The organism is Rothia endophytica (assembly GCF_928381505.1).
In the GTDB taxonomy this organism is placed as follows: Bacteria; Actinomycetota; Actinomycetes; order Actinomycetales; family Micrococcaceae; genus Rothia; species Rothia endophytica_A.
This window is the reverse complement of record NZ_CAKMSJ010000004.1, coordinates 173,015-230,685: the sequence shown is the minus strand read 5'-3', so window position 1 is coordinate 230,685 and position 57,671 is coordinate 173,015. Positions and strand designations below refer to the sequence as shown.

General features: G+C 57.5%; 48 protein-coding genes, 1 pseudogene and 2 riboswitches (2 of these 51 running past the window's edge). Of the genes and pseudogenes, 26 read left to right on the top strand and 23 right to left on the bottom strand.

The genetic code is table 11. The annotated features are described in order from the left end of the window. Window positions 1-626: the end of an amino acid permease gene (locus L6990_RS06655; protein ID WP_237203297.1), read on the top strand. 901 nt of this gene lie to the left of the window's left edge; the window shows 626 of its 1,527 coding nt (coding positions 902-1,527); the start codon falls outside the window, past its left edge; the stop codon is at window positions 624-626. 88 nt (window positions 627-714) lie between these two features. On the opposite strand, the gene L6990_RS06650 is transcribed toward L6990_RS06655, so the two are convergent. Both L6990_RS06650 and L6990_RS06645 read right to left on the bottom strand, forming a co-directional pair. Then, window positions 715-1,242, bottom strand: coding sequence for an MFS transporter (locus tag L6990_RS06650; RefSeq protein ID WP_237203296.1), 528 nt, complete (start codon window positions 1,240-1,242; stop codon window positions 715-717). A gap of 115 nt (window positions 1,243-1,357) precedes the next feature. Continuing rightward, complete coding sequence (locus tag L6990_RS06645; protein WP_237203295.1) at window positions 1,358-1,855, bottom strand: DUF2087 domain-containing protein; 498 nt, start codon at window positions 1,853-1,855, stop codon at window positions 1,358-1,360. Between the two features lie 401 nt (window positions 1,856-2,256). Between L6990_RS06645 and L6990_RS06640 the strand changes: the two genes are divergently transcribed. The 4 genes from L6990_RS06640 (at window position 2,257) to L6990_RS06625 (ending at window position 7,006) form a co-directional block, all read left to right on the top strand. After that, window positions 2,257-3,171: a type IV toxin-antitoxin system AbiEi family antitoxin domain-containing protein gene (locus L6990_RS06640; protein ID WP_237203294.1), complete on the top strand. Its 915-nt coding sequence runs from the start codon at window positions 2,257-2,259 to the stop codon at window positions 3,169-3,171. Window positions 3,172-3,375: 204 nt separating this feature from the next. Then, a complete protein-coding gene (locus L6990_RS06635; RefSeq protein ID WP_237203293.1) occupies window positions 3,376-4,674 on the top strand; it encodes an aspartate kinase in 1,299 nt (432 codons plus the stop codon). A gap of 1,123 nt (window positions 4,675-5,797) precedes the next feature. Next, window positions 5,798-6,748 (top strand): 3-methyladenine DNA glycosylase, encoded by a 951-nt coding sequence (locus L6990_RS06630; protein ID WP_237203292.1) that lies wholly within the window; start codon window positions 5,798-5,800, stop codon window positions 6,746-6,748. Window positions 6,749-6,793: 45 nt separating this feature from the next. Beyond that, window positions 6,794-7,006, top strand: coding sequence for a MerR family transcriptional regulator (locus L6990_RS06625; RefSeq protein WP_237203291.1), 213 nt, complete (start codon window positions 6,794-6,796; stop codon window positions 7,004-7,006). Here L6990_RS06625 and L6990_RS06620 read toward each other — a convergent pair. Continuing rightward, a complete protein-coding gene (locus L6990_RS06620; RefSeq protein ID WP_237203290.1) occupies window positions 7,003-7,839 on the bottom strand; it encodes a hypothetical protein in 837 nt (278 codons plus the stop codon). The two genes, L6990_RS06625 and L6990_RS06620, sit on opposite strands and share 4 nt — an antisense overlap. A 312-nt stretch (window positions 7,840-8,151) precedes the next feature. Between L6990_RS06620 and L6990_RS06615 the strand changes: the two genes are divergently transcribed. Then, window positions 8,152-8,418 (top strand): hypothetical protein, encoded by a 267-nt coding sequence (locus tag L6990_RS06615; protein ID WP_237203289.1) that lies wholly within the window; start codon window positions 8,152-8,154, stop codon window positions 8,416-8,418. Window positions 8,419-8,597: 179 nt separating this feature from the next. Here L6990_RS06615 and L6990_RS06610 read toward each other — a convergent pair. Together L6990_RS06610 and L6990_RS06605 are read right to left on the bottom strand one after the other, a co-directional pair. Continuing rightward, window positions 8,598-9,926: pseudogene (locus L6990_RS06610) on the bottom strand (PepSY-associated TM helix domain-containing protein). Between the two features lie 103 nt (window positions 9,927-10,029). Then, the gene (locus L6990_RS06605) at window positions 10,030-10,413 is read right to left on the bottom strand and encodes a DUF1304 domain-containing protein (protein WP_237203288.1); all 384 of its coding nucleotides are present in this window, start codon (window positions 10,411-10,413) and stop codon (window positions 10,030-10,032) included. Between the two features lie 95 nt (window positions 10,414-10,508). On the opposite strand from L6990_RS06605, the gene L6990_RS06600 reads away from it, so the two are divergent. Beyond that, window positions 10,509-11,084 carry a TetR/AcrR family transcriptional regulator gene (locus L6990_RS06600; RefSeq protein WP_237203287.1) on the top strand — a complete coding sequence of 192 codons (576 nt, stop codon included), beginning with the start codon at window positions 10,509-10,511 and terminating at the stop codon, window positions 11,082-11,084. A gap of 194 nt (window positions 11,085-11,278) precedes the next feature. Here L6990_RS06600 and L6990_RS06595 read toward each other — a convergent pair whose 3' ends face one another. Then, the gene (locus L6990_RS06595) at window positions 11,279-14,215 is read right to left on the bottom strand and encodes an S-layer homology domain-containing protein (protein WP_237203286.1); all 2,937 of its coding nucleotides are present in this window, start codon (window positions 14,213-14,215) and stop codon (window positions 11,279-11,281) included. A gap of 287 nt (window positions 14,216-14,502) precedes the next feature. Here L6990_RS06595 and purS point away from each other — a divergent pair, with 287 nt between their 5' ends. From purS to L6990_RS06570, 5 genes are all read left to right on the top strand, one after another. Next, entirely contained in the window at window positions 14,503-14,754 is a 252-nt protein-coding gene (gene purS, locus L6990_RS06590; RefSeq protein WP_237203285.1) for a phosphoribosylformylglycinamidine synthase subunit PurS, read from the top strand. A gap of 5 nt (window positions 14,755-14,759) precedes the next feature. Then, entirely contained in the window at window positions 14,760-15,557 is a 798-nt protein-coding gene (gene purQ, locus L6990_RS06585) for a phosphoribosylformylglycinamidine synthase subunit PurQ (protein ID WP_237203284.1), read from the top strand. Between the two features lie 29 nt (window positions 15,558-15,586). After that, window positions 15,587-17,905, top strand: a complete 2,319-nt coding sequence (gene purL, locus L6990_RS06580) for a phosphoribosylformylglycinamidine synthase subunit PurL (RefSeq protein ID WP_237203283.1) — start codon at window positions 15,587-15,589, stop codon at window positions 17,903-17,905. A gap of 269 nt (window positions 17,906-18,174) precedes the next feature. Beyond that, the gene (locus L6990_RS06575) at window positions 18,175-20,694 is read left to right on the top strand and encodes an HAD-IC family P-type ATPase (RefSeq protein ID WP_237203282.1); all 2,520 of its coding nucleotides are present in this window, start codon (window positions 18,175-18,177) and stop codon (window positions 20,692-20,694) included. Window positions 20,695-21,069: 375 nt separating this feature from the next. Next, a complete protein-coding gene (locus L6990_RS06570) occupies window positions 21,070-23,175 on the top strand; it encodes a glucose PTS transporter subunit IIA (RefSeq protein WP_237203281.1) in 2,106 nt (701 codons plus the stop codon). Window positions 23,176-23,268: 93 nt separating this feature from the next. Here the strand turns inward: L6990_RS06570 and L6990_RS06565 are convergent, their stop codons facing one another. After that, window positions 23,269-23,742, bottom strand: coding sequence for a GNAT family N-acetyltransferase (locus L6990_RS06565; RefSeq protein WP_237203280.1), 474 nt, complete (start codon window positions 23,740-23,742; stop codon window positions 23,269-23,271). 379 nt (window positions 23,743-24,121) lie between these two features. On the opposite strand from L6990_RS06565, the gene L6990_RS06560 reads away from it, so the two are divergent. The 3 genes from L6990_RS06560 to L6990_RS06550 all read left to right on the top strand — a co-directional run bounded on the left by L6990_RS06560 (window position 24,122) and on the right by L6990_RS06550 (window position 28,770). Continuing rightward, window positions 24,122-25,885 (top strand): ABC transporter family substrate-binding protein, encoded by a 1,764-nt coding sequence (locus L6990_RS06560; protein WP_237203279.1) that lies wholly within the window; start codon window positions 24,122-24,124, stop codon window positions 25,883-25,885. 144 nt (window positions 25,886-26,029) lie between these two features. Further along, window positions 26,030-27,562: an ABC transporter permease gene (locus tag L6990_RS06555; protein WP_237203278.1), complete on the top strand. Its 1,533-nt coding sequence runs from the start codon at window positions 26,030-26,032 to the stop codon at window positions 27,560-27,562. Further along, on the top strand, window positions 27,562-28,770 hold the full coding sequence (locus tag L6990_RS06550; protein WP_237203277.1) for an ABC transporter permease: 1,209 nt from the start codon (window positions 27,562-27,564) through the stop codon (window positions 28,768-28,770). Before L6990_RS06555 ends, L6990_RS06550 begins: the two co-directional genes overlap by 1 nt. Before the next feature lie 108 nt (window positions 28,771-28,878). Here the strand turns inward: L6990_RS06550 and L6990_RS06545 are convergent, their stop codons facing one another. Next, entirely contained in the window at window positions 28,879-29,499 is a 621-nt protein-coding gene (locus L6990_RS06545; protein WP_237203276.1) for a PH domain-containing protein, read from the bottom strand. 82 nt (window positions 29,500-29,581) lie between these two features. On the opposite strand from L6990_RS06545, the gene L6990_RS06540 reads away from it, so the two are divergent. Further along, window positions 29,582-31,333, top strand: a complete 1,752-nt coding sequence (locus tag L6990_RS06540) for an ABC transporter ATP-binding protein (protein WP_237203275.1) — start codon at window positions 29,582-29,584, stop codon at window positions 31,331-31,333. Window positions 31,334-31,541: 208 nt separating this feature from the next. Here L6990_RS06540 and L6990_RS06535 read toward each other — a convergent pair whose 3' ends face one another. Both L6990_RS06535 and L6990_RS06530 read right to left on the bottom strand, forming a co-directional pair. Next, window positions 31,542-32,504 (bottom strand): NAD(P)-dependent oxidoreductase, encoded by a 963-nt coding sequence (locus tag L6990_RS06535; RefSeq protein ID WP_237203274.1) that lies wholly within the window; start codon window positions 32,502-32,504, stop codon window positions 31,542-31,544. A 128-nt stretch (window positions 32,505-32,632) separates the two neighbouring features. Next, window positions 32,633-33,286, bottom strand: a complete 654-nt coding sequence (locus L6990_RS06530) for a TetR/AcrR family transcriptional regulator (protein ID WP_237203273.1) — start codon at window positions 33,284-33,286, stop codon at window positions 32,633-32,635. Between the two features lie 107 nt (window positions 33,287-33,393). Between L6990_RS06530 and cls the strand changes: the two genes are divergently transcribed. After that, window positions 33,394-34,890 (top strand): cardiolipin synthase, encoded by a 1,497-nt coding sequence (cls, locus tag L6990_RS06525; RefSeq protein ID WP_237203272.1) that lies wholly within the window; start codon window positions 33,394-33,396, stop codon window positions 34,888-34,890. A gap of 30 nt (window positions 34,891-34,920) precedes the next feature. On the opposite strand, the gene L6990_RS06520 is transcribed toward cls, so the two are convergent. The 3 genes from L6990_RS06520 to L6990_RS06510 all read right to left on the bottom strand — a co-directional run bounded on the left by L6990_RS06520 (window position 34,921) and on the right by L6990_RS06510 (window position 39,039). Further along, window positions 34,921-36,129, bottom strand: coding sequence for a glucose-1-phosphate adenylyltransferase family protein (locus tag L6990_RS06520; protein WP_237203271.1), 1,209 nt, complete (start codon window positions 36,127-36,129; stop codon window positions 34,921-34,923). 228 nt (window positions 36,130-36,357) lie between these two features. Next, entirely contained in the window at window positions 36,358-37,770 is a 1,413-nt protein-coding gene (locus L6990_RS06515) for an LLM class flavin-dependent oxidoreductase (protein ID WP_237203270.1), read from the bottom strand. A gap of 93 nt (window positions 37,771-37,863) precedes the next feature. After that, a riboswitch (SAM riboswitch) is annotated at window positions 37,864-37,966 on the bottom strand. A gap of 158 nt (window positions 37,967-38,124) precedes the next feature. Then, window positions 38,125-39,039: a DUF559 domain-containing protein gene (locus tag L6990_RS06510; protein ID WP_237203269.1), complete on the bottom strand. Its 915-nt coding sequence runs from the start codon at window positions 39,037-39,039 to the stop codon at window positions 38,125-38,127. 259 nt (window positions 39,040-39,298) lie between these two features. Then, a riboswitch (SAM riboswitch) is annotated at window positions 39,299-39,391 on the top strand. Between the two features lie 5 nt (window positions 39,392-39,396). Here L6990_RS06510 and L6990_RS06505 point away from each other — a divergent pair. The 5 genes from L6990_RS06505 to L6990_RS06485 all read left to right on the top strand — a co-directional run bounded on the left by L6990_RS06505 (window position 39,397) and on the right by L6990_RS06485 (window position 45,200). After that, window positions 39,397-40,194 carry an ABC transporter ATP-binding protein gene (locus L6990_RS06505; protein ID WP_237203268.1) on the top strand — a complete coding sequence of 266 codons (798 nt, stop codon included), beginning with the start codon at window positions 39,397-39,399 and terminating at the stop codon, window positions 40,192-40,194. Window positions 40,195-40,280: 86 nt separating this feature from the next. Next, on the top strand, window positions 40,281-41,324 hold the full coding sequence (locus L6990_RS06500; RefSeq protein WP_237203267.1) for an aliphatic sulfonate ABC transporter substrate-binding protein: 1,044 nt from the start codon (window positions 40,281-40,283) through the stop codon (window positions 41,322-41,324). Between the two features lie 2 nt (window positions 41,325-41,326). Beyond that, a complete protein-coding gene (locus L6990_RS06495) occupies window positions 41,327-42,184 on the top strand; it encodes an ABC transporter permease (protein WP_237203266.1) in 858 nt (285 codons plus the stop codon). A gap of 340 nt (window positions 42,185-42,524) precedes the next feature. Further along, window positions 42,525-44,636, top strand: coding sequence for an AMP-binding protein (locus L6990_RS06490; RefSeq protein ID WP_237203265.1), 2,112 nt, complete (start codon window positions 42,525-42,527; stop codon window positions 44,634-44,636). A 111-nt stretch (window positions 44,637-44,747) separates the two neighbouring features. Further along, window positions 44,748-45,200 (top strand): gamma-glutamylcyclotransferase family protein, encoded by a 453-nt coding sequence (locus L6990_RS06485; protein ID WP_237203264.1) that lies wholly within the window; start codon window positions 44,748-44,750, stop codon window positions 45,198-45,200. A gap of 33 nt (window positions 45,201-45,233) precedes the next feature. On the opposite strand, the gene L6990_RS06480 is transcribed toward L6990_RS06485, so the two are convergent. The 4 genes from L6990_RS06480 to L6990_RS11955 form a co-directional block, all read right to left on the bottom strand. Then, window positions 45,234-45,815 carry a GNAT family N-acetyltransferase gene (locus tag L6990_RS06480; RefSeq protein WP_237203263.1) on the bottom strand — a complete coding sequence of 194 codons (582 nt, stop codon included), beginning with the start codon at window positions 45,813-45,815 and terminating at the stop codon, window positions 45,234-45,236. Between the two features lie 11 nt (window positions 45,816-45,826). After that, window positions 45,827-46,351: a TspO/MBR family protein gene (locus L6990_RS06475; RefSeq protein ID WP_237203262.1), complete on the bottom strand. Its 525-nt coding sequence runs from the start codon at window positions 46,349-46,351 to the stop codon at window positions 45,827-45,829. 40 nt (window positions 46,352-46,391) lie between these two features. Beyond that, a complete protein-coding gene (locus tag L6990_RS06470; protein WP_237203261.1) occupies window positions 46,392-47,879 on the bottom strand; it encodes an NAD(P)H-binding protein in 1,488 nt (495 codons plus the stop codon). A gap of 181 nt (window positions 47,880-48,060) precedes the next feature. Continuing rightward, window positions 48,061-48,243: a type II toxin-antitoxin system YoeB family toxin gene (locus L6990_RS11955; protein WP_336604473.1), complete on the bottom strand. Its 183-nt coding sequence runs from the start codon at window positions 48,241-48,243 to the stop codon at window positions 48,061-48,063. A 383-nt stretch (window positions 48,244-48,626) separates the two neighbouring features. On the opposite strand from L6990_RS11955, the gene L6990_RS06460 reads away from it, so the two are divergent. The 3 genes from L6990_RS06460 (at window position 48,627) to L6990_RS11915 (ending at window position 51,192) form a co-directional block, all read left to right on the top strand. Next, window positions 48,627-49,640 (top strand): Abi family protein, encoded by a 1,014-nt coding sequence (locus L6990_RS06460; protein ID WP_237203260.1) that lies wholly within the window; start codon window positions 48,627-48,629, stop codon window positions 49,638-49,640. A gap of 719 nt (window positions 49,641-50,359) precedes the next feature. Beyond that, window positions 50,360-50,791 (top strand): nucleotidyl transferase AbiEii/AbiGii toxin family protein, encoded by a 432-nt coding sequence (locus L6990_RS11920; RefSeq protein WP_272879271.1) that lies wholly within the window; start codon window positions 50,360-50,362, stop codon window positions 50,789-50,791. A gap of 44 nt (window positions 50,792-50,835) precedes the next feature. Then, the gene (locus L6990_RS11915) at window positions 50,836-51,192 is read left to right on the top strand and encodes a nucleotidyl transferase AbiEii/AbiGii toxin family protein (RefSeq protein WP_336604472.1); all 357 of its coding nucleotides are present in this window, start codon (window positions 50,836-50,838) and stop codon (window positions 51,190-51,192) included. 206 nt (window positions 51,193-51,398) lie between these two features. Here L6990_RS11915 and L6990_RS06450 read toward each other — a convergent pair whose 3' ends face one another. Together L6990_RS06450 and L6990_RS06445 are read right to left on the bottom strand one after the other, a co-directional pair. Continuing rightward, window positions 51,399-52,055, bottom strand: a complete 657-nt coding sequence (locus L6990_RS06450; RefSeq protein ID WP_237203259.1) for a hypothetical protein — start codon at window positions 52,053-52,055, stop codon at window positions 51,399-51,401. A gap of 222 nt (window positions 52,056-52,277) precedes the next feature. Beyond that, window positions 52,278-52,487, bottom strand: a complete 210-nt coding sequence (locus tag L6990_RS06445) for a hypothetical protein (RefSeq protein ID WP_237203258.1) — start codon at window positions 52,485-52,487, stop codon at window positions 52,278-52,280. A 319-nt stretch (window positions 52,488-52,806) separates the two neighbouring features. Here L6990_RS06445 and L6990_RS06440 point away from each other — a divergent pair, with 319 nt between their 5' ends. Next, a complete protein-coding gene (locus L6990_RS06440; protein WP_237203257.1) occupies window positions 52,807-54,717 on the top strand; it encodes a penicillin-binding transpeptidase domain-containing protein in 1,911 nt (636 codons plus the stop codon). Window positions 54,718-54,917: 200 nt separating this feature from the next. On the opposite strand, the gene L6990_RS06435 is transcribed toward L6990_RS06440, so the two are convergent. The 4 genes in view from L6990_RS06435 to L6990_RS06420 are tightly spaced (at most 45 nt apart) and all read right to left on the bottom strand, a layout consistent with a single transcriptional unit that may run on beyond the window. After that, the gene (locus L6990_RS06435) at window positions 54,918-55,667 is read right to left on the bottom strand and encodes an amino acid ABC transporter ATP-binding protein (RefSeq protein WP_237203256.1); all 750 of its coding nucleotides are present in this window, start codon (window positions 55,665-55,667) and stop codon (window positions 54,918-54,920) included. Further along, on the bottom strand, window positions 55,660-56,337 hold the full coding sequence (locus L6990_RS06430; RefSeq protein WP_237203255.1) for an amino acid ABC transporter permease: 678 nt from the start codon (window positions 56,335-56,337) through the stop codon (window positions 55,660-55,662). Before L6990_RS06430 ends, L6990_RS06435 begins: the two co-directional genes overlap by 8 nt. 24 nt (window positions 56,338-56,361) lie before the next feature. After that, entirely contained in the window at window positions 56,362-57,177 is an 816-nt protein-coding gene (locus L6990_RS06425; RefSeq protein ID WP_237203254.1) for a transporter substrate-binding domain-containing protein, read from the bottom strand. Between the two features lie 45 nt (window positions 57,178-57,222). Further along, a protein-coding gene (locus tag L6990_RS06420) for a trans-sulfuration enzyme family protein (RefSeq protein WP_237203253.1) crosses the window boundary here: on the bottom strand, window positions 57,223-57,671 show its end. 688 nt of this gene lie beyond the right edge of the window; the window shows 449 of its 1,137 coding nt (coding positions 689-1,137); its start codon lies beyond the right edge, outside the window; it ends in the stop codon at window positions 57,223-57,225.

Here is a 57,671-nt window from a genome sequence, read left to right as displayed (position 1 = left end):
ACGTAGCGGCAGCCCCCTTCACCCAGGTCTTCTCCCTCTACGGTCTGCCCGGTGCTGAAATCATCATGCAGCTGGTCATCTTCACCGCCGTGATTTCTGTGCTGAACTCCGGCCTTTACTCGGCCTCCCGTATGTTCGCGGCTCTGGCTAAGCAGGGCTACGCGCCAGGCTTCATCGCTAAGCAGTCCAAGAACGGTGTGCCCATCTACGCCCTGGTTGCTTCAACCCTGGGCGGCTTCCTGGCAACCTTCGCAGAATTCCTCGCACCATCCTCTGGCATCTTTGACTTCATCATGAATTCTGCCGGTCTGGTAGCGCTCTTCGTTTACGTCTTTATCGCACTGACCCACATCAGCATGCGCCGCAAGATGACCAAGCAAGAAGTAGACGGGCTTAAACTGAAGATGTGGCTCTTCCCCTGGCTCAACTACCTGCTGATTGCCGGCATCTTCTTTGTCTTTGTAGTCATGCTCTTCACTGAGGGTGGCCGCGCCCAGGTCTTCACCTCGCTGATTGCCACCGGTGTTCTGGTGCTTTTCTGGCCGGCTGTAAAGAAGAAGCTGCGCATCATGCGTGAAGCTGACCCGTCAACCGCCCAAATTACCATCAAGGACGTCTCCCACTAGCGAGACCCCCAGCCTCAAGGACGCCGATCCCCCGGTAAACCGGTGGCTCGGCGTCCTTTGTTATGCCAGTGTGGGTGGCTCCTACATGTCACGGTGTTCTTCTACGGGCTAGAACAGCGCGTCCCACAATATTTGCCAGCGCACAAAGCACTAGGGCGCTACCGCCGTAGGCCATGAGGTGCAGTGCATACTGTGAACCCAGCGCAGCTCCCAGGGCGTAGCCACTGAGCAGACAGACGTAGACAATCCAGCGGAAGCCAGCCCAGGCACGGCCTTGCTGGTGCTCAGGCACTGACGAGAGAATCACCCGGTTAGTCAGCGCGTTAAAGGCCCCATTACCTACCCCACCAGCAGCGAAGAGCACCATAATAGTGGTAAACCCCGGCTGAAGGAGCCCTACCGCGCCGATAGCCAGTCCAATAGGAAGGGCTACCAGAGGGTAGTAGACCAGGGGTTTTTCAGTAATACGACTGCCCAGCCAGCTACCTGCCACAATCCCCAGAGCCCAGGAGGCGGATGCGAAACCATACTGCGTGGGTGAAAGACCCAGGTCGCGTGTCAGGGCAAAGATGCCAGAGACGTCATCCAGGGAGGTACTGGTGACGGTAGTGATCACCACCCGGCTGCTGAAACAAAAATCCCTAACAGCAGAACCCGTAGAGCCGTAGTGTCTCCTTCCGCTGAGCCCTGTGCACGGTTAGTCAATATTCGTTGTCTAAGACTCACGGGGCTTACCCCCGTTGGTTGAGCGTAAAACGCGGGACGTCCCCGTTCAGGTAGGCGGGTAGCCAGATGCTTTCCCATTCCGGAGCTTCGGCGTGCAGCACGGTTTCCCAGCGGTCCGGGGCTACCTCGGTCAGCCAGTACACCCCGGTCAGGTCGTTACGCTTCAGGTAGCCGTAGTCCACCAGTTCGCGGCGCAGGTAAGCAAAATCGGGCCAGAGGCCCTTCAGAGTTTCATTAATCTGCTTCTCGCTGTACTCCACCCCGGGGTCAAAGTAGTTAACCAGGTAGAGCAGCACGTGCGCCCTCGCCTTGCGTTTAGCGGGAAAGCTGGTGAGCGCGCCGTCCTTGAAAAACCGGCCCACTACAGTGCGGTGTTCGGTTTCTGCGGCCTGCGCCTGTTCAGCTTTCTCGGTGAGGACGAGCGCCCGGGCGGCCGTGTAGTTCAGCCCGGTTTCTGCCATGCGGGCGCGCACCAGGGTTTTGAAGTTCTTATTCTGAGTCATTGGTACATCGACTTTTCTACACCCCTAGCCTGCTTCTCCAGTCGGAAAACCAGTATCAGCCCCAGAGATGACTAATCCCTTGGCGCCGTTCGGCGGGAGGCTAGGGCTCCAAACCGGGCGCGAGGCGGTGGGGCCCGCCTGTTCTACAAGGTAGCCCATGTTCCGCGCTCGGGCAAGCACCCGCCGTCCTGACCGAGAAGCCTGTGTTCATATCAGCATGGGTAACCCCTCACCAGCAGGGGGATTACCCCATGCTCGTGAGGCGTTGCCCATGCTAACCTGAGGACGCTCTTATCCACAGGTTCGTTCACCGGCAAGCGCTCAACCGTAATACTGGAGGGTTATCCCCAGATTTATGGGGCTCACCTGCAGAAACCCCTAAGATATGCCATGGTTAGCGCATGAACCTTGAAGAACTAACCACTCTTGTCAAAGACAAAGAAGCCTTCGCCCTCGAAGGCGTTAGTGAAGCTACTCTCTACCGCCGGGTACAAGCAGGGCAATACACAAGGCTGCGTAAGGGCATCTACGTCGATACCTCTCACCTCAAGGCTTTGAGATTTGAAGAACGGGCAGTAGTGGGGCATATCGCGGCCCACCGCACCATTCCTAGCGCTGTTTTCAGCCATGACTCGGCCGCACTGCTATGGGGTGCTGCACTCCTGAAGGTTCCCCGGCGGGTTTCAATTTCCACCCCGGGAAGAAGCAGAAACACCCCGAGCGGCACCATCCGCCATGCTTCCAGGCGTCAGGTCTGCGAACGGGCACGGGTGGTCGCTGGCTTACCGGTAACCGACCCGATACAAACCATTATTGACTGCGCGGTAACGCTACCCGCACTTGATGCACTGGTGGTGGCAGATAGTTTGGTTCGGTTGGGGCTGTGCACCGTAGAGGACGCCGCGCCGCAGCTTGGGGCGCTGTCAGGCGTCCGAGGTGCACGCACCGCCCGCACTCTGTTGGAGTGTATGAGCGGAAAGTCTGAGAGCCCGGCGGAGTCACTTGCGGTGTATAGGATACGGGCCATGGGCCTTGAACAGCCCGAGCAGCAGATAACTTTGCGCACCTCAAACGGTTACATCTACCGCCCGGACTTTCACTGGCAACATCTGCGGCTGATTCTGGAGGTAGATGGCATGGTGAAGTATTACGGCGGATACCGCCCCACCGATGAGGAACTACGCTATGAAAACTTTAGGCAGAAGGAGCTCACTCGAGATGGGTGGCGAGTAGTGCGAACCACCTGGGATGAGCTGCTGCGTCAGCCCAACCTTCTACGAGCTGAGCTGGTGCGTGCCGGCGTCCGCCCGCTCTAGCATGGGTAACCCCTCACCGGCAGGGGGATTACCCCATACTCATGAGGCGTTACCCATGCTGACGCGTTTGAGGCGTCATCTGCCGTCACGTGCGTAGCATTACCGTCATGTGAGCAAAAATAGTTCATAAAAGGCTCCCGCACGTACCATTGACTAAACCGGGAAATCAGCCGGTAAGTATCACAACGGTATTGGAGAAGTTCAATGAGCCTGATTGTCCAAAAGTTTGGTGGGTCTTCTGTCGCGGATGCAGACGGCATTAAACGCGTAGCCCGCCGCATCGTGGACACCCAGAAGGCTGGCAATGACGTCGTTGTGGTCGTATCGGCGATGGGTGACACCACCGATGAGCTCCTAGATTTGGCGGAGGAAGTGACCGGCAGTGCGCCCGGCCCCTCCCGCGAACTCGACATGTTGCTGACCGCCGGTGAGCGCATCTCCATGTCAGTGCTGGCAATGGCAGTGAACTCCCTGGGCGCTAAAGCGCAGTCCTTCACCGGCTCACAGGCTGGCATGATTACTGACGGTGTGCACGGCTCTGCACGCCTGGTTGAGGTCAACCCCAACCGCATCCAAACCTCCATTGCTGAAGGCAACATCGCTATTGTTGCCGGTTTCCAAGGCATGAACCGCCAGACCGGGGACATCACCACCCTTGGCCGTGGTGGATCAGACACCACCGCTGTCGCCCTGGCTGCCGCCATGAACGCTGATGTCTGCGAAATCTACACCGACGTGGACGGCGTCTACTCGGCTGACCCTCGTGTAGTCCCTGCAGCCCGTAAACTAGACACTGTCACCAGTGAAGAGATGCTTGAGCTTGCAGCTAACGGCGCTAAGATTTTGCACCTGCGCTCCGTAGAATACGCCCGCCGTTTCAACCTGAAACTGCATGTGCGCTCGTCCTTCTCTCAGAATGAGGGCACCATCGTTATCCCCGATAACCCCGAAGAATTTGAGTTTGAAAACCTAAAGGAGATCCCCTTGGAACAGCCCCTGATTTCTGGTGTTACCCATGACCGTAGCCAGGCTAAGGTCACCGTTGTTGGTGTTCCCGATGTGCCCGGTTCGGCGGCTAAGGTCTTTGGGCTGCTCAACGAGGCTCACGTCAACCTGGACATGATTGTGCAGAACGTTTCCACCGACCGCGACGATGTCACCGACATTTCCTTCACCTGTGACCAGGCGCAGGGCGGTAAGGCCGTTGAGGTGCTGACCAAACACAAGGCTGAACTTGGTTTTGAAGAGATCAAGTACAACGATTCCATCGGCAAGCTCTCCCTGGTGGGCGCGGGGATGAAGGCTAACCCCGGTGTGTCCTTCACCTTCTTTGATGCCCTGCGTGAGGCAGGGGTGAACATTGAGATGATTTCAACCTCCGAGATCCGCATCTCGGTCATCACCGATATCGATAACCTCGATGAGGCTGTGCGCGCCGTACACACCGCTTTCGGGCTGGACGCCGAGCAGGAAGCCACCGTTTATGGCGGTACCGGCCGCTAGGTCTTGAACTAGGTTTGTCCGCGAGGACGCTCGGGCCCCGGGCTGGCAGCACCACGCTGCTGGCCCGGGGCCCGGCTTTTGCCCATTTCAAGGGCTTATAAAAAAATTTTCTATATTTTTCGCCCAAAGACTTGTCGGGAACATATAGACCAATATATTATTGCTGCACATCATATCTTCTTTAACCCCAAATTCAGCCAACCGGCTGGTCAAGCACTAAAGGAGTATACCAATGCACGGAGTAAGAAATATTACAGCAACTGCCCTGTTAGCAATAACATTTACCCTAACCATACTCGCACCTTCTAGTGCTGTTGCGTTCACCAAAGAACCTCAACTCTCCAGCCCATCCCATACTTCAAACTTTCCCGACCCATATTCATACTCCAAGTTTATTGAAGCAGCCTCCTATGCAGGGTATACCAGTCAAGAGGTAAAAAATTTTGAAGAGTTTTTCACACAGAATTATATATTAGAAGAAAATAGCCTTACCCCAGCATCAAACTACGTTCCCAATGGATGCTCAGATCCCCGATCCTGGTCATCATACAAACAAACATTTCTCCCAGCGTGCAACACTCATGACTAATGTTATTCCGCACAGTATAATTTTAGGCGATCACGCGCAGAGTGTGACAATAACTTCTATAGCTCAATGCGCTCTATATGCAATTTTCTATATTCACCACATTCTAGCAAAAATATAAGCTGCCTTAATGAATCGAGTGTTTATTACTGGGCGGTAAGAACATTTGGGCGACCACACTACAAAGGCTCCGGCGATTCCTCATGATAAAATTATTTAAACTGAGCAAAATACCGAAAACTCTAGCAATTCTATGCTTTACTACATATATTTTCACAGCTATGTGCGCATTTATCGCACACATTAACAGCGAAGCTTACATCGGCGCAGGAGTTCTTGCCCTTCAATTTGGTCTACTCAGCATCGCTTTAACCGCTTGCACTCTTGTCATATGGGCAGTACGACTTACTACTCATGATGAATAACCAACCCCACCACGGGGGTAACTAGGTTCGTCCGCGAGGACGCTCGGACCCCGGGCTGGCAGCACAGTGCTGCTGGCCCGGGGCCCGGCTTTTGCCCACTAGAATAGACCCCATGCCCCTCACCCTCCTTGCCCCGGACGATTGGCGCGCACTCGCGCGCGCCCATGAAGAACGCTCCGGCCGCTACGCCCTACCCTTCGCACGCCGCCGCGAGCGCGGCCAAGCCCACCCCGTTGAAGACTTCCTCTTCACCTACTACACCCTCAAGCCCGGCCAGTTCATGCGCTGGCACCCGGGCGTCGGCGTCATCCTGCTGGACGCCGCCAGTCGCGCAGACTGGAAGTTCTACCGCCCTGCCACCGAGGACGAGTTGCTCGCCGGTGGGTTAGATGCGGGCGAGGCAGCTCGCCTCGCCAGAGAGGGCACAGCAATGACCGTTGATATTGACGCCTTCGCCATTCAGCGCGCCTCGGCCGTTGACTTCACCCGCATCATCCTGGGCAAAACAGCCGCCCAGCCTGGCTTCTTCGGTTGCTTTGGTCTGCACGAATGGGCCATGGCCTACAAGTCGGTGGAGAACAATATTCGCCACGACTACCTTGACTTGCGTCTGGGAGCCGACGGCACCGATGAGGTGGTTGAGAGCCACAATATTCGCTGTACCCACTTTGACGCCTTCCGTTTCTTCATGCCGCAGGCACGCCCCCTCAACGAGCTGCAACCTACCCGCGAAACCCAGCGTGACATGGAGCAACCTGCCTGCCTACACGCCAACATGGATGTCTATAAGTGGGCCTACAAGCTCCTGCCGCTCATCAGCTCAGAGCTTCTGATGGACTGCTTTGACCTGGCCTGGGAGATACGGGAGCTAGATATGAAAGCAGCACCCTACGATCTTCAGAGCTGGGGCTACGAGCCGGTCAGGATTGAAACCGCCGAGGGCAAGCTGGCTTACACCCGCTCCCAGCGTGCCTTTGCTGCAAGATCGGTGAAGCTGCGCCAGCGGCTCCTTGCTCAGCTGGATGCCGCGCTGCCAGCCCCTGCAGACCACCAAGCGGTCTAGACCCGGGAGCCCTCACCGCCATCATTCTAGGAAAAGGAGAAACCCATGACCGAACTAAATATCATGCAGGTAGCCCAGCAGCTGGGTGTTAACGAGTACTCGGTGCTGAGCTGGGTAGAAGAAGGCGGGCTCACCCCCGTGGAGGGTAAGCCCGGTCTGTGGTTCACTCCTGAAGAGGTGGAGCGCTTTGCCGCCGTCCTGAAGAACCGCACCACTGAATCGCGCGATTCCCTCCAGGGTTTTAAGAAGCTTTATTAGCCCTCGGGCTGAGCGGCAGGTTCAGCTTCGGCAGGGGCGACCACCGGTTCAGCCGCCTCTTCAGGGGCATCGGCAGGCTGAGCAGGGGCATCGGCGTTTTCTTCCGGCTCTTCGGGGGCGGGAAGGGGTTGGCTATCGATGGGTGCCAGGAAGATGCGGTAGGGCAAAGCCATTTCTGTAGGTTCACCGGTGGCAGGTTGCAGCACGAAGGTGCCCGACTCTGCCCGCAGCTTCATAAAGCCGTGGTCTACGGTGGGGATGGCAATGTCTAGAGGGACCTGCGGGAAGAAAATCTGGGAGCCTTCTGCTGAGGTCTGGCCAGTAGTTGTAATATCAGCCATCGTGGTGAAAGTAGCGGTGCCGTGCCAGGTTTGGCCGTTTACGGTGCCTTCGCTCATGGTTGCTGAAACGTTGCCCGCGTTGAAGAGAGAACCGGCTACACCGGGGCTTCCAAAGGGTCCGTAAGTAAAGTTGGCCCCGCTTTGCCAGTTGCTTGGAGCTACCACCGGCTCACCCTCAAGGTAAGTAAGTTCAATTTCCATTGTGAAGACAGCGCCCGCCTTCAAAACGGTGCTGCCGCCTAAATCTGTTCCGGTCTTTTCATCAACCGGTGGGGTGAACCAGAAAGCAAAAGCAATTTCGTTGAGATCAGGGGCTTCTGCCTCATTCGCGCCCACCGGCTCAATAAGGGGTCTGGACTGGGTGGTTGGCACCGAGGCGGAGGCTGCATAAGCGGGAACCTGAGTTGCTACAAGAACGGCCGGGGCAGCCCATGCTGCGGTGCGGGCAAGAGTTCTGCGGCTGATGTTGGGGTTGGCTTCGGGGTGCGTCATTATAGGCTTCCAGTAGGGTGCGATGGCGTGAATTCCTATCCTAAGAGCCACTGCGGTGAGTATTGACCTACTCCCCGGCAGTACACCATATGAAGCCACAAAGTTTCTTAAAAATTTCGACCATATTGGGGACACTTCACTAGGGTTTGTGGGGTGTTTGCTGTGACACGAAGATTGAGATTACGAAACTTTACGTAGCTTCTCTTGCGCCACATCACCACCATGGAGCCACATCGTGAGTGTTATACTCGCAAAAGCACTTCCCAAGTGCATTTCCCCATATCAACCCACAAAAAGATGGACTCCCAACCCATGTTGTCCCCCAGAAAATTTGCAGCCCTGAGCACCCTGGCTGCTCTGGCCTTTACAGGCCTCGCCCTTCCAACTGCGTCAGCTGCCACCTACGACACCGACGGCGATAAAATCCCTGACGCTTGGGAAATCAACGGCTATGACGCTGATGGTGATGGTGTCATCGATATTAATTTCCCTGCTCTTGGCGCCGACCCCCACTACAAAGACCTCTTCGTAGAGATGGACTACATGCCAGGCACTAACTCCGACCCGCGCCCCGAATGACCTGATGACCCTCAAAAGTTCCAGGCCCAGTCCTCTGCCCCCGGCATTTCGCCCTATGAGCAGCAGGAACCTGAGATTGAGAAAACGAGATGACGGCAGACCTAGCCCGTGAACTAGGCTACCTGCCTGCCGAGTAATCACGTTCTTCTCTCCCCTTGTGAAGGAGTAGCACAGGGGCGCTATGCTTTGCGGCGTAGGCTGTAGATCAGGAGGTCGCAGATGGTAAAAACCAGCAGACTCGCCCCCAGCAGGGGCAGAAAGACTCCGACCGCCACGGCAGCGATAACCAGTAGGAACCAGGCGGGTAGGGGCACCTGTGCTAAGGACGTCAGCGGCGGCACACTACCCCAGGTTTGGGTACCGCGCGGACGCCGCTGCCACCACATCAGGTAGCCCCAGGCGCAGAGGGCTAGGGTCGCAAGAGCCAGGACAAAAAGTGCCAGCTGGTTGGCCAACCCAAAATGGGTGCCCATGTGCAGGTCGATTCCCCAGCGGGTTAGTTTGGCTGCTAGGGGGTAAGCGGCAAAGTCGGTGCGGTCGATGGCGGTGTAAGCATAGGGGTCTATGGCTACGGAATCGACCTGGGTAGGGTAGAAACGTTGGGTTTCTTGAACCACCCAGGCTGTGTTTGGGTCTTGGCTAGAGCGTATTTCCAGGTTCACGGAATCGATATTGATGGCCCGGGCGGCGCTGAGCACCTTGGCAAAGGAAATCACAGGCAGGGCATTGGGTAGGTCAGTGGAGCGTTCAGCAGCAGGGGAAGCATGGTCGGCATGGTCGGCTGAACCCGAAGAATCTGTTGTCGCCCCGGTCAGAGAGGTGCTGACAGCCGGGGTGGTCCAACTCAGTGCCGCACGCAGTTCACTCACGTTGGCTCCGGCATACTGAGACCAGGTCAGGCCTGTGGCTGAGAGAAAGAGCAGGCCAGCTGCTAACCAGAAGCCTACCGCACTGTGGCGGGAGAGGGTGCGCAGATAGCCGCGGAGCCCGCGGCGCGGTAGGAAGGCGTCCTTTTTTCTGCTCAACCTATGAGCACGCACAGCCCACAGCACCAGGCCGCTGACCGCAATCACTCAGAGCCAAGAGGCAGCCAATTCGCTGTAGAGGCGCCCACCCTCACCCAGGTGGAGGTTACGGTGCAGACCGCTGACCTAGGTACGGAAGGGTAAAGAGCCGCTGGAACCGTACACCGGGTAGTCACCCAGTATCTGCCCGGTACCGGGGTCAAGAAAGACGGCGCGGGTGGTTGATTCGCCCAGGGTTTCGTCGGCGTACATGACGCGGGTGGTGGTGCCGGGGGCGACAGCCGGGCGGACGGCTACCGGCAGCTCCTGCCCCACATAGTTATTGGCCAAAGCCACCTGTTCATCAAGGGCAAGGCGAGTCTCTGTAGCCTCTACTGTGAGTACATGGCTGTAGGCTATTTTCTCAATCTGAGGAGCTAGGGCATAGAGGGCGCCCGAGGCTGCTGCTACCGCGATGAAGGGGGGCCACCAGAATACCCGCATAGAAATGCAGGCGGCGGGCTAGGGGGTAGAGCCAGGCAACTGAGGCAGAGGTTCGCATAGGTAGCCATTCTAGGCTATCTCTAGCGGGGTAAGGGCTAGTGCTTTAGAGGAATGCACCGAGAAAGAGCAGGATGACGGCCAGCAGGGGGAAGGTGCCCTGCTTGATGGCGGCGCTCCGCTTGTCGGGTGAGGTGATGAAAAGGACGGCCGCTGCGGCCAGCATGGAACCGGTACCTGCTAGGGCCAGGGCTAGGCCGACCTGTGTAGAACCTGCCCAGTAGAAGACTGCACCGAGGGCGGCAATAATACCGAGGAAGAGATTATAGAAACCCTGGTTGTAAGCCATTTCCTTGGTCTGTTCGGCTGATTCACGGCTCATGCCGAAAACGGGCAGGGCTCGGGTGGTCCAGGCGAAGGATTCGAGGTAGAAGATAAAAACGTGTAGGGCGACGGCGAGCAGTAGGGCGATGATACCGGCGATAGTCATGGGAAAATCCTTTCATAGGTTTTTTGTAACGCTTATTCTAATATATACTAGAATGGTCAGTACACAATTTTTTTAGCCATGAAACGAGGCACACCATGGGGCGCACAGCGACTTTCGACCGAGCGGACGCCGTCAGGGCAGCCCGCAGCGTCTTCTGGGATCGGGGCTACGAGGCAACCTCAATCCCCGACCTTGAACAGGCAACCGGTCTCAAGCGCTCCAGCCTCTACCACGCCTTCGAGTCCAAAAAGGGACTTTTTGACGCAGCGGTAGAGAACTACCTGGCAGAAAGCGTCCGCCCGCTCCTTGCCCCCATCACCAGCAAAGACGCGAAGCCCGATGCCCTCAACGACTACTTTGCAACCCTGGCCAACTCTATTAACTCTGCCGGTAGCCACCCCGGCTGCCTGCTCATAGCGGCAGCCAACGCCCCAGTGGGCACCGACCCGGTGGTCAGAGCAGCCATCAGCGGCTACTACGACGAGCTACTTGCTGCTTTCCGCGCAGGGGTGGGCAGGGCGCGTCCACACCTCACCGAGGACGAAGCGGACGACCAAGCCCGCACCCTGGTTGCCCTCACCATCTCAGCCCTGGCCCTTGCCCGCACCAACAAGACTCTGGCTCTTGCTAACCTGCAAACCGCGCAGGAACTCGCCACCCCCAAAGACTAGGTACAGTCGGCGCGCTCCAGCAATGGGCACAATCTAAGGGGCGAGCGTGCGCCATATCGCCGAGCGTGCGGTTGCTGGGTGCACGCTCAGCGATATAACGCACGCTCGCCACAACCAGACGCCGTAGAAAAGCCCCGCGCCCCACCATCTCAAGACAGCGGGGCACGGGACCCAGGAAACGACGACTCTATGTTTTAGCGGATGCTTGCGTACAGCAGGGCGGCGGCAGCATCCCGCTTCAGGGGCGCATTGGGGCGGAAAGTCTTGCCTGTATCGCCGCCTTGCTCAGCTAACCAAGCAATCGCCCGATAAGACGATCTACGAGTCAGTACGTCCTTGTAGGGAGACTGCGCAGGCGCAATATAGTCGCTAGGGCCTACAAGATTGAAGAGAGCAATCGCGAGGTCTTCCCGCTCAGCATTGCTGGACGGACGGAAGGTACCCGTCGCAGACCCCGGCATGAGCCCCCTTTCGCTGGCCCATGCAATTTCGCGGTAGTACTTATGGCTTACAGGTACATCCTTGAAGGGAGATACTCGAGGAGCGACGTAGTTTTCCGGGGCCTCATGCCTGAACAAGTAGGACGCCAGCTCGCCTCGTTTTACGTTAGCGCGAGGCTGGTATGCCCCCGACTCTGAGACCTGGATGATCCCGTTACGCGCAGCCCACTGAATTGCGGTGTAGTTGGCGTGGCTCGGCTTGACGTCAGTAAAGACAAAATCGGTGGCTTCAGGTTCTTCGCTGGGTTCGGGCTCCGGAGTAGGAACGACGGGCTCTTCGCTAGGCTCGAGTTCGGGAGCAGGCTCCTCACTCGGGGCAGGGGTGGGTTCCGCTGCCGGAGCTACGGGAAGATTAATTCTTTCTCCCACGAACTCGTATTCCTGTTCACTGCCATCGAGCGAGCTTGTAGCGGTGAAGGTTGCACGGGGTTCGAAGTAGCGTCGCTCAAGGTCCTCAGCAGTAACAGTGTGCTGGGCTGAGGTGCAAGTGTAGGACGCCCCCGCCGCCAGGTTGCGCCAACGGCAGTTAGGGATGCCGTCGCTAAAGAAGCCGCGTTCAAAGTTGCCAGCAGTGGGAGTCGAGGTCACAGTAAAGGGCGAAGTATTTGCGACGGTGAAGCTATAGTTGATGAGATCACCTTCCACATACTCTTCCTTAGGCTGGCTGGTAGCCTCACCTGTAACCGTCAGAGTTGGGGTCAAATCAACATCGCGGACCTTCACAGGCGCACCAGTGTGGCTCATGCTGACCGTCCGAGAGCTATCTGCAACGGAGGTGACGCTAAAGCTCATTGTGGGCACGAAGTAGCCACGGTCTATATCTTCCTGAGTCACAGTGTGTTCAGCGGTAGTGCATGTGTAAGAGGTGCCAGCGGCTAGGCGGCTATAACGGCAGTTCGGGGTTCCGGTGATAAAGAAGCCGGTATCAAGGTTTCCGGCGGTAGGCACTACAGCTACGGTTTCGTCCGATGTACTAGTGACAGAGAAAGTGTAACGGATTTTCTCTCCTACGGAGTAGGGCTGATTTGCGACATCACGGGTAGCTGCCGAAGCGGAATGAATCTGGGCCCCGAAAACTGCGCTCGTACCTTCAACTGTGGTGCGGAAGGTAAAGCGGGACTGCTTTCCGTCAGCAGCTGTAAAGACAGCGTCGACATTGCCGGTTCGGGCACTTGTCGCTGCGTCAAGGCGGACGTTGACAGTTTGGGTTTCTCCGGGCTGGAGGGTAATTTCTTCGGTCTGGCCGCCGCTGAAGTAGCCGGTATCCGCCAGGGTAATTCGCCCACTAATAGCGGTAGATTCCTGGTTGGTGATGGTGACAGGAACATCTACACCCTGCCCCGCAGTAACGGTGACCGGCTGAGCGCTCAGGGGAGCACAGACCATATTAAGCCATGCCTCGTCGAATGTGCCGAAACGGATATCGGTAGCGTAGCTGGCCTCATACAGCACACCGAACTTGCCATTAGATAGGGCAGTACCCGATGAATAGGCAGAGAAACCGGGATTGATTTGACGCAGACCTGGCCAGGTTTCACCGTTGTCGCAGGAGACTCGAGCTGAAAGATTTACACGGTTGTGGTTGGCGTTGTTATTGGAGTTAGTAAAGATTAGTTTTTTAGCCTCGTCGCTCCCTTGGGGGGCATTGGGGTACATACGGAAAATTGAGGCATTGTTAGTGGGATCAGGCAGCTCAGTATCGAGGGTTACCGGGCCCCAAGTTTGGCCGCCGTCCTCACTGATAGCGACCTTGCGGTAGCCAGAGTTGCCGCTGTCGCGGGAGTTGAGCAAAAGACGTCCGTCCGAGAGTTCAACGGTCTTGTTTTCGTCCATGGCACTGCCCACAAAGTCACCCCGCTGCCAGGTTTGGCCGTGGTCATCGGAGTAAACAGAGTAGGCTTTGATAACTTCCTGCCCGCTCTCCGTCCTGACTTTTCCTGCGAACTGCTGAACCAGGCGTCCGGCGTGCTCACCGTACTTCAGCTGAATGCCCTCACCCGATGTTGCAAATGTACTTTTAACGTCACCGGGCTGGGGGTTGGTTTTGCTGGTTCCAGGTTTGACGATAGGGGTAATGTCTCGCGGTTCGCTCCAGGTGATCCCTCCATCGGTTGACTCGGTGACGACCGCACCGATGATGTTCCGGTCATTTTCAATGTCGTTGCCGTATTCACCCCCCTGGAAGCCCTGGTCCTTCGAATAGACGAAGAAAGCGAACACTTTACCGGCTTCGCTATCGACTACGAAAGAAGGGTCAGAGTAGCCGTATTTCTGAATGCCAGGTTGGGCTAGCTGGCCTTGGGCTATGTAGTAGATATCGGACCAGGTCTGCCCGTAGTCCGTTGAGCGGCGCATGACGATAGAGTTGGGGTTGGGCGAGTCAGCGGCATTAAAAGGACGCCCATCCCAGGCAGCAAGGACGATCCCATCCCCTAAATCGGCGAGGGCGGGAATGCGATAATTTGAGGAATCCCCAAACAGCTGACCGGCAATGTTCTGTTCAGAATACTGGCCGGGCTTACCTGCAGGGCCAAGCACTGGAGCGGTCAAAGCCTGCGCCGGGAGCATACCCGCCAGTGCTGTAGCGGCAAGTGTAGGGACGGTCAGGAAGGGGGCTAGTTTTTTACGCATGAAATCTCCTATATATGAAGCTAGTGACCAGCGATAAACCATCATTTAAGTGATGTGAACCATAGGTGTTGTCAATCAGCGTACAACATGGGATGTCCTACCTCTAGGGTTTTTGAAAAATTTAATGGTTATAGCCGGACAAGTCGGATGTTTAGGCGTAGCACCCATCAAACCGAGCCCAGAAAAGCCCCGCGCCCCACCGTCTCACTTTGGCCCACGCGGTGCCCTAACCCGGTAAAATAGAATCCGGCTCTATATAGATTCCAGCACCCGAGGAGTGCCCATTCATGGCCCGTATTGTTGTTGATGTTATGCTCAAGCCCGAAATCCTAGACCCCCAGGGTAAGGCTATTGCGAACGAGCTCCCCCGCATCGGATTGTCGAACTTCACCGACGTCCGCCAGGGCAAGCGTTTTGAGCTCACCGTTGAGGGCGCAGTGACCGAGGAGCTTTTGGCTCAGGCACGTCAGGCCGCTGAAGAACTGCTCTCTAACCCCGTGATTGAAGACGTTGTTAACGTCGAAGCTCTGGAGGACTAAGACATATGGCAGAGTCACTCGCAGCTCACGAAGTGCCCCTGGTGGGGGACTTCTCACAAGACACCCCCGATAACGCTCTAGCAGGTGTGCGCGTCGGTGTTATCACCTTCCCCGGCACTCTGGATGACCGTGACGCAAGCCGCGCCGTCCGCCTAGCCGGTGGCACCCCCGTACCGCTGTGGCACGATGAAGCGAACCTACACGATGTAGATGCCGTCATTGTTCCCGGCGGTTTTTCGTATGGAGATTACCTGCGTGCCGGCGCTATTGCCGCCAAGGCAGCAGTCATGAGCAAGGTAGTAGAGGCCGCTCAGGCAAGCGAAAACCCCCTGCCCGTGCTGGGTATCTGCAACGGTTTCCAGATTCTGACCGAAACCCACCTGCTGCCCGGCTCCATGATTAAGAACGATCACCGCAAGTTCATCTGCCGTGATCAGACCCTGCGCATTGAGAACAACCAGACCTTCTGGACCAGTGATTTTGAGGCTGGGCAGGACATCGTGGTGCCCCTGAAGAACCAGGACGGCCAATACGTCGCCGATGCCAAAACCCTTGAAGTGCTTGAAGCTGAGAACCGTGTGGTCTTCCGCTATGTTGACGTAAACCCCAACGGGTCGCGCAACGATATTGCCGGAATCTCAAATGAGCGCGGCAACGTCGTTGGTCTCATGCCCCACCCCGAGCATGCTGTGGAGCCGTGCTTCGGCCCCTCGTCCTCAGGTTTTGGCACCGTTGGCCTGCGGGGTGGCGCAGACGGTCTGGGCGTCTTCACCTCTGTTCTCAACAAGCTCGTGGGCGCCTAAGCGCTGGTTTCTAAAGGATTTATGTACTAATGAGCGAAAAGAAGTTTAACCTCGACACCGTTGAGCACGCCGCGGCAACCCCCGATACCGAGCTGCCCTGGGCTGAGCTGGGACTCAAGGAAAACGAGTTCGAGGACGTCAAGAAGATCCTAGGGCGCCGCCCCACCGCCGCTGAACTAGCCATGTACTCGGTCATGTGGTCGGAGCACTGCTCCTACAAGTCCTCCAAGGTTCACCTCAAGCAGTTCGGTGCCAAGGTCACCGACGAGATGAAGAAGGACCTGATGGTGGGCATCGGCGAGAACGCCGGCGTCACTAATATCGGCAACGGCTGGGCCGTTACCTTCAAGATTGAGTCCCACAACCACCCTTCCTACGTTGAGCCCTACCAAGGTGCAGCAACCGGTGTGGGCGGCATTGTGCGTGACATTATCTCCATGGGTGCACGCCCCGTGGCCGTCATGGACCCCCTGCGCTTTGGCGCCATCGACCATCCGGACACCGCCCGCGTCCTGCCCGGCGTTGTTTCCGGTGTGGGCGGCTACGGCAACTCCCTGGGCCTGCCCAACATCGGCGGCGAAGTTGAGTTCGACGAGTGTTACCAGGCCAATCCCCTAGTGAACGCCCTGGCTGTTGGCATTATGCGCCACGAGGACATCCGCACCGCTAACGCTTCGGGCACCGGCAACAAGGTCATTCTCTTCGGCGCCCGCACCGGTGGCGACGGCATTGGCGGTGCTTCAGTTCTGGCATCAGAGTCCTTCGACGACACCAAGCCCTCTAAGCGCCCCGCCGTTCAGGTGGGCGACCCCTTCGCTGAGAAGGTGCTCATCGAGTGCTGCCTGGAACTCTTCAAGGGCTCAGTTGTTGAGGGTATTCAGGACCTCGGCGCAGCGGGCATTTCCTGTGCAACCAGCGAACTGGCGTCCAACGGTGACGGCGGTATGCACGTTGACCTCACCAAGGTTCTGTTGCGTGATCCCACCCTGACCCCGGGCGAAATCCTCATGTCAGAATCTCAGGAACGCATGATGGCTGTGGTGACCCCCGCCAACCTGAATCGTTTCGAAGAAATCATGGAAAAGTGGGACGTTGAGTACTCCGTGCTCGGCGAAGTGACCGGCAGTGGCCGCCTCACCATCGAGTGGGAGGGTGAAATCATCGTTGATGTTGACCCCAAGACTGTTGCCCACGATGGCCCCACCTACGAGCGCCCCTACGCCCGCCCTGCCTGGCAGGACGAGTTGCAGGCCGACAAGTTCATCGGTTCTAGTGCGGACGACGCCCGCCCCACCGGTGCTGAGCTGGGCGAGGCCATCAAGGCTTTCATGGCTGCCCCCAACATGTGCTCCAAGTCCTGGATCACTAACCAGTACGACCGCTACGTTCAGGGCAACACTGCCCTGTCTATGCCCGATGATTCTGGCGTGATTCGCGTGGATGAAGAGACCGGCCTGGGCGTTGCTCTGGCCACCGACTCTAACCCCCGTTTCACCAGGCTGGACCCCTACGAGGGTGCGAAGGCGTCCCTGGCGGAGGCCTACCGCAACGTGGCTACCGTGGGTGCCCGCCCCGTGGCTGTCTCTGACTGCCTGAACTTTGGTTCCCCCGAGGACCCGGATGTCATGTGGCAGTTCGCTGAGGCTGTACGCGGCATCGCCGATGGCTGTATGGAACTGGGCGTGCCTGTGACCGGCGGTAACGTCTCCCTCTACAACCAGACCGGTGGCAAGGCTATTAACCCCACTCCCGTGGTTGCCATGATGGGTGTGATGGACGACGTCACCCGCCGCACTCCCTCCGGTTGGGCTCCTGAGCACGATGGTCAGGCTCTCTACCTGCTGGGCACCACCGGTGACGAGTTGGACGGCTCCGAGTGGGCCCGCTACAAGGGCCACCTGGGCGGTCTGCCCCCCAAGGTTGATCTGGCTGCTGAGAAGCTGCTGGGCGACATGCTGGTGAACATGAGCCGTGACGGCATGATTGATGCTGCCCACGATGTTTCTGCCGGTGGCCTGGCGGCTGCCCTGGTTGAGGGTTGCCTGCGCTTTGGCGTCGGTGCCCGTGTGGGTCTGGGTGAGGTCGCTGAGCGCGACGGCGTGGACACCTTCACCCTGCTCTTCTCAGAGTCCCTGGGCCGCGTTGTTGTTTCTGTTCCCCGTAGCGAAGAGGTTCGTTTCAAGGACATGTGCACCGCCCGCAACTACCCCTTTGCCCGCATTGGCGTAGTGGACGCTGAGTCCAACGCTCTGGCAATCCAGGGCGAGGCTGACATTGACCTGGACGAGCTGCGCGAAGCCCACGAGGGCACCCTAGCCCGCCACTTCGGCGAGGTTGCCCCCAGCTAGCCGCTAGCTACCCGGCATAAGGACGCCCGCCCCCGCTTTGAAAGCTAGGGCAGGCGTCCTTCCCTCATCTCACCAGCCTCTGGTCCATCAAAATGCTGGCAGGGCTTCACACGATGGAGCGGCCGATAATTTTATGGGCCGGTCTCTATCCCAGGACGGGGTGAGCAGGGCAGAATTCATACTCTCGGCTGAGGTGCCCTACGTTTCTATCGCGCTAGGCTAGTAGGGTATGGCACTTGTTGCCTCGTCCCTCTGCCCCAGGAGCCTTTATGACGCCCGCCGCGCCTACCCACCGCGTGAATGTGAGTACCCTTCCAGACAGCGTCCTTGAGATCGGTGGGCTGACCGATCAGCAGGTTGCCGAACGAATGGACGCCGGGCTGGCAAATACCCAGAACACGGCAACCTCGCGCAGTACCGCCACCATTGTTAGGTCTCACCTCTTCACCATGTTCAACCTCGTACTGGGGCTGTGCGGGCTGGCAGTGATTATGGTGGGCAGTTGGCTCGACACCCTCTTCTTGTTGGCCGCTATTGCCAACGTCATTATTGGTTTTGTGCAGGAGTTTTCTGCCAAGCGCCAGCTGGATAAGATTGCTCTGCTCAACCGCGATCCACTCAAGGCGGTGCGCAACGGCCAGGTGCAGCAGGTGGCTCTTGATCAGCTGGTACTTGATGATCTAGTCCTGCTCACCAGGGGCGATCAGGTGCCCGCCGATGCCACGGTCCTCAGCAGTGACGGCCTTGATCTCGATGAATCTCTGCTGACCGGTGAGAGCGACCCGGTAGCTAAGCAGCCGGGGGACGCCGTGCTCTCAGCGTCCTCGGTGATTGGCGGCTCAGGCAGGGTGCGGCTCACGGCGGTGGGCTCGGCGTCCCGCGCCGCAAAAATTACCGCTGAAGCCCGCCAGTTTAGCCTGATTCACTCCGAGCTACGAGCCGGTATGGAGCGAGTGGTTAAGTGGATTACCTTTGCCCTAGTGCCCATCATCGCTATTGTGCTCAACGGCCAGATGGTTGCCGCCGGGGGTTGGGCTTTTGCTCTAGAAACCGGCGCCTGGCGTGGGGCTTTGATTACCGCTGTTTCATCGGTGGCTGCCATGATCCCACAGGGGTTGGCACTGATGACCACCATTTCTTTTGCGGTAGCGTCAGTCAAACTGGCTCAGACCAAGGTGCTCATTCAGGAGCAGCCTGCCGTTGAGATGCTGGCCCGCGTAGATACCGTCTGCTTTGACAAGACTGGAACACTAACCGAGGGCGGTGTTGCCTTCAACAGCGTTCTACCGCTTGACGTTGCAGCGGGTGAGGGCGGCGGCCCCCGGCTTGCGTCAAAGGGGCAAGGCTCCGATATCCCCGCCGCGGTGACGGGTTGGCAGGGTGCTCTAGCCTGGTTTGGCGCTGATGAGAACGCAAACCCCACCGCTGCTGCCCTACACCCAGCTTTTGAACAAGTATCTGCACGTGTAGCAACCGGCGTCCTGCCCTTTTCCTCTGCCCTTCGCTTTTCAGCTGTGGAGTTCGCAGATACCGGCGCTTGGGTACTGGGGGCGCCAGAAGCTCTGCTTCCGGTCAAGCACCCGTCTAGGCAAACAGCTGAGCACCTAGCCGCAAGTGGCCTGCGTACTATGGTGCTGGCCCATGCACCCGCCTTAACCCGCGAGAGCGGCAAGGTAAGCTCGGTACTCCCATCTGAGCTAGAGCCCCAGCTTTTCGTGACCTTCCGTGAGCAGGTGCGCGCAGAGGCCCCCGCTACCCTCGCCTACTTTAGGGAGCAGGGCATTGATCTCAAGATTTTCTCCGGCGACAACCCACAGACCGTGGCCGCGGCTGCTCGCCTAGCGGGCATGGACGTCGCCTCCGGCGCTGTTGATGCCTCAACGCTGCCCGAAACCGGCGAAGAGTTAGTGCAAGCAACGATAAGCCACAGCGTCTTTGGCAGGGTCTCGCCCGAGCAAAAAAAGAACATGGTGCTGGCGCTGCAAGCCCAGGGACGCACCGTTGCTATGACGGGTGACGGCATAAATGATGCTCTGGCTTTGAAACATGCTGATTTAGGCATAGCTATGGGCAACGCCGCACCTGCCACCAAGGCAGTTTCTCGCCTGATTCTATTGGATGGCAGGTTTGACCGCCTGCCGGGCGTGCTTGCCGAGGGGCGCAAAATTATCGCCAACATCGAGCGGGTCACCAATCTCTTCCTCACTAAGACCACCTTCGCCATCCTTCTGGGCATTACGCTGGGTCTGCTCTGCTGGAACTTCCCCTTCCTCCCCCGCCAGTATTCCACCGCCGATCTGCTCATTGTGGGCGGGCCTGCCTTCCTCTTGACCATGTTGCCCAACAAACGCCACTACGTCAGCGGCTTCTTGCAGCGCGCCCTACACTTCGCTCTGCCCGCAGCGCTGGTAATTACCTGCGTGCTGGTCTTCGTCAATGGCTATGGCAGAGCCCAGGGCGAGAGCACGGTGCACCTGCAAACAGCGACCTTCATTGCACTGGTGCTGATGGGTATCTACAACATCAGCACAGTCCTGCGGCCCTTCAAGCTGGTGGGGCTAGTTATTGTGGGTGGAATGTACGCGGGTCTGGCTCTAGTTCTCTTGCTACCCCCTTCGCTCTGGTACCACCAGTTCTCTATGCCTCAGGGGGCATATTTGCTGGCAACGCTAGCTTCTGCTGCACTGGGCTGCTTCCTACTTGAGGTCAACCTGCGTCTGCACGGGACATGGCTGCGTGCCAAGCACCCAGAAGCAGTGGACGCCGCAGATAGAGCTCAGACACACTAGTCACATCGAACCAGGTTGCCAGCAGGTCTATTCACCTACTCTGCCACTTGGGCGTTCTTTCCACCCGAAAATTAGGCTTGCACACCGCAGATAAGCGGAGTATCGTTTTATGCGAATGAGGCTCACACCTCAGAAAAACTTCATTTCAATCATCAGGATTGTTACTGGTTAAGCAGGCAAGACCTGGGTTGTTTACAGCTCTTTAGGCCACCGGTGTATCTGCACCGAAGTTCAAGATGAAGAGCATAGCTCTGCTCCCTTGTGGGGTGGTGTCAGTAAACAGCTCGGGTCTTTTTGGTGTTAAAAAGCCGCCTCACTTTTGCCGTTGAAGGCGGCAGCCGGTAGCAACCCGCACCTCACACGAAGGAAAGATCCGTGAATAACTCACAGATTGGCGAGAGCATCCTCGAGGGCCTGGGCGGCCCCGAGAACATCTCTCACTTCACACACTGCGCCACACGCCTGCGTGTTACCCCTCAGTCCAATGCGGCTATCGATAAGACCAAGATCGAAAAGACCCCCGGCGTCCTTTCTATCATTGAGCAGTCCGGCCAGACCCAGGTTGTTCTGGGCGATAAGGTTGAGGGTGTCTACAACGAGATGCTCAAGCTCCCCGGCATGAGCAATGTAGGTGGCGGCACCGTAGACGCTAACGCTGAGCATGAGGGCAACAAGCCCGGCATCCTCACCCGCGTCTTTGATGTCCTGTCTGACTCCTTCCGCCCCATCCTCTGGGCGCTGCTGGGTACCTCGATGATCCTTACCCTGATCGTCTTCTTGCAGCAGTTTGGTTTCTTCGGTCAGTACACCGACCTCACCGGCCAGATTGTCAACATTGACATCGTGAACGGCCCCCGCCTGTCAGACCCCGAAGCTGCAGCTGCCATGCTTAACGAGTGGCGCGCTGCTTTCCCCTTCTGGTTCATTCTGCTGGCAGCTTCCCTCTCAGTTCTGCAGTTCATGCCTATCATGATTGGTGCAACCGCTGCTAAGCGTCTGGGCGCTAACATGTGGGTTGGTGCGGCTATCCCCGCTGCTCTGATGACCGGCACCTTCCAGGGCTTCCAGGACATCGCCGTTGACGGTGTTGTTCAGGTTCCCTTCTTCGGTCTAGAGATCCCGCTCTACGTCTTCAACTACACCGGTCAGATCTTCCCGCCGCTCTTCGCTGCTGCCCTGCTGGCTCCCCTTGAGCGCTTCCTCAAGAAGGTCATTCCCACCATGCTGCACATGGTCTTTGTGCCCATGATTTCTGTGATGATCCTGGTTCCCCTGACTGCTTTCGTAGTTGGCCCTATCGGCATCCGCTTCGCACTGGGCATTTCGGACGTCATTGGTAACGTCAACGAGGTAGCCCCCTGGCTCGTCGGCGGTCTGATCGCCGGCCTGTACCTCTTCATGGTTCCCCTGGGTCTACACTGGCCGCTAAACGCCGTCATGATCAACAACCTGCAGACCATGGGCACCGACTTCATCCAGTCCCCCATGGGTGCCTACAACTTCGCAGTCTTCGGCCTAGTCACCGGTGTTGCTATCCGCGCTAAGCACAACAAGGAACTACGCCAGACCGCTACCGGTGCTGCCGCATCCGGTCTGCTGGGCGGTATCTCTGAGCCTTCCCTCTACGGTGTGGTTCTGCGTTACAAGCGCGTCTTCCCCCTGATTCTGGTCCCCGCTATCATCGGTGGTGCGACCATCTCAGCACTGGGTGTTAAGTCCTACGCTTTCGCTTTCACCTCACTGCTCTCCATCCCCGCTATGCAGCCCTCAGGCTACTACGCTATCGGTCTTGCTATCGCCTTCTTCGGTGCTATGGCTGGTGTGCTGGTCTTCGGTTACGAGTCAAAGACCCAGCGCGCTGAGTCTGATGCGGCCCGTGCTGCAGCAGTTTCAACCACTGACACCACCGAGTCTGCGGTAGCTCCCGCAGCTACTCCTGCCACTTCTGTTGCTGCGCCTGCCGCTGCTGCTACTGTCGGGGCCGCAACTTCAGCTGTCGCAGCTCCCTGGGCTAGCGATTCAGAAACTGAAATCGTTCTGGGTGCTCCTCTTGAAGGCCGCGCTATTCCGCTGTCTGAGGTTCCCGACCCCATCTTCGCCGCAGCCAAGCTGGGCAAGGGCGCCGCTATTGAGCCCACCGGTAACACCGTGGTAGCCCCTGCTGCAGGTAAGGTCACCGCAACCATGTCATCGGGTCACGCTGTTGGTCTCAAGCTAGATAGCGGTGTCGAGCTGCTCATCCACGTTGGCATTGACACCGTAAACCTGGCCGGCAAGGGCTTTGACGTGAAGGTTGAGAAGGGCCAGCAGGTTGCCGCAGGCGATGTGCTGCTGACCTTTGACCCCGCTGTTATCACCGAGGCAGGTTACCCGCTAGTCACCCCCATCCTGGTCACTAACACCGTGAAGTTTGAGGACGTCACCGGTGAAACTGGTCCGGTTACCCTGGGTGATACTCTGCTGAAGATCACCACCAAGTAAACCGACTGTTTAGGTTTACCGCACAAGAAGGGGGCCGCACCATTATGGTGCGGCCCCCCTTTCTGTATGGAGTTACAGCTTATCTATCTATATCTAAAGGTCTAGCACCATGTGCACGTGGTCAATCCCGGCCTCCAGGTAGCCCTCCCCCACCTGCTTGAAACCTGCGGCTCCGTAGTAACGGTCCTTGAGATAGGCCTGCGCACTGATGGAGATACGCTGGGCATCAGTGTTGGCGCGTACCCAGTCGATGGCGGCGTCCAACAGCTCTTTACCCAAGCCTGTGCCGCGAGCATCGGGGTGAACTGCCACTCGCCCCATCGACCAAGCACCAGGATCAAGAGGGTGGGAATCATCAGAAAAAACGCCCAGGTCAAAGAGGCGAAGATAGGCTAGCACCTCACCTGCCTCATTAGCGTGAAAGAAGTGCAGAGCTTGCCGGTCGGCCCGGTCAATCTCGTTTTCTTCGGTAATTTTTTGCCCCACCACAAAGACCAGGCCACGCAGCAGATATATCTCGTTGAGCTCCTCGAGGGTCAGCTCTTTAAAAGTCTTGAGAACAAACACGCAAACCAGCCTATACGCAGGTCAACAGCCTGTCAGCTGGCTCAAGTCATAAGCCCTGAAGCCATACCACATAATGATATCGACAGGCTACTGTTAAGTTTTTTTAAATGCTGGAGAGTACCAAAACTGCTCTGACCTGGGGGTTCACCGAAAGGCCCGCACCCCTTACAAACACACATCAAGTTTTTCAAGAGAATTTTCGATTTTTGTACTTTCCACAGGAAACTATGGTCTAAGATTTAGGAAACTAAAAGTGTTACCCACCACACCTTTACCACTACCCCGGTAGGTCAAAAGGTGGCCCGTCGTCCGTGGTGGATGCCGTTGGGCGGGTATCCCTAGCCACCATCCTTATTCCCTTTACCCAAGGAGACACCTCATGCGTAAGACCCGCATCACTTCAGCTCTGAGCCTCTCAGCAGTCGCAGCCCTGGCTCTCTCAGCCTGCGCTAGCACCGATTCAGGTTCATCAGCTTCCGGCGATTCTTCAGCCGACTCATCAAAGTCAGCTTCCATCGCTATTACCAACGTCTTCTCGTCATTGAACACTGACACCGCTGAAGGCAACTCGGACACCAACGGCATAATTAGCGCCATGACCACCCGTGGCTTCTACAGCATTACTGATGAATTCGATATTCGCCACAACGACTGGTTCGGTTCATACGATATGACCGAAGAGGGCGAAGGCATGAAGGTCGACTACAAGGTCAACGATGACCAGAAGTGGTCCGACGGTAACGACATCGATAAGGGCGACCTCCTGCTTGCCTGGGCAGCTTACTCAGGCTACTTCAACGGAGAGGGCGAAGAGGGCGTCACCTTCTTCGATTACGCGGGTGAAACCGCCGGTCTGGGTGAAGCAGGTATGCCTGAGCTGGGCGAAGACGGCCGCAGCATCACCTTCTCCTACCCCAAGGCTTTCGCTGACTGGGAGAGTGCCTTCAACATCACCACTCCCGCTCACGTCGTAGCTGAACTGGCTGGACTGGACGAGGACACCCTGGTGGAAACCCTCGAGAATGCTACCCCCGGTGAAGAGAACGAAAACCTGCAGAAGATTGCAGATGCATGGAACACCGGCTTCAACACCACCACCATGCCTGATAATGAGGCACTGACTGTAGGCAACGGCCCCTACCTGGTCACCGATGTTGTCGAGAACCAGTCCATCACTCTGACCGCTAACGAGAATTACCAGGGTGACACCAAGCCCGCCATTGGTGAGGTAGTGCTTCGTGTCAATGGCGACGCTTCCTCCCAGGTTCAGGCCCTAAAGAATGGCGAAGTTGACGCTGTAGCTCCTCAGGCATCGGTTGACACTATCTCCCAGCTGCAGGATCTGGAGAACACCACCACCACCGTTCAGCCTGACCAGTCCTACGATCACCTGGATCTTAACATGGTTTCCGGCGGTGTCTTTGAAGACAAGGACGTCCGTGAAGCCTTCCTGCTGACCGTTCCCCGCCAGCAGATCCTGGATAGCCTCATCAAGCCCATGGACCCCGAGGCTGAAGTACTCAACTCTCAGCTCTACGTAGCCTCAGATACCGAGAACTACGATGATGCCGTCTCCAAGAACAACTCGGATATGTACCCGAGCGATGATATGGATGCCAACATCGAGAAGGCTAAGGAACTGCTGGGCGGCAAGACCCCCACCGTGCGCATCCTCTACAATACTGCCAACCCCAACCGCGTCAACTCCTTCGCCATGATTCAGGAATCAGCTTCTAAGGCCGGCTTCGACGTGGTAGACGCAGGCACCGAGCAGTGGTCATCCTTGCTGCCCACCGGTAAGGATGGCGGCTACGACGCCTCCATCTTCGGCTGGGTTTCATCAGGTATTGGCAACTCATCCCTCGGCCAGATTTTCAAGGAAGGTTCATCCTCCAACTTCACCAGCTACTCCAACGATATCGTCAACGCTAACGCTGACGAGATCATGGTGACCCTGGATCAGGCACGCATTGAAGAACTGAAGAAGGAAGCTGACGGTGAGCTCTTCAAGGACGCCTATGGCCTGCCCCTCTTCCAGTCCATCGCGGTTACTTCTTACAACAGCGACCTGACCGGTGTAAAGCCCAAGCCCGGCCAGTACCCCCTGACCTGGAACATTGAAGAATGGGACTTCGCAGCATAATTCCTGCCGCCCTCGTCACGCCACATCTATCCATGTGGATTGCATGAGTCACTTGGCGCGGACGCTCAGTAGCGTCCGCGCCTTCTGGCTGTTCTACAGGGCCCCTTCTTTAGCGAATTTCCCCTAACCCTTTCAGGATTCATCATGTTCATGTATTCAGTGAGGCGTTTGATCACCGCGGTCTTTATTCTTTTCGGTGCATCCTTCCTCATTTATAACCTCGTAGCTATCGCGGGCGATCCCCTCGAAGAGCTGCGCACCAGCCAGTCACCCAATAGGGACGCCCTTATTGCTCAGCGCACCGCGCTCCTCGATCTGGACACTCCAGCCCCCCTGCGCTATTTCAAATGGGTGGGTGGCATCCTAGGGTGCTTCGCGGGTAAGTGCGACTTCGGTTCTAACCTAGCCGGTACACCGGTCACTCAGTTGCTCTCTAACGCAATTCTGCAGACCCTCACCCTGGTGGTTGCCTCCACCATCCTTGCAATCCTGATTGGTATCAGCCTGGGCATCGTCTCAGCACTGCGCCAGTACTCGGGCCTTGATTACACCATCACCTTCCTCAGCTTCCTCTTCTTCTCCCTGCCCTCCTTCTGGATTGCAGTGCTGCTCAAGGAGTTCCTGGCCATTGGCTTTAACAACTTCTTGAGAAACCCAACGGTTACGATACCGACCACGCTGATTATCGCTGCGCTAGCAGGTCTCTTCTGGTACTCAGCCTCCTTCGGGAAGCAGAAGACCCGCTACCTCATGGGTGTGTTGGGCTTCGTGCTCACCGCCGGGCTCATTATCTTCGTTTCAGCCACTGAATGGCTGAGCAACCCCTTCCTGGGTATTCCCTTCCTGCTGCCGCTTGGCGTCATTGCTGCCCTGCTCTTCACCGTTTTAGTCTCGGGTATGCGCAACCGCCGAGCCCTGGGTGCTGGTCTCACCATGGTCGTCGTTGGTCTTGCGATCTACTTCCCCATTCAGAGCCTCCTCAACCAAGCAACCTTCCTCATGGTCGTCATCATCGCAGTGGCCATGATGCTGGTGGGCTGGGTAGCTGGCCTTCTCTGGGGCGGCTACGATAAGGGCCAGGGCGCCCGCGTGGGTATGCTCTCCGGCCTCGCCATGGCTCTGCTGATTATTGCCGACCGCTTCATGCAGGCCTGGCCCGACTACGTGGGCAACAGCCGCATTAAGGGACGCCCCATCCCCACCGCTAACGCTTCAACCCCCAACCTGCAGGGCGACTTCTGGATTCTGAGCACCGACACGCTCACCCACATCCTGCTGCCCACCGTAGCCCTCACCCTGATCTCCTTGGCAGCCTACTCACGCTACTCGCGTGCGTCCATGCTGGAAATCATGAACCAGGACTACATCCGTACCGCTCGCGCTAAGGGTGTCTCCGAGCGCACCGTGGTGATGAAGCACGCCTTCCGCAACGCTCTGATTCCTCTGGCAACCATCATCGCTATGGATATCGGAAGCATCATCGGCGGTGCAGCCATCACCGAGCGCATCTTCGCCTTCAAGGGCATGGGTACCCTCTTCCTTGATTCGCTGGCGCACACCGACCCCAACCCCGTCATGGGCGTCTTCTTGGTCACCGGTATCATGGCGCTCGTCTTCAACCTGGTTGCTGACCTTCTCTACTCAGCACTCGATCCGCGCGTGAGGGTGAAAGCATAATGAGCACTAAAAACACCAACGGGTCCGTATCAGCTGATAAGGAACCCACCACCGAAACCACCGCCCTGCGCTCGATTGAAACTAACGTCGATATCCGCGCTCAAGAGTCCGTGGGTAAAACCCAGGGTCAGATTGTGCGCAAGCGCTTCTTCCAGAACACCGGTGCTGTAGCCTCAGTTTTCGTTATTATCGCGATTCTGCTGCTAGCGCTGACCTCCATCGGCGTTGGCCCCATCCCCGGCTGGTGGGGCTACAACCACACCGAAATGCAGCCCGTGCTCAACGGCGGTGCGCCCAATGCCACCCACTGGTTCGGGCAGGACGCCACCGGTCGTGACCTCTTCGCCATGACCATGCGCGGCACTCAAAACACCGTGCTGGTAGTTCTGCTGATTACCAGCATCGCTGCCATGCTGGGTGTGCTCTTCGGCGGCCTAGCTGGCTACTACCGCGGCTGGGTTGAAGCGGTCATCATGCGCTTTACCGACATGGTTATCATCATCCCGCTCATCCTGCTCACCGCCGTGCTGGGTAAGCTGGCCGGTAGCTACTTCAACGGTATCTGGAACACCATCATGTTCGGTATCGTGGTTGGTCTGCTCTTCTGGTCTTCACTCGCTCGTTTGGTCCGCGCTGAGTTCCTGACCCTGCGCGAGCGTGAGTTTGTGGACGCCGCCCGTCTGGCCGGTGCATCAGATATGCGCATCATCTTCAAGCACATCCTGCCCAACGCCATCGGCGTAGTAACCGTGAACGTATCGCTGATGATGAGCACCGCTATCCTCACCGAAACTGCCCTGTCTTACCTGGGCTTCGGCATCAAGGCACCGGACTGGTCACTGGGTTCCATCATTTCAGCCAACCAGGCAGCCTTTGCTACCCGCCCCTGGCTCTTCTGGTTCCCCGGCCTCTTCATTCTGGCTCTGTCACTGGCCATCAACTTCGTGGGCGATGGTCTGCGCGATGCCTTTGACCCACGTCAGAAGAAGTTCAACCCCAAGAAGGCTACCGAACGCACCGCTCACTCCGCCGAAAACGGTGTGGGTATCGACGGTTCCGCCGCACCGGCAACTGCTGGCGCGGTCACGGTAGACGCTTCGGTTGCCGCTGAAGTTGATCGCCCCGAAAGCTCACGCACTTCGGACTCCATCAACCAGGACCTTGACCCCCAGAACCCTAACGACGACAAGCGTCCGCCCCAGGGCTAACCCAGGGCTACAGCAAAGCGGTGGCGGGCCGTCCCCCGGACTACCCGCCACCGCTGACAACAACTTCACGTGATAACTACATAGAGAAGCAGAACCCGCACGCTGGTGCTACATCATCAAGCCGATGACAGCGAGCACCAGCAGCACAGCAAAGAGAACGCTGCCTAGAAGGTCAGCCTTAGAACGGCAGACAGCGGGAACACCGGCAAGAGCATCGGCCTCCACCTGCTCCTGCCAGTAGCCGCGAATCATCAGAGCCACCGACCCCGCCAGGGAGTTCGGTAAATCAGAGGTTCGCACCGCGCCACCCTCACCGTAGGTAATGGAAGGCAAGCGCTCAAGGTCAGCCGGGCGAGCCCGGCGGGAAGCTACCATGCCACCGGCAGGAATACCAAAAGCCTGGTAACGCTTCTGGGCAGTCACCAGTGTCAGGTTATACCGGGTTGATACATCAATCAGCGCCGCATAATTCACGGTGTGGGTCCAAAAAGGATTCACTACTCTGATGTCTTCCTCCCCCACCACCAGATGCGACCGCCCCAGGGTGTACCAGATAGCGTAGGCCAAAAAAATCAGCGACCAACCCCGCGTCACCACCGCGGATAAACCACTGCTGAAGGCCAACGCAACTAGCACGCTCACCGCCACTAGCACGGCAAAGCCGGTGTACCAGGGACCGCTCTTAGCCCGGAAAACAACCGGTGGGTTCTGCAAATACTGAGACTTCATAGTCTCGTATTCTTCCAGACATAGCTATCACAGCATAAAACGACAAACCTCCTCACACCACGAACAAGAGTTGGGAAAACCAGTGAACACTCCAAACGTACAAGCGACCGGCTCACAGCCCGTGCTGAAGGTTCGCGACCTCAGCGTCGACTTCGGCGTCGACCGCCAGTGGGTGCCCGCAGCCATCGGTCTTGACTACGAGGTCCACGCCGGCGAAGTTCTCGCCATCGTCGGTGAATCAGGCTCCGGCAAATCAGTCTCATCCATGGGCACCATCGGACTGCTGCCCAAGAACGCCCGCGTCACCGGCTCCGTTCAGCTCAACGGCCGCGAGCTGGTGGGTCTCTCTAACACCGACCTGCTCTCGGTACGCGGTGAAGAAGTCGCCGTGATCTTCCAGGAGCCCATGACCGCCATGAACCCGGTCATGACCATCGGCGACCAGATCGTTGAAACCCTACGCCTGCACAAAGACATTGCTCCCGCCCAGGCGAAAGAAGAAGCTATCAAGATGCTGGAAATGGTTGAAATGCCGGATCCCATCAAGGCCTTCAACTCCTACCCCCACCAGATGTCTGGCGGCCAGCGTCAGCGCGCCATAATCGCCCAGTCCCTCTCAACCAACCCCAAATTGCTGATTGCGGATGAACCCACCACCGCTCTTGACGTGACCGTTCAGGCTGAGATCCTGCAGCTCATGCGCAACCTGCAGAAGAAGCTGAACTCAGCCATCATTCTGATTACCCACGATATGGGCGTCGTTGCCGACCTCGCCGACCGTGTAGCTGTCATGCGCCGCGGCGAAATCGTTGAAACCGGCGAAATTCACGAGGTCTTTAACAACCCCCAGCACGAATACACCCAGGCGCTACTCAGCGCCGTGCTGCACCTGGGCGGCGAAGAAATCGACGTCAACGCCGCCATCAATGACGCTGCAGAACAAAACCGCCCCGCCACCGAAATACTCAAAAAGGTAGCGCCAGCCCGCAGCGGCGAGGTCATCCTCTCCCTCAAGGACGTTGCCCTGGAATACCCCAAGCAGGGCCGTGTAGGGCCCTTCCGCGCCGTCACCGGCGCCACCCTTGAAATCCGTGCCGGTGAAGTACTAGGCCTGGTGGGTGAATCAGGCTCCGGTAAATCCACCATCGGCCGCGCCACCGTAGGCTTCCTGGACGTCGCCGAAGGTGAACTGTCCGTCTGCGGCGTGAACATGACCAAGCCCTCCCGCAAGAACCTCGCCCAGGTACGCAAGGACGTCGGTATGGTCTTCCAGGACCCCTCATCCTCCCTCAACCCCCGCCTGCCCATCGGCGAATCCATCGGCGAACCCATGATGCTCGCCGGCGTCGCCAAGGGTGCCGAGCTGCAAAAGCGCATCGAAGAACTCCTGGACCGCGTGGAGCTCCCCCGCTCCTACCGCAACCGCTACCCCCACGAGCTCTCCGGCGGCCAGAAACAGCGCGTAGGCATCGCCCGCGCCCTGTCCCTCAAACCCAAGCTGCTCATCGCCGACGAACCCACCTCAGCACTGGACGTCTCCGTCCAGGCACGCGTCCTAGAACTCTTCCAAGAGCTCCAAGCCGAAATGGGCTTCGCCTGCCTCTTCGTCACCCACGACCTCGCCGTCATCGACGCCCTGGCCGACCGCATCGCCGTGATGCGCCGCGGTGAAATCGTAGAGCAAGGCCCCCGCGAACAGATCCTGCGCCACCCCCGCGAGGTCTACACCCAGCGCCTGCTGGCCGCTGTGCCCCTACCTGACCCCGACGCTCAGACCCAGCGCCGCGAGCTCCGCGCCAAGCTGCTCGAAGAAACCGGCGCCGTCGTCAGCTAAGGGTGCACAAAAAATAAATTCCTCGTAGCTGACCCTCTCGCCCGGTTCGCTTCGCTCACAAGCCGATTCACGCCAGCCCCGACCAGCTACGCGGAATTTATTTCTTGTACTGAGGGATGTAGGTGGACCCCACCTCAGCGTTTAAAAAGAAGTGACCGGATCTTTACACATCGTAAAAATCTGGTCACTTCTTATTAAGCAGGAGAAGCTAGTTCATCTTGTTGCGCCAGTCGGCCTCCTTGCCAGCGCGGGTGTCACGCAGAGCCTGCAGGTTCTGCGCAATAAGGCTCTCAGGGTCTACGGGGCGGCCGCCAGCAGAGTGCGGCGTAATCACAATGTTCTTAGCAGCCCAGAGCGGGTTATCAGCAGGCAGGGGTTCAGTCACCGCTACATCGATACCGGCGCCAGCAATGCTGCCTTCATTGAGAGCAGCGACCAGGTCAGCCTCATTGACGGTGGGGCCGCGACCCACGTTAATCACGTAAGCGCGGGTAGGCAGCTTAGCCAGACGCGCGGCGTCCAAAGCGTTCTGCGTTGAATCAGAGTTGGGCAGAATCATCACCAGGATGTCGGTCTCGGGCAGAATGCTATCGATATCCTCGGTAGCAATTACGGGGAACCCTTCACGCTCACCGGCGGTGGTCGCCACACCGGTCACCTGAGCGCCGAACGCCTGGAAAAGGCGGGCCGTAGTAGTGCCAATAGAGCCAAAGCCCCAGATGGTGACCTTGGCATCCAGCAGGGTGGTCACCTGGTCAGCCGGGTGAAGCTCCTGCGCTCCGCCTAGTTCACCAGCCCAGTTGCTGCGGTCTTGGTGCTCCGCCAGGGTCGGCAAGAAGCGCACAAAATTCAGAGTCAGTGCCAGAGCATGCTCCGCCACGGTCTTAGAGTGAAGACCAATCCCCGAGGTAATGACTGCCTCTTTGCGGAAGCCCGCGGCCCGTGCCTGATCCGGGCCGGCCAGCAGCGCCTGCACCAGCTCTACCTGCTCCAGATGGGTGGCGGCGTCCTTGAGCTGTTCATTAGTGTTAGCCCAAGAAATCAGCACATCAGCGTCATAGTGTTCAGCGTCAATGTTCACGGTAGGGTCATAGGACACCACGGTGTCTTCCGCCTCAAGACCCAGGCGGGACTCATCCAGGGTGACAGAGGTAGGAACAAGAATTTTCACGAAAATCTCCTCAAAATCGCAGCCGTTGGTACGGCGGGTACAGTACCACTCTACCCAAGGGTGCGAGCTGGAGCACAAGAGATGACGCTGATCGGTCTTCGAAAGTAGGTGGGCACAGCGCCCGCGGTTTAATCTTCGCGCAATAGGTAACGGAAGGTCTGCACAGCCTCACTAATCAGCTGCTGGCGCTCAGCCTCCTCCGGCACACCGCGCACAAAGTCTAGGTGCCGTAAAAGGGCAGTTGCAAGGTGAACGGCCGCGCTGGCTTTCTCCTCACCAGCGGCAGAGGCGGTGGTGGCCGCGTTAGAGGGGAAGGGACCGCGGCGGCCAGCTGCCCTAAAAGCGGCCCAGTCAACGGTGAGCAAAAATGCCTGTAAGGTCTTTTCGCACTCAAGATTATGCAGTCGCATGCGGTAGCGCAGCTCCGGGTAACGCGAGATAAGATCATGCACCTGCGTATAAGTAGGGCCATCTACTGATGCCACAATAATATCGAGCAGAAGATGGGTGAGACGTTCGAAGAAATCAAGGTGCTGACGCGCGGCGTCCTTCTCAAGAATCTGCTCGGTGAGTTCCGGGGCACGTAAACCCATCACGGCGTCCTCTTTCACCGCAAAGTAATTGAAGAGGGTGCGAGGGCTTACCTGAGCTTCAGCCGCTATTTCATCAGTGGTGGTTGCTTTCAAACCCTTCTCAGCCACCAGCGCCAAGGCTGCGGTGTGGATTGCAGTATGGGTGCGTTCACGGCGCGCTTGGCGCACAGACTTCTCAGGTTTACTCACCCTCCCAGTCTAGCCGCTCACCATCCCTGCCCATTTATTGACAAGGGACTCAAAGATTCAGACGAACTCTAGCGTCGCTCATCCTCCCTGGCGGTAGACTCAGAAGGGTGAACATTTTCTTGCCCACCATCAACATCCCCAATATTCCGGACTGGCTATCGGTGACCTTGGTCGTTATCGATGTTCTGATTCGTCTGACCGTAATATTTTGGTTGCCCTACAACCGTAAACCGGTGGTGGCTCTAGGTTGGCTGATGGCCATCTTCTTCATTCCCTTCGTAGGCCTCATTGCCTTTCTGGTGTTCGGCTCTAACCTGGTGCCCAAGCACCGGCGCAGCCGCCAGCGAGCCATGAACCAAATTATTAAAGACGTCATCGACGGTGATGACGCTGTTTTGGGCGAGGTAGATATTTCTAAGCCCGCACGCGTAGCAGCCAACCTTAATTACAAGCTGGGAGCCCTCCCCCTCATTGGTGGTAACAGCTTTGACCTCCGCGAAAGCAACAACGACGCCCTGGCAGAGCTTGCTGAACAGATCGACAAAGCAACTACCTACGTCCACTTCGAGTTCTACATCACCGCACTAGACTCCACCACAGAGCCTGTCTGGGACTCGCTGGTGCGTGCCCACGAGCGCGGGGTGAGCGTGCGCGTGCTTATTGATCACATCGGCGCCCGAAAGTACCCGCGGTGGAAGGAGCTACGGCGCAAACTCACTGCGGCAGGGGTGCCCTGGCGTCTCATGCTGCCCCTCAAACCCTGGAAGGGTCAGTGGCAACGCCCCGATCTACGCAACCACCGTAAGATCGTGGTCATCGATGGTGAGGTTGCTTTCGCGGGCTCCCAGAACGCTATTCACAGCTCCTACAACCTAAAGAGCAATCTCCGTAAAGGGTTGGATTGGGAAGATCTCTCCTACTTCTGCACCGGCCCCGTAGTTCACCAGCTCAACGCTGTGTTCGTCTCGGACTGGTACGCAGAAACCAAAGAGCTATTGCTCTCAGAAATTGACGTCAGCATCATCAACGAAACCAAGGTGACCATCAACCAGCGTCCCTTAGCGCAAATTGTGCCCTCAGGCCCCGGGTTTGAAACCGAAAATAACCTACGTCTGATCAACCACCTGATCTACAACGCTGAAGAGCGCGTCACTGTCTGCTCTCCCTACTTCGTACCAGAAGAAACCCTCTTGCAGGCACTGACCAACATGGCGATGTCCGGCATCGAGGTCACTCTCATCGTGTGTGAAAAGGGTGACCAATTCTTGCCCATCATGGGCCAGCGCTCCTACTATGAGCAGCTACTGCGCGCCGGGATCAAGATTCAGCAGTACCCCGGCCCCACCGTCCTACATTCCAAGTTCATGATCGTGGACGATGAAATAACTTTCATCGGTTCCTCCAACATGGATCCCCGCTCCTTCGCCCTCAACTTTGAGGTTTCCACCTTCATCGTGGACAGGGGCATGGTCTCTGAACTTGAGCGTATTGCCAGTGACTACATCTCTGAATGCAAAGAGCTTCGCTACGACGAGTGGGTCAACCGCCCCGTTTACCAGAAGGTTACCGAGAACGTATGCCGGCTGTGGAGCGCCCTGCTCTAGCACCCCTGCTGGCTCAGCAGGGGTAGCTACTTAGGCAGGGGCGACTGCCTCACCATCAAAACGGTGCCCTTCACCGCTCACCTGATGCGCCAATACAGTGATATTGCCCGGCCCGGGTTTGATCTGCCCAATCTGCTCGGCTGGCACCTTCGCGCCAACGTCCACAATGACAGCCCGCAGGTGTGAACAGGCCGGGATCAGAGCATCGCCCATGATGATGCTGCGCTCAACCACCGCTCCTGCCTCTACAGTGACACCGGGGCCGATGACGCTGTGCTCCACGCGGCCGTGGACTCTCGCCCCGTGTGCCACCAAAGACCCCTGAACTTGCGCAGTGGGGGCGATATAGGCCGGCGCGTAAGGGTCTGGATGGGGAATAATAGCCCAGCCCGGGGCGTCCAGCTGGAGCCCTTTACCCTCTAATAAATCCATGTGGGCACGGTAGTAGGCGTCAACGGTGCCCACATCCTTCCAGTACCCCTCCATGAGAAACTCGTGCACGGCACCGTGCTGAACCAGGTGTGGGATGAGAGTCTCGCCGTAGTCCCCTAGAGTCTCACCCACGGCGTCGGTATCAGCTCGGTCGACGCCCTCTAACAGGGCATCCAGAGAGCGTCGAAGGGCGGTCACCGAGAAGATGAAGATCTCAGTGGCAACCTTCTGCGACGCTGGAGCCTTTGGTTTGTAGTCGTAAGCAACTACCTTTTGACCATCAGTGCGCACCACCCCGTAACGGGAGGCGCCCTCATCAATCTCGGTCGTCACAATGGTGAGGTCAGAGCCAAGCTCATCGTGCTGCTCAAGGACCGGGCGCAGATCAAGCTGATAGAGGTGGTCTGAGCTCATCACTATCACGTTCCGTGCACCCACCGATTCCAGCAGAGGCACCTGCTGATACAAAGCGTGCCCGTTACCGCTGGCAAAACCATCCACAGCATGACCCTGAACCGGCGGCAGAATGCGCAAGCCATCACGGGTACCGTCAAGGTCCCAAGGGCGTCCGCCGGCAAGATGCTGGTTGAGGGTGAAAGGCTGGTACTGCTCCACCACCCACACATGGCGCAAACCAGAGTGCGCCAGATTAGACAGGGCAACATCAATCATGCGGTAAATGCCTGCGAAAGGGATAGCCGGCTTAGATCTGTGGTCGGTCAGCGGCGAGAGCCTACTACCCCGGCCACCGGCAAGTACCAGGGCAACCGTCGGCGGCTGCTGAGTATGCGGAAAGGGATCTGACACGGCAACCCACTCTCAGTAGTAAGTACACATCTTAGTACTAGCTATACTCGCACACTTTAGCCCTCTGAACACCAAAGATGACGCCGGCCTTCTCTCCTGCTGTGCGAGGGGCAGCTGGGGACTGGTGGACAAAGCAAAAGAAACCTTCAAAAGTGCGGTCTAAGGCCGTGCTTTTGAAGGTTCCTCTTTGGCTTCTAAGGACGCTCGGTACGTCCCGGTCAGCTTGCCCTAGCGCACATTACCGTCCGCCGCGCTGCGCTTACCCGCGTAAGCACCGCGATAGGCTGCCGCCGGGTGGGTGTCTGCCACCTTGGTGACGCCCTCGCCAAAGAGGTTCTCGCGCAAGGTGGAGCCCTCGTAGGCGGTGCGGTAGCGGCCGCGCTTTTGCAACTCGGGCACAACGAATTCCACAAAGTCTTCGAAAGAACCCGGGGAAACATGGTAGGCAAGGTTGATGCCGTCCAGGCCACCCTCGTCGATCCAGCGTTCTAGCTCATCGGCAACGGTCTGGGGTGAACCCACGATGACCTCGCCCATGCCGCCGGTGGCGCAGTGCTCGGCGATCTCGTAGCGAGTCCACTCGCGATCCTTAGACTGCAAGGTAAAGGGGGTCAGGAAGGACTGGATGGACTCGGTCTCAACGTACTTAAGCGCCTCGTCCTCATCGAACTGGGAGAGATCTACACCGCTCCAGCCACCGATAATCGCCTGGGAGGCTTCCAGGTTGGCGTACTTCTTATACTCCTCGAACTTTGCCTGCGCCTTCTCGTCGGTCTCATCAACCACCACCGAGAGCATGGCGAGAATCTTGGCGTCATCGCGGTTACGGCCCGCTGCTTCAACCGCGTCACGAATGCGGCCGGTCAGCACCTTGGTCAGGTGGGGGCGCAAGGCGGTGATGAAAATAGCCTCGGCGTGCTTCCCAGCAAACTGCTGGCCGCGCGATGAGGCACCCGCCTGGAAAATGACCGGGGTGCGCTGGGGCGACGGCTCAGAGAGAGCAATACCGGGCACGGTAAAGTGCTTGCCCTTGTGCTCAATGGGGTGCACCTTGGTGGGGTCAGCGAAGATGCCCTTCTCGCGGTCGCGCAGCACTGCGCCGTCCTCCCAGGAGCCCTCCCAGAGCTTGTAGCAGACATCCAAGAACTCATCTGCAATCTCATAGCGGGTATCGTGCGGAATCTGGGCGGGCAGGCCCTGGTTCTCAGCGGCGGATGTCAGGTAGCTGGTCACCACGTTGAAGCCCACCCGGCCGCGGGTCAGGTGGTCAAGGGTGGTGTAGCGGCGGGCCAGAGTGTAGGGCTGTTCAAAGGTCGCAGCTGCCGTGACGCCGAAGCCAATGTTCTTGGTGACTGCTGCCATGGCTGAAATCTGCAGGAAAGGGTCATTCACCGGAACCTGAGCGCCGTCGCGCAGGGCATCGGCAACCGAGTTGTTGTAAACGTCGTATACGCCCACCACGTCAGCGATGAAGATAGCGTCAAAGAGGCCCTTCTCACAGACTTTTGCCAGGTCAGTCCAGTATTCGATGGTGTTGTATTCATCGGCGCGGTTGCGGGGGTGGCGCCAGGTGCCGAAGCTCTGGTGGCTGGTGGTGGTCATTTCAAACGCGTTGACGACGATGCGCTTCTTCTCGGTCATGAGCCGGTGCCTTTCGGGTTGACCCCTCACACCCCGTGCCTGGCTAGCGGTAGCAAAATGGCGCCTAGCCTCTTGTGAAGGTGGCGCCTGGTTGCGCCGTACTTGCAGTTATCTGCCGGATCTTCATCTGGGGCACCCCGCTACGGGAGAGGGTTGCCGCCCAACGAGCCAGAGCTTAGCGTTGGGTCTCATGATCGTGTTTTTAGTCTAACCAGGTGAGGGGGCGCTGGGGCAAGGTTTGAGGACTCTGTTTCACACTGTGAACCGTGTTGAGTTCTGTTACGATGCCCGGGCGTCCGATGTAGCCCGAAACTTCACTGGCATGAAGTAAGAACATGCCAGTGAAGTTATGGCTTACATCGCAGGTTCTCTCTGAGGAACCCCCGCGTTCACCAGTAGAGCCCGCAGGTTCTCCGGGGTGTGGACGACGTCCTCCCACAGCACGCGCACCACCCTATACCCCAACTTCTCGAGGTCTCGCTGGCGCCGTTTCTCCTGGCGAATTACCTGAGCAGGGTCACCATAAGCTCCTGAATATTTGACCCCACCATCGACCTCAAGAATGACCCGCTCTTTCTCCCACACAAAATCAGGCCTGTAAGCAAACCCATTTACTCTGACGGTTACCTGTTCCTGCGGATCAACAAATCCCCACATCTTGATGCGATACCGCGTAACGGTTTCGGCAGGTGACTCTGCGTGCCCACTCATCAGCCGGGCTACCTCCCGGGCGTTACGAATCCCGTTACAGCTCATAACGGTTAGTTCCTGTTCAAATTCAGCCACCCCCATCACACCCCTGTGCAAGAAATAATCAGCAATACAAAGGGCGTCAACCACCGGTAACGTCAGAGCGCAATCTACAGCAGTTTGCAGAGGACCGGTCAGGAAGGCTCCCTGGTGGAAGAAGGCTTCTGAACAAACCTTGCCTCTGTCACGGCTGACGCGAACGTCGCCGCCTGACCTCACCGTCGAGCTAGGATGGCTCACCCAAATCTTTTGAGGAAGCCTGAGCACTGGTGCACCCCACCAGAGAGCCGCCGAGATATGGCTCAGTACATAGCGGCGGCGAGTTTTCATAAAAGCCACATGCCTGGCAAGACACTGGCTGCGGACGTCCCAGCTGTTCCAGGTTGAGACCTCCACGTAGGCGTCCCTATTGATGCGGAAGAGCGTCCCTTTTCTGCTGGTCCGGGTAATATTCGCGGATGACCAGCCAGCATGACGAAGCTCAGCTGCCGTTTTGATGCTGTTGAAAAAGTGCTGCATGGGGCGACTCTTCCCCTGGAAAAGTGACATGGCAAGCGGTTTTATGAATCTGTGGATAACTTTCAGCAGGTTTCCGGTTTTTAGCCCAGCGATGTAAGCCAAAACTTCACGGGCGTGTTCTTACTTCATGCCGGTGAAGCTTTGGGCTACATCGGGTGAGAGGGGCCGCGGACGGCTGGGCGTCACGAAGCGTCACAAACGTTAAGGGGCGTCACAGGCTAGATTTGCCAGCACCGTACCCTTAGGCTGAAACCACCGATAACCATCCAGAGCGACCGAGAGACTTGGCTCCACGACGTCGCAGCAACCTCCCGCAACAGGGGCCGGTGCTAACGCCAAGAAACGATGGAGAAAGCAATGAGCGCACTCACGCTACAGCACACCCTCACCGCCTGCGAAATCAATTTCTCGGGCGTCGCTAAGAGCTTCGCCGGCGAGCGCGGGGCAGTCCATACGGTCCTCGAAAATGTTTCGTTCACCGCCTATCCGGGTGAGATTATTTCGATTATTGGTTCCTCAGGCTGCGGTAAATCAACGCTGCTGCGTGTAGCGGCTGGTTTGGAAGCAGCCAGCGCGGGTGAGGTCACCATCGACGGCGCTGCCGTTCGTGGCCTAGATTCACGAGTAGCTATTGGGTTTCAGGAGCCCAGGCTTTTGCCCTGGCGGTCTATTGCTAAGAATGTGGCTCTGGGGCTACCCAAGGGCACTCCTAAGGACGACGCCCGGCAGCATGTTGATGCCCTCTTGCGGTTGGTGGGGTTGGGGGATTATGCGGCGCATCGCCCTCGCGAGATTTCAGGAGGCATGGCGCAGCGGGCATCCCTGGCGAGAGCGCTAGCACGTAACCCCGGCGTCCTTCTGCTCGATGAGCCTTTTGGTGCGCTGGATGCCCTGACGCGTATCAAAATGCAGGATCTGCTGCTGGATATTCATGCTCAGGACCCCGCAACCATCCTATTGGTTACCCACGATGTGGAAGAAGCTCTTTACCTATCAGATCGCGTGATTGTGCTAGGCACATCTGATCCGCACTCGCCTGCCACTATTACCCGAACGGTTGAGGTGCCCGGGCACCGGCCCCGTGATCGCGGGGATCTAGACCTCGCTTTGCTGCGCAAAGAATTGCTGGCTGAGCTCGGCGTCGAAGAGCACTAAGTACCAGCCCTCTCCTTTACCGGGTATCTACCCCACCTGGCCCTTGCTTCTTGCACCTACACACTACGAAATTTCAAGGAAACCCCGTGTCAATCTTTTCTCGTTTCGCCCAATCCTCCTCCCTCCTGGCCGCTGGCACCCTGCTACTGACCGGCTGCCTGGCAGGTGAAAACGCAACCCCTGAGGCCTCAGTCTCAGCCTCAGCCGCGGACACCACAATCACTGTCGACTACGCCACCTATAACCCGCTCTCCCTCATCATTAAGGAAAAAGGGTGGCTAGAGACAGCTCTCCACGATGAGGGTAAGACCGTGGAATGGGTGCAGTCAGCGGGATCGAATAAAGCTAATGAGGCTCTGCGGTCTGGGGTTCTTGACGTCGGCTCAACCGCCGGGTCAGCGGCGCTCCTTGCGCGGTCGAACGGCTCCCCCATTCAGGTGATTGACCTCTACTCCCAGCCTGAATGGGCTGCTCTGGTCACCACCCCCGACTCCGGTATCACCTCGGTTGCAGACTTGGCCGGTAAGTCAGTTGCAGTCACCAAGGGTACCGACCCCTACTTCTTCCTGCTCCAGGCACTTGAAGAAAACAATGTCTCACCGCAGGATGTCACGATCGAGCAGCTCCAGCACGCTGACGGCCGCACCGCTCTCACCAAGGGCTCGGTGGATGCCTGGAGCGGGCTAGACCCCATCATGGCGGGCACTGAAATTGAAGACGGAAACATCCTCTTCTACCGCAACGTTGACTTCAATACCTACGGCTTTTTGAACGCTACTGAGGACTTCATCGCTTCTGATCCCGAGTCTGCTCAGACCATTGTTGATACCTACGAGTACGCCCGCGAGTGGGCTCTAGCTAACGAAGATGAGGCCATTCAGATTCTGGCGGATGAATCAGGTGTCACGCTAGAAACCGCACGCACCGTCTGGGAACGAACCAATCTAGACATTGATAACATACCCGGGGAGGCCCAGCGCACCGTGCTGACAAGGGTTGGCCCCTACCTGGTTGAGTCCGGGGACGTCGCCACCCAGGCTGATGTGGACTCCGCTTTGGGCAGTCTCATCCACGATTCGTTTGCCACCAAGGCTGACCCTGCACGTATCTCGACGCTGGTGAGTGAATAGCCATGTCCTTGCTTCCAGCCACTGATACCCGCCCCTCCGAAACTAAGCGAGTAGCACGTAGCCGGGCGGGGGCGTCCTCACGGCCCGTGCAACTGAGCACCCGGGGCAACCGCTGGCTGCCCTGGTTAGGCGCTCTGCTTCCTCTCACTCTGCTGGCGCTCTGGCAGTACCTGAGCTTGACCGGGGTGTTCAGCGCCGTCCAGTTGCCCGCACCATCTAGGGTGGTTGCAGCAGCCCTTGACCTTCTTGGACGCGGCCAGCTGGGAATACACATTGCGATCTCAACCCAGCGTGTCCTCCTTGGTTTCACCATCGGTGCCCTCTTGGGCCTGGCATTGGGTGCCTGGGTGGGCCTCTCCCGCTGGGCTAACCTGCTCGCGGCCCCCACCATTGGGGCGCTACGCGCTGTTCCCTCTCTGGCCTGGGTTCCCCTGTTGCTGCTATGGATTGGCATCGGTGAGAACTCAAAGGTCACTCTCATCGCCATCGGTGCGTTTTTCCCGGTCTATACCACCGTCTCAGCCGCGCTTTCCCATGTGGACCCCAAACTGGTTGAAGCTGCCCGCACCTTCGGCATCCGCGGGCTGGGTCTCTTCACTACGGTTCAGCTACCGGCGGTTTTGCCCGCGGTGGTCTCAGGGCTGCGTCTGGCCCTCGCTCAGGCCTGGCTCTTCCTGGTGGCAGCTGAGCTGCTAGGTGCGTCCATGGGGCTGGGGTTCTTACTCACTGACTCCCAGAACAACGGCCGCACCGACCGCCTGCTGCTGGCTATCGTCCTGCTCGCAATTTTGGGTAAGCTGACCGACCTGGCTCTGGGCGCCTTTGAACGCTGGGTCAAGACGCGCTTCCCCTCTAACTAGACCCCCGGCCACCCGATGTAAGCCGAGACTTCACGGGCATGTTCTTACTTCATGCCCGTGAAGCTTTGGGTTACATCGGGTGAGAGGCGCCGGCGGACGGCGGGCTGTCACGGAGCGTCACAAACGTTAAGGGGCGTCACGGTTAGAGCAGCCACCCAGGCGGGCTTTAAGCTGGAAGGGCACGCAAACCATCCAGAGCGATTTCAGAGACCTGGCTCGCCAACGATCGCAGCAACCACGCCATACCAGCCCCCACCGTCAAAGCACTTGAGCTTGGAACAAGGGGGGCAGGTTTAAATGAGGCGCCGGTGCTACTGCCAGCTACCGATGGGAGAACCCCTTGGGCGCACCTGCCACCTTCACCTACACCAATCCCGCGAACCCCACACCTAACCCAGCGCACGAATCCGACGCCGCCCGCGTCGCTTTCTGGGAGGCACAGGCGCAGCGCCTGCATTGGGAAACCACCTGGCAGAAGGCTCACACCTTCATAAAACCCCAGAGCCTGGGCACCAATCCTGAGGGTGTAGAGCAGTTCACGGTGCCGCAGATTCGCTGGTTTGAGGGTGGGACGCTCAATACTTCCTACAACTGCGTAGACCGCCATGTTGAGGCCGGCCGCGGTGATAAAGTGGCGCTCTTCTTTGAGGGGGAACCCGGCAACCGCCAGGCCATTACCTACGCCGAGTTACAGCGTCGCGTCGCCCGCGCCGCCCACGGCCTAGAAAAACTGGGCGTCACCAAGGGTGACCGGGTCGTCATCTACCTGCCAGTTATCCCTGAAACGGTGATTTTCACCCTGGCCTGCGCCCGCATCGGCGCTATTCACTCCCTGGTCTTCGGTGGCTTCTCAGCCGAGGCGCTGCGCTTCCGCGTTGAGGACACCGGCGCCAAGGTACTCATCACCACCGACGGGCAGAATCGCCGCGGCTCGGTCGTACCGGTCAAAGTGAACGCCGATGAGGCGTGCTCCGGTGAGAACCAGATTGAGCACATCATCGTGGTGGATCGCACGGCTGGCACCGACCAAGCACGGGCCGCTGTGCCCTGGACGCCGGGCCGCGACGTCTGGTACCACGAGCTCATCGAGGGTCTGCCTGAGACCCACTCCCCCGAGTTCTTTGACGCTGAGACCCCGCTCTTCATCATCTACACCTCCGGCACCACGGGCAAGCCCAAAGGCCTGGTGCACACTACCGGCGGCTACCTAACCCAGACCGCCTACACCCACGCCCTGCTCTTTGACCTGCTGCCTGAAACCACGGGAGCGGACGGCACCCTGCGCGTCGATGAACTGGCGGCCACCAACGACCCCGCCCGCGTCCGCGACACCGTGCACTGGTGTACTGCCGACCTTGCCTGGGTCACCGCCCACACCTACGAAATTTACGGGCCGCTGCTGGGCGGCGTCAGCCAGGTCATTTACGAGGGCACCCCCAACACCCCCACCTTTGAGCGCCACTTTGAGATTATCGAGCGCTATCGCGTGACCAACTACTACACCGCCCCCACCCTGATTCGCTCGCTGATGGGTGCCTTCCCGGATGGACCACCCGCTGGCAAGTACGACCTCTCATCGGTGCGCCTGCTGGGGTCGGTAGGGGAATCTATTAACCCCGAAGCCTGGCGCTGGTTGCGCACCCACGTGGGCGGCGGCACCGCGTCCTTCATTGATACCTGGTGGCAGTCAGAGACCGGCTCAACGGTCTGCTCCCCGCGCCCGCACGACCCCCAGTTTGCCCCGGCGGGCAGGTTCGCGGCGCCCGGGCAGGTGCCTGGCACCTCCCTGGAGCCCAAGCCTGGCTGCGCCACCCGCAGTGTGCCCGGCATTTCAACCCGCGTGGTGGACGAGGCGGGGCAGGATGTAGCGCCCGGTGAGCAGGGCTTCATTGTGGTGGATAAAATTGGGCCGTCCATGGCTCGTACGGTCTGGGGCAACCCCCAGCGCTACCTGGATTCCTACTGGCGGCACTTTGGCGAGCGCGGCTGGTTTTTGGCTGGCGACGGCGCTAAGACCGATGAGCTGGGCGATACCTACATCCTGGGCCGCATTGACGACGTTATTAATATTTCCGGCCACCGCCTCTCTACCATTGAGATTGAGTCTGCCCTGGTCACCCACGAGGCCGTGGTGGAGGCGGGTGTCTGCCCGGTGGAGGATGAGCTGACCGGCCACCAGGCGGTCGCCTACGTGACCCTGTCTGAGGCTGGGCGGGCACTGAGCGCACAGGATCTGAAAGCGGCACTGCTGGAGCACGTCCGCCACGCTATTGGCCCCATTGCCAAACCTAAGGACGTGGTGGCGGTAGCTGATATTCCCAAGACCCGCTCGGGCAAGATTACCCGCCGCCTGCTGGGCGAGCTCTACCAGGGTCGGGAGTTGGGCGATGTGTCCTCCCTGCAGAACGAAGAAGCGCTGGACGCTATCGCGCAGGTGCTGGCGGAGCGCTAGTCTGCTGGTTCCTGGTGAGAGTACCCGCTTTGTTTTGAAAGTACTCACTTTGGCGGGTACTTTCAAAACAAAGCGGGTACTCTCATCTTCGCTCGACCTTAGAATGGGGCTATGATCGAGCACCTTCCGGTTTTTGTCTATGGCACGCTGCGCCCCGGCGGCAGTAATGAGCACGTTTTTGGGCAGGCACGGCGCACCCATCTGCCCGCCGTCTTAGCTGGTTTTGAGATGGTCACCAACGGTAGCTACCCCTACATCCTTGCAATGCCTACCGTTCAGGACGTGACCGGGCAGGACGCCGGCACCCCGCTAGTTCAGGGCACCCTGGTTTTTGTAGATTCTGCCGACTGGGCCAGCACCGCAGCCCGCCTTGACGCGTTAGAGGGCACCGACCCGCGGCGTCCTATTCACGATGGCAACCTCTATAACCGGGTGCAGCTGACCGTCACCACCGAAGATGGGGCAAAGCACCTTGCCTGGGTTTACGTGCCACCGGCGTCCGCTCAACCAACCCTGCGTCAGCGCTACCCCTTAGTGCCGGGTAACGATTGGCTGGCACGCTGAACACATTTCCCACGGGTCCTCGGCAGATCTGCGCTAGTGCAAACGTGCCAGGGTGACGCAGTTGTAGTCACCGATAGGCTTGAAGCCCTTAGCCAGGTAAAGGTCGATAACGTGCTGGTTGGTGGCGTGAGTATCAGTGGAGATGTAGACCTGCCGGACGTTCCCCACGGCTTCTAGCGCGGCGTCCAGCAGTTGCCCGCCCACGCCCTGGCGCTGGTAGCGCGGGTGGACCAGCAGGTCTTGAATGTAGCTGATGCTGACCCCATCGCCGGCGGCTCGCACCAGCCCGGCAAGTTGCCCGGAGGCATCGCGGGCGCAGGCCAGGTAGAGGCTACCGGCACACATAGGCACCAGGTCGGCTGGGTTGTCTGTATAAGCAGTCCAACCGACTGCGGTGTAGAGATCTACCAGTTCTTCCTGGCTGGGTACCTGGCCCACAGTAATCTGCAGGGGCGTCAATTTCACCTTTGTCTCAGTCGTATTTGAGGCAGCTCTCGCGGTTCCGCCCTCTTCGAGCCGGCTTATAGAACCCATGAGGCGGCGCGCATTCTGTGGCGACTGCATGAGGTAAGCAGTTTCATTGATCTCTTGACCATCGGTATTGCTCGTTCCCATAGTTTCCCAGACTAGGGGTTGAGCTTGGCGATGGCGCCCGAGAGCACGGTGGCGAAGCTGGTCCACCCGGCGTAGGGCAGCAGCAGTGCCCCGGCGGCAGGCTTAATCTGGTAGGCACGGCGCGCCAAATCAATGGAGGACGCCGCCAGCAGCGCAGCTTCAGCGGTGGCCAGTTTGTAGTCACGCACCTGCCAGAAGATCGCTGACCAGCCGGCATTCATCACCAGGTTGGCACCCAGGGCTACCTTGTAGTTGCGCACCTTGCGTTCCAGCTCGTCCTGCTCACGCTGCCAGGCACCGGCAGGCTGCACGGTGTTAGGTGCCGGGGTTTCAGCGGTCAGCACCTGAGTAGATGCAGCGGCAATACTGGCGTAAAGCGCCGTCCAGGCGATAGGGAACGCAAGGGCGGGCGGCTGGAAGGAGGGCTTCTTGAGCGCCTTGTACCAGAGGTCATCCGGTGTGGTCACCAGGGAACCGACGGCGGCCGTGACGGTAACTGCCGCACTGCTGAGGGCGAGTGCTGGAAGGAATTTCATCGGGTCTCCTTATCAGAAATAGAGGTGAAGGGTTGAAGGTTTAGTTGGTGCCCTGCGGGGCGGGTGCGCCCATGAGACGTTCTAGACAGTTGTTGAAAGCCTCGGGGATGATGCCGTCTTGACGCCAGCGCTCTACCGCTGCCAGCGCTTTGACTTCGTAGCCAAAAGCAGTCATAACCAGCAGGTGCAAACGGGCCTGAGTTAGGCTGTAGACGCGCCAGGGCAGGGCTGGTTCAAACTCGTGGATGGCGATAATAACCTGGTTGGTGTCCAGCACCTGGCGGAAGGACAGGCGTGCCCGGCTGTCATCACGGGCCAGCGCCAGGCGTCCACCGGCAATCAGGTAGGTGGCAAAATCCTCATAGGCCGCCGCGGCGGGCTTCTTCAGCACCAGCAGGGGCTTACTGGTAAAAGGAAGCCTGACCTGGGCATCATGATCCGTGATATCGGTGTTGATTAGACCAAAACTGCTGCGCTCTAGCCAGGTGAGGTAGTAGTCCGCGGTACGCCGCGCTGTCCACCCCTGCGGCACGGTGACGCGCTGAATAGACTTCACATCGTTACGGTCAGAACCTGACCTACCTCCGATGAAGGGCAGGGGCAAGTGGGAGAGAGTGAATTTCTGCGGCTTCTGATCCTTGAGCGCGGCCTTCACGCTGTCTTTGAAGCTGGTGGGGGCGTTGGAGATGCCCTCGACATAGTGCTCATCGGTAACCACCATGCTGTGCACCAGGCTTTCGAGCAGGGGGGTAACCATTTCTTTGGGCTTGTTAGAAATCAGGGTGACCCAGGCTTTGGAGAGCCAAACGGGGATGATGGGCAGGTCTACCATGGGCAGTTTCTTGCCCATGACCTCAGCGGTCTGGGCGAAGAGGTCCTTGTAGTTCATCTCCTGGGGGCCGCCGATGTCGATGGCTTGCTGGCCGAATTCATCCGATTCAATGATCTTTTCGAAGGCGTCCATGACGTCTTGGAGCGCCACGGGGTCGGTGCGGTTATAAGCCCACTTGGGCACTACCAGGCCCGGTAGACGTTCGACCAGAGACTGCAGAATGGGGAAGGATGAACCTTCCGGTCCCACAATCAGACCGGCACGGAGAGTAGTCACGGGCACATGGTAGGAGCCCAGAATTTTCTCGCATTCCAGGCGACTGCGCAGGTGGCGGGAGAGTTTCTTTCCGTCCTGCGGGATGATGCCGCTGAGATAGACGATGCGCCCCACCTTATGCTTGGCGGCGGCGCGGGCAAAGTTGTCTGCCAGCAGGGCATCCATGTCTTCGAAGGACGCCTGGGTCAGCTTGGCTTGTGGTTGCATGGAGTGCACCAGGTAGATGGCGAGCTCCACCCCTTCCATGACATCGCTGACCTGCTGGGGGTCGAAAAGATCGGCGCTTTTCCAGGTGACGTTGGGTTCGTCTTCTTTGCCCTCAGTGCTGCGGGAAATGGCGACGATGTGGTGGCGGTCTTTGAGCCGCTTCATGAGGTTCTGGCCAATGTAGCCGGTGGCGCCGGTCAGCAGGATCTTCACGGGGTACTCCTTAGCACGGGGGTTTAACCTTCTAGGTTAGTTCTACCGCACCAATGCTCAGTTTACTGACCAACACGCGGAAGACATGCTAAGGGTAGAAGTCCTAAGGGAAAATGAGCCAAAGACGAGGCCCTTAACGCTCGCTCGCAACCTACCCAGTGATACATAGCGAATTCGCAGATCAGCTAAACACTAATAGTGGTAGAGACACTGGGCCAATGAGGATAGTGCCGTCTTTGATGGTGTAAAACAGATGATGCTCCCTGGTAATACGATGTGACCAATAGTGACGTTTCCGGAGGGGCAGTGGTTTACCTATACCATCACTGCAATTGCGCTGAATATCTTTAATAAGTACGTTGATGCGTTTAAGGGTTTTATGATTATTGACCTGCCACCAGAGGTAGTCTTCGCAAGCAGTTTCATCTCAGAGTGACCTTGACTGGTTTTCGGCAAGACTACACTCAGTGCCGCCACCGGCTTCCAGCCGCTTGGTAGACGCCATAAGCCTGCGCGCGTTGAAGGGATAGCCCCGCAAAGCCACCTTCTGCAGTTCGACTCTGTTTCAGTACTGAAAACCCAAGTGTCAAGAAAATATTGATATATTTTGACTCATGTGGCGTCATTCATTTGCAGCAGGCAGAGGGTACGTTAGAGTAGAACTAATCGTTCAGCCCGCCTTGACTAGAACTAGTTTTCTGGTTAAGAGTGGGCTGGATTTCTATTAAATCAACCTGGTTCTCTCTCATGCCACACCCACTAAAGCCCTATAAAACTATTGCCGAGCAGATAGACTTGCTTCGTAGTCGAAAGATGATAATTGACGACCAGAGCCTTGCAGAGCAGTGGCTCCAAACAGTCGGCTACTACCGTCTTAGCGGCTACTGGTACACCAGGCGTGTGATGAATCCCCCAGGAAGCCCGACCTATCGTGGCGACGACTTCATGCCCGATACGAAGTTTAGCGATATTGCCAAGCTCTACGAGTTTGACCGAAAGCTTCGAACACAGGTTCATGATGGGATCGAAAGAGTCGAGATTGCCCTTCGGACCGCTCTTGCTGAAACGTTAGGTGGGATTGACAGGTTAGCTTTCTACAACCGTGATAATTTTCGTATTCGTAAGCATAACGAGTATGCCCACTATGACCTCATCAGTACTGTCTCGTCAAGGGTCAATAGGGCACTGAAAGCAAAAGACAGTTTTCATATCAGACATAACGTTGAAAAGTATGGCACGCAACTAGCTCCATGGGTGCTCATGGATGTTTTCGATTTCAGTGACTTATCAAAGCTCTTTAGGTTACTCAACGCTGACGAGCAGTCTGAGGTAGCGGCTCTAGTTGGAATTAACACCCGGACCTTGAGGCTTTCCCCTGCTGAAGCGAGAGACCTGCGAAAAGATCATCCTCTCAGTGCAGCTTTACATCAGCTCTCCATTTTGCGGAATAAGTCAGCGCATCACGCTCGGATTTGGAACTGTACGCTTGTTCCTATGGGGACTCGCTTCTTAGTTAAGCTCGATGGGTTAGCTACACTTCCTACCACTGCCCAGAACCAGTCAACACAACAGTTTCAAAGCGAAAGGCTGTATGGGGCGTTGTTGCTGATTGCCCAAATTCTTCAAACTGTTTCACCCGGTTCATCCTGGGCAGGTAAAACTGCTGAGCTTGTTGCTACCGCCCTGCAGGATATCCCTTTTCTTACCAAGGATGAATTAGGCTTCCCGTCAGGTTGGAGAAGCGAAAGTATCTGGCAGTAGCTCGCTATATTTGCAAGTCCGGTAGAACCAGGCATCTGCCCAGCCACCTCAAAACGTTTACCCACCACTCCCCTAGCACCAGCCAAAGAGTGTCAAAATATACCGTTTTCGGTATAATTTTGACACCTAATAGCAAAATTTGCCCCTCACAGCAGCAAGGAAGGACCTGAAACAATGTTAAAAGCTCCGACCTGTCGCGAAATGCTGTACGAGATTGCGCTAGATAGCTACGGTTAAATTACCCCCGCAGATGCCATCGAGGTTGGTGTGCCGAAGGGTAAGCTACCCAAGCTGGCTCGCTACAGGAACGGCGATATGCAAAACGCGCCTTATGGGCTTTACCGTTTCACCAAGATTCCTGTCTCCTCTCTGGGGTATCTGACTGAGGCAGTGAAGCGAGTGGGCGATGGCGCCTATTTGCATGGTGAAAGCGTGCTTGGGTGGCACGGGTTAGCCGATGTGAACCCTCGGTATATTTACGTGGCGTCGCCCAAGAGAGTGCGTAGGTCTTTTCCCGGTAACCTCAAGGTTTTGGTGGGCAAAGCAGGGGCACCAGTTACCGAGTATGAGGGCATTCCTTGCCAGCCGGTAGCTGATGCCACTCTTGAATGCCGAGGGAAGGTTGAGCATAAAAGGCTCGTTCAAGCCGCGCATGAGGCTAGGCAATAGGGTCTTCTTACTACGAAAAATTGGGGCAGAGTCCAGAAGGAACTATCGCTATGAGCCAGAACCGTCCTACTAATTTGAGGTCCCTTCAGAACCAAATTAGGAATATCGCCGGCGAGTTAGAAGAGCCGGAGGCTCGTTTGCAAAGGACGATGGGCCTGGTGGTTGTTTGCCAGATGCTACCTGAAGGGGCAATTAAAGGTGGTAGCGCTATGGCTTTGAGGTATGGCCGCAAAACCAGATTTACTAAAGACTTGGATGCAGAGCGCCAAGGTTCTTTGGATGCATTTAGGGATGATTTCGAGGAGATGCTGGAGCATGGCTGGCAGGGGTTTACCGGGCGGCTTATTGAGGGGCGGCAGAGAGAGCATGAGGGGGTCCCTACTGTCTATTTGATGCAGCCTTTTCAGGTGAAACTCTCGTATGGGGTAGGCCGTGGCAGACGATTGATTTTGAGCGGGGGCATAACGAAATTGAGGATGTAGCGGACCCGGAGTTGCGAATTGCAGAGGAGCTTACGGATCTATTTGTGAGGGTGGGTTTACCAGTGCCCTCCCCTGTGCCAGTAATGAGGGCGAAGCATCAGATTGCTCAAAAGATTCATGCCCTGTCTGAGCCAGGGATCGAACGAGTGAGGGACTTTGTTGACCTCCAACTATTGGAGCAAAACGAGAGTCTCGATTTTGATTCAGTGGCTGATATCTGCCGACGACTGTTTGCGTACAGGACGGCGCATGCCTTGCCGCCGCTGTTGAAGGTAGGCTCTAACTGGGGTGCGCTGTATGACAGCGCCAGTGAGGATGTAAATATTCGTCCATATGTTGAATCGGCGGTTGAGTGGTTCAATGATTTTGTGCAGAAGATTGACGGGCGCGCACAGAAGTAAACCTGCCTAACTCCAGCGCCTCCCCTGATTATCGAGGAGCCTCTCCGGTCCGCAACCTTCTTCTAGATGCCGTGATCCAGCGGGCGTTCTGAGGTAGCGTCAGGTTCAAGTCCGACACAAGTAATGGTATTTTCCTCGCGGTCATTGACCGTACTGCCCAGCACTTCTGCATAGATCAGATTGCCGCTACTACCGCGAAAGAGTAACTACATAATATTCTTCAATGACTCGTACAAGCCGTTGGTAATAAGCCCTGCACCAATTGATGTAATAATCTCACTTACTTCTCTTGAGAAGGTTGGCTGGATTCCTTCTCTAATGAGTTTTAGCTCTTTCAGAATCAAGTTAAGCTGCTCTTCATGATCTGTATTTTTTTGAATTTCTGAAACAACCAGAGATTCCAAGTGATTAATTGAGATTTTTACATCATTGAAGATATAGTTGCTTGTTTGACTGACCGCATTCGAACCTCCGCCTCTGGAGAAAAAAGTGCCCCAATCGTAGCCCTTGTGAGTTAAGCAAAATCTTAGATTTGTGCTCTTGCTCCTCTTTATGTCAGGTTCATCCAACTTTTTCTTATCCTCTGGGTGAACTTCAACGAGCCCCTCACGGATAAGATTTGTCATGGCTTGCTTGAACTGACGAGGATTCAAACCCAATCCGCTAATATACTCCGAATCGTAAGGAGAGTAGGACTTTTCTCCGTTTGAAACGTCGTAGAGTGCAAGAAATATTTCTTTATAGAACCCGGGGTCTCGTTCACCAAGCTCATCATAATCATATGACTCATATTTAGATCTTTCATAAAAAACCCATAGTAAAATTCCACAACCCAACCACAGAAAAACAATCAAACTATCCATTAATTAATCACCTTAGATTTTCCTTTGCGCCGACCTTTTATTATCTTTATATAAGTTTTCATTAAACTAGCATCAGGGTTTAATATTTTAATTTCAGAAAACTGTGATTTGGAGACGGGCCCCTTCATTCCACCCGATGATTTCTGCCGTACCAACTCAGGGAAGATCTTTAGCTGCATCAAAATAAATTCCGCTGGTAGGTTTTCGCTCGGCAAAATTGCGTTAATCTGCTGCGGCAACCATGGCAGCCAGCGTCGTCTGGTAAGGCATAGGCAGGTTACGCACCCGGTAGATATAGTGCACCAGAGTTTCGATAGCACGCCGTGCGTAGAAGCAGGCGGTCGGTGAGTCATTGCCCAGGTAGGCCTCGGCGCGGTAGGCGTCCTCGTACAGTTCAGGTACGGAAGGCTTCAGAAACTCAAAATTGCTCACGTCACAATTTTACACAGCAACATACCGCCGCTCTAGGTAACCGGGATGAAGGAGACACTGCGCTGGGCCAGCCAGTCCAGCGCACTGGATGTTCTCTGAGGTCGTGGCGCAACCCATCACCATGAGCGCTGACTATAAGGTGCTCATGGAGCTGGCGCGAGAGAACGAGATTCACGTGCGCGATGATATAGAACTGGGCACCGCCTCATTGTGTTACGAACCGAAATCCGCGGCGTACTGGCCTTCCCCTTTGTGAAACCCGAGAGTAAGAGCTAGGCAGATACCGACGGTAAGGTGGGTCACTGATTATACTGTTCTCATGGCTACCCTTTCCCGCCGCGTCTTTATCGCCGCCTCAGCGTCCGCCCTGCTCGTTCCAGCTCTCGCCGCCTGTTCGTCTGGTTCGGGGGCGCAGGAGTTCGCTGAGCAGCTAGCCCAGGGGCTTTCCACAAAAGATTTGAGCGGTATCAAGCTCAGCCAGGACGTTCCGACTGGCGCGGACGATTTCAACCGGGCAGTGGGTTACATGAAGACCGCCGCCCCAACCGTCACGGTGGAGTCCCTGGCAAAAGCGGACGAGGGCCAGAAGGCGACCCTGAAATGGTCCTGGAGAGTTCCCGGTTCAGCCCAGACTTTTGACTACACCACCGAGGCCACCCTGCTTGAAGAAGGAGGGGAATGGGTCTACCGCTGGACACCCGCCAGCATCCACCCAGATCTGGCAGAGGCTCAGGCGCTACGCCTCGAAACCAGTGCCGCAGCACGCGGTGATATTACCGGGGCGAGGGGCGAAAAGATTGTGACCCTGCGACCGGTGGTCAACCTGGGCATTGATAAATCTAAGGTCAGCGACCCCGCCGTGCAGGAGGCATCAGCCCGCGCTCTTGCGAGACTAGTTGAAATTGACCCTGATACCTACTGGTCGGCGGTTCAGGCAGGTGGCGAGCAGCAATTTGTCCAGGCTATTACCCTGCGCCAGCCCGCCTTTGACGCCCTAGACCAGCAGGCGCTGGACGCTATCGAGGGATATCACGGCGCGGCAGGGGAACTACCCCTGGCACCCAGCAGCAACTTTGCCCCCGATATTTTAGGACGTGTGGGTGAAGCAACCGCAGAGGACATCGAGGCATCAGAAGGCAAGCTCTTGGGCGGTGAAACCATTGGACGCGGCGGCTTACAGGGACGCTTCAACGACTTACTAGCCGGGTCGGTGGGTTACACCGTAAGCCTGGTTGAGATTGATGAAACCGGCGCCAAGACCAGCCAGGAAACCCTGAAAAACCTGGTCAGCGTTGAACCCACCCACGGCACCGACCTAGCCACCACCCTGGATGTGAAATTACAAGAAAAAGCGGTGGACCTTCTTAAAGACCAGGACTCCCCTAGCGCCCTGGTAGCTCTGAGACTGTCCACCGGTGAACTGCTGGCAGCCGCCAACGCTGAAGCCTCCGAAGGTTTTTCCACTGCCTTGCTCGCCCAGTACGCCCCGGGGTCCATCTTCAAGGTAGCATCAGCTCTAGCTCTGCTACGCCAGGGTAAGACTCCCGAGTCGCAGGTTGAAATTACTGACTCGGTGAATGTGGACGGGGTGACCTTCAAAAACGCACCAGGCTACCCGGCGTCCGCCACGGGCACACAGACCCTCACCACTGCTCTGGCACATTCAGCAAACACCGCCTTTATCAATGAGCGCGATACCGTTTCGCAGGCTAACCTTCAAGAAGCAGCCCACGGGCTGGGTGTGGGGATGACCTTGGATTTGGGTGTCGATACTTTCATGGGCAACGTGCCCGATGCAGATACCCAGGCCCTGCACGCTGCCTCCCTGATTGGTCAGGGCGAAGTGTCGGTATCACCTCTTTCTATGGCGGTGCTGGCGGCCACCGCAGCTCAAGGGCAGATAGTTACACCGGTGCTCGTCAAAGGCCAGGACCTAGCGGACGCCCAGCCGGCAGCAGGAGCCGCTGTAACGTCCGATGAATCAGAGCAGCTGAAAACCATGATGCGGGCTGTTGTCACCGAAGGGTCCCTGGGCGATTTGCGCCAGCTGACCCCGGATACCGCACTAGGTAAAACCGGCACCGCCGAGTACGGTAAAGAAACCCCACCCAAGACCCACTCATGGGTCATCGCCGTGCACGAGGACATGGCGGTAGCTTTAGTAGTTGAGGACGGCGACTTTGGGTCAGTCACCGGGCAGCCCATCGTCAAGGCTTTCTTACAGGACTAGAGCACCGGCATCCTAAGTCTAAAACACCCACTTTGTCGGGCAGGTATAACCCCCTGAATCGAGTGCTAACGGTACAAAACGGGCACCTTCGCTATCGCTGACGCTGCCCCGCCACCGTTACAACTGCGGGAATATGGGCCCACCATAGCGGGCACCGGTCAGACAAAGCGGGTATTTTTAGGGGAACGCCGGGTGAGCGGCTAAATCTTGTAGTCCGGCATCTCAAAGATCTGCAGGAAGCGCTGAATGCGGGCGTGATCCGAGGAGAAGAAGCCAGCCGGTGCACCGTTGTAGGCTACCTTCCCGCCGTCCAGAAAGATGATGCGGTCAGCCACGCGGCGCGCGAAGGCCATGTTGTGGGTAACCACTACCAGGGAGCGCTTTTCAGCTGCGAGGCCCATCAGCACCTGAATCACCTCGGCTTCAAGCTCTGGGTCCAGGGCGCTGGTGGGTTCATCGAAGAGCAGGTAGTCGGGGGCTACCGCCAGGGCACGGGCGATAGCTACGCGCTGCTGCTGGCCACCGGAAAGGTTATCGGGGTAGGCATCAGCCTTGTGCTCCAAACCCACCTTAGCCAGTAACTGGCCTGCCAGCTTCTTAGCCTCAGCTTTGCTCTTTTTACCGTTGAGCACCGGTGCCAGGGCAACGTTCTGCTGGGCGGTCAGGTGCGGGAAGAGGTTGAAGTTCTGAAAGACCATGGCAGAGTGCTGGCGGGTGGTACGCACCTGCTCGTCGGTGAGGTCAGTGCCAAAATCGACGGTATCACCCTCGATGGAAAGCTGACCCGATTCAGGGGTTTCCAGGAGGTTAAGGCATCGCAGCAGGGTAGATTTACCCGAGCCAGAGGGCCCCAGAATGACCGTGGTTTCCCCAGCGGCAACGTCCAGGGAAATATCGTTCAAAATGGTGTTACCGTCAAAGCTCTTTGACAGGTTCTTAACGCTAAGCATTGGCGGTCCTTACGTAGCGGCTGGTGCGCTTTTCCAGGTACTGCTGACCGATGGAGAGCAGGGTGAAAATAACCAGGTAGATGGCTGCGACCTCAAGGTACATGGCCAGGGGCTCGAAGGTTCGGGCTGCCACCTGCTTACCGGACTGGAAGAGATCCACCATAGAGATCACCGAGACCAGGGAGGTTCCCTTGACCAGGTCAATCAGGTCATTGCCCAGCGGAGGCAGGGCGATGCGGGTTGCCTGCGGTATCACCACGTGGCGCAGGGTCTGAGCCCGGGTGAAGTTCAGGGTGCGAGCCGCTTCAAACTGGCCGCGCGGAATCGAGGCGTAAGCAGAGCGGAAGGTCTCCGCCACGTAAGCACCGGTGTTGAGGCTCAGCGCAATGATGGCAGCACTCCAGGTGTCCAGGGTAATTCCCACGCGGGGCAGACCGTAGAACACCAAGAAGAGTTGAACCAGCAGTGGGGTGCCGCGAAAGAACCACACATACACGGTGGCTAGCCAGTTGAGCGGGTTGAACTTGCCCAAATTGCGAGCTGCGGTGGAGAACAGGCCAATCACCAGCGAGAGCACAAAAGCGATGATGGTGAGAGGGATGGTGACCTGCGCAGCGGCCAGTAGCAGCTGCGGCAGGGATTCCACCCAGAGCTCTATATAACGATCCATGGTGTCCTAGGGTAGAGGTGCGCCTTAGGACGCGGGGGTCAGGTCAATCCCGACGTACTTCTCGAAAATTGCCTTGAAGTCGCCGTTCTCCATGTGCTTCTTCAGGGACTCGTTGATGGCGTCCTGCAGGCTGGTGGCGCCCTTGGGCATCAAAATTGCAGCCTCTGAGGGTTCACCCAGAATGCCGTCCAGCAGGCGGATGGGAGCATCGGGGTGCTGTTCCTGGTAGTAGGAGAAGGTAACGGCATCATTACCGCAGGCGTCCACGCGGCCGGTGAGCACCTGTTCGATGGCCTCATCAAAGCCGGTCACGATAGTCATCTGAGCGCCAGCTTCTTCCAGCAGGGTACGGAAGTTGGAGGTCTCGGAGCTAGCTGCGGTGGCGCCGTTCAGGTCGCTGACGGACTGCAGCTCTGAGCTATCCAGCACAGCAACCTTGCCTTCGGATGCCACGTAGGGCACCGAGAAATCGTACTTTTCCTGGCGCTCCGCGGTGGGTGAAACGTTGTTAATGACGATGTCATAGCGGTCAGCGTCCACACCTGCGATCAGGGAGTCCCACTGGGTTTCGATGTATTCAGCTTCAACACCGAGGTCAGCGGCGATTAGGTCAGCGATCTCCTTCTCCATGCCTACTAGCTCACCGGTTTCGTTGTGGTAGTTCCAGGGGGCGAAGGTACCTTCAAAGCCCACGCGGATTTTGCCGGCGTCCTTGATGGACTGGAGCTTATCGGCAGCAGCGGTTGAAGAATTCTCTGATGAGCCACCGCAGGCAGCCAGCGCTAGGGCAAGGGCACCGGCCCCGGTGAGTGAGAACATGGCACGACGGTTTACATGCATGGTATTGCCTTTCTGGGCAGGGAAAAGGGAGTAATTACTGATAGTTTAGGCGGCGTCGAGGGCTGCGATGATATCGGCGGTGAGATCCTCTGCTTCTTCGATACCGACGGCCACACGCACCAGGCGCTTGGTCATGCCTGAGGCTTCAAGATCCTCGTCGCTGAAGGCGCCCTGGGTCATGGTGGAGGGCAGGCAGACGAGCGACTCGATGCCGCCCAGGGAGACGGCGAAGGTGAAGACCTGTAGAGCGTCTAAGAAGGCTTTGATGTCCTTGCCTTCTGCCATGGTGAAAGAGAAGAGCGCGCCGTTACCGGTCGCCTGCGCGGCCTGCAGTTCTGCTTCTTTGGCGCTGTAGGATCCGGGGAAGTAGACGTCTTGGACGGCGGGGTGGGCGGCGACTGCCTCCAGCACACGGGCGGTGTTCTGCTGCTGGCGATCCATGCGGATCGCCAGAGTCTTGACCGACTGAATCAGGCGGTAGGAGTCGATGGGTG

What these genes read in the sequence shown, in the direction of transcription:
- L6990_RS06645 (WP_237203295.1), bottom strand. Translation starts at nt 1,855, where the DNA reads ATGACTCAGAATAAGAACTTCAAAACCCTGGTGCGCGCCCGCATGGCA.
- L6990_RS06640 (WP_237203294.1), top strand. Translation starts at nt 2,257, where the DNA reads ATGAACCTTGAAGAACTAACCACTCTTGTCAAAGACAAAGAAGCCTTC.
- L6990_RS06635 (WP_237203293.1), top strand. Translation starts at nt 3,376, where the DNA reads ATGAGCCTGATTGTCCAAAAGTTTGGTGGGTCTTCTGTCGCGGATGCA.
- L6990_RS06630 (WP_237203292.1), top strand. Translation starts at nt 5,798, where the DNA reads ATGCCCCTCACCCTCCTTGCCCCGGACGATTGGCGCGCACTCGCGCGC.
- L6990_RS06625 (WP_237203291.1), top strand. Translation starts at nt 6,794, where the DNA reads ATGACCGAACTAAATATCATGCAGGTAGCCCAGCAGCTGGGTGTTAAC.
- L6990_RS06620 (WP_237203290.1), bottom strand. Translation starts at nt 7,839, where the DNA reads ATGACGCACCCCGAAGCCAACCCCAACATCAGCCGCAGAACTCTTGCC.
- L6990_RS06615 (WP_237203289.1), top strand. Translation starts at nt 8,152, where the DNA reads ATGTTGTCCCCCAGAAAATTTGCAGCCCTGAGCACCCTGGCTGCTCTG.
- L6990_RS06605 (WP_237203288.1), bottom strand. Translation starts at nt 10,413, where the DNA reads ATGACTATCGCCGGTATCATCGCCCTACTGCTCGCCGTCGCCCTACAC.
- L6990_RS06600 (WP_237203287.1), top strand. Translation starts at nt 10,509, where the DNA reads ATGGGGCGCACAGCGACTTTCGACCGAGCGGACGCCGTCAGGGCAGCC.
- L6990_RS06595 (WP_237203286.1), bottom strand. Translation starts at nt 14,215, where the DNA reads ATGCGTAAAAAACTAGCCCCCTTCCTGACCGTCCCTACACTTGCCGCT.
- purS (WP_237203285.1), top strand. Translation starts at nt 14,503, where the DNA reads ATGGCCCGTATTGTTGTTGATGTTATGCTCAAGCCCGAAATCCTAGAC.
- purQ (WP_237203284.1), top strand. Translation starts at nt 14,760, where the DNA reads ATGGCAGAGTCACTCGCAGCTCACGAAGTGCCCCTGGTGGGGGACTTC.
- purL (WP_237203283.1), top strand. Translation starts at nt 15,587, where the DNA reads ATGAGCGAAAAGAAGTTTAACCTCGACACCGTTGAGCACGCCGCGGCA.
- L6990_RS06575 (WP_237203282.1), top strand. Translation starts at nt 18,175, where the DNA reads ATGACGCCCGCCGCGCCTACCCACCGCGTGAATGTGAGTACCCTTCCA.
- L6990_RS06560 (WP_237203279.1), top strand. Translation starts at nt 24,122, where the DNA reads ATGCGTAAGACCCGCATCACTTCAGCTCTGAGCCTCTCAGCAGTCGCA.
- L6990_RS06555 (WP_237203278.1), top strand. Translation starts at nt 26,030, where the DNA reads ATGTTCATGTATTCAGTGAGGCGTTTGATCACCGCGGTCTTTATTCTT.
- L6990_RS06550 (WP_237203277.1), top strand. Translation starts at nt 27,562, where the DNA reads ATGAGCACTAAAAACACCAACGGGTCCGTATCAGCTGATAAGGAACCC.
- L6990_RS06545 (WP_237203276.1), bottom strand. Translation starts at nt 29,499, where the DNA reads ATGAAGTCTCAGTATTTGCAGAACCCACCGGTTGTTTTCCGGGCTAAG.
- L6990_RS06515 (WP_237203270.1), bottom strand. Translation starts at nt 37,770, where the DNA reads ATGACCGAGAAGAAGCGCATCGTCGTCAACGCGTTTGAAATGACCACC.
- L6990_RS06510 (WP_237203269.1), bottom strand. Translation starts at nt 39,039, where the DNA reads ATGCAGCACTTTTTCAACAGCATCAAAACGGCAGCTGAGCTTCGTCAT.
- L6990_RS06505 (WP_237203268.1), top strand. Translation starts at nt 39,397, where the DNA reads ATGAGCGCACTCACGCTACAGCACACCCTCACCGCCTGCGAAATCAAT.
- L6990_RS06495 (WP_237203266.1), top strand. Translation starts at nt 41,327, where the DNA reads ATGTCCTTGCTTCCAGCCACTGATACCCGCCCCTCCGAAACTAAGCGA.
- L6990_RS06485 (WP_237203264.1), top strand. Translation starts at nt 44,748, where the DNA reads ATGATCGAGCACCTTCCGGTTTTTGTCTATGGCACGCTGCGCCCCGGC.
- L6990_RS06480 (WP_237203263.1), bottom strand. Translation starts at nt 45,815, where the DNA reads ATGGGAACGAGCAATACCGATGGTCAAGAGATCAATGAAACTGCTTAC.
- L6990_RS06475 (WP_237203262.1), bottom strand. Translation starts at nt 46,351, where the DNA reads ATGAAATTCCTTCCAGCACTCGCCCTCAGCAGTGCGGCAGTTACCGTC.
- L6990_RS06460 (WP_237203260.1), top strand. Translation starts at nt 48,627, where the DNA reads ATGCCACACCCACTAAAGCCCTATAAAACTATTGCCGAGCAGATAGAC.
- L6990_RS11920 (WP_272879271.1), top strand. Translation starts at nt 50,360, where the DNA reads ATGAGCCAGAACCGTCCTACTAATTTGAGGTCCCTTCAGAACCAAATT.
- L6990_RS06450 (WP_237203259.1), bottom strand. Translation starts at nt 52,055, where the DNA reads ATGGATAGTTTGATTGTTTTTCTGTGGTTGGGTTGTGGAATTTTACTA.
- L6990_RS06440 (WP_237203257.1), top strand. Translation starts at nt 52,807, where the DNA reads ATGGCTACCCTTTCCCGCCGCGTCTTTATCGCCGCCTCAGCGTCCGCC.
- L6990_RS06435 (WP_237203256.1), bottom strand. Translation starts at nt 55,667, where the DNA reads ATGCTTAGCGTTAAGAACCTGTCAAAGAGCTTTGACGGTAACACCATT.
- L6990_RS06430 (WP_237203255.1), bottom strand. Translation starts at nt 56,337, where the DNA reads ATGGATCGTTATATAGAGCTCTGGGTGGAATCCCTGCCGCAGCTGCTA.
- L6990_RS06425 (WP_237203254.1), bottom strand. Translation starts at nt 57,177, where the DNA reads ATGCATGTAAACCGTCGTGCCATGTTCTCACTCACCGGGGCCGGTGCC.